This window comes from Sphingopyxis sp. GW247-27LB (assembly GCF_002277025.1).
GTDB lineage: Bacteria > Pseudomonadota > Alphaproteobacteria > Sphingomonadales > Sphingomonadaceae > Sphingopyxis.
Map to the genome: position 1 here is coordinate 169,634 of NZ_NIWD01000008.1, position 57,671 is coordinate 227,304.

At 67.6% G+C, this 57,671-nt stretch carries 49 protein-coding genes (2 of these 49 running past the window's edge); 30 read left to right on the forward strand and 19 right to left on the reverse strand.

Annotation, left to right across the window (positions count from 1 at the left end):
- The 7 genes from CD928_RS08445 to CD928_RS08475 all read right to left on the reverse strand — a co-directional run.
- On the reverse strand, positions 1-376 hold the 5' end (the start) of the coding sequence (locus CD928_RS08445) for an SDR family NAD(P)-dependent oxidoreductase (RefSeq protein WP_095386661.1). It extends 398 nt beyond the left edge of the window; the window shows 376 of its 774 coding nt (coding positions 1-376); its start codon is at positions 374-376; its stop codon lies off the left edge, out of view.
- A complete protein-coding gene (locus tag CD928_RS08450; protein ID WP_095386662.1) occupies positions 373-1,440 on the reverse strand; it encodes a phosphotransferase family protein in 1,068 nt (355 codons plus the stop codon). Before CD928_RS08450 ends, CD928_RS08445 begins: the two co-directional genes overlap by 4 nt.
- The gene (locus CD928_RS08455; protein ID WP_095386663.1) at positions 1,437-2,528 is read right to left on the reverse strand and encodes a Zn-dependent alcohol dehydrogenase; all 1,092 of its coding nucleotides are present in this window, start codon (positions 2,526-2,528) and stop codon (positions 1,437-1,439) included. Before CD928_RS08455 ends, CD928_RS08450 begins: the two co-directional genes overlap by 4 nt.
- Positions 2,529-2,640: 112 nt before the next feature.
- On the reverse strand, positions 2,641-3,930 hold the full coding sequence (locus CD928_RS08460; protein ID WP_095386664.1) for an acyl-CoA dehydrogenase family protein: 1,290 nt from the start codon (positions 3,928-3,930) through the stop codon (positions 2,641-2,643).
- Positions 3,931-4,044: 114 nt separating this feature from the next.
- Positions 4,045-5,499, reverse strand: a complete 1,455-nt coding sequence (locus CD928_RS08465; RefSeq protein ID WP_095386665.1) for an MFS transporter — start codon at positions 5,497-5,499, stop codon at positions 4,045-4,047.
- Positions 5,496-6,914, reverse strand: coding sequence for an MFS transporter (locus CD928_RS08470; RefSeq protein ID WP_255247086.1), 1,419 nt, complete (start codon positions 6,912-6,914; stop codon positions 5,496-5,498). Before CD928_RS08470 ends, CD928_RS08465 begins: the two co-directional genes overlap by 4 nt.
- Positions 6,911-7,768, reverse strand: a complete 858-nt coding sequence (locus tag CD928_RS08475) for an SDR family NAD(P)-dependent oxidoreductase (RefSeq protein ID WP_095386666.1) — start codon at positions 7,766-7,768, stop codon at positions 6,911-6,913. The genes CD928_RS08470 and CD928_RS08475 overlap by 4 nt, the downstream gene beginning before the upstream one ends.
- Before the next feature lie 171 nt (positions 7,769-7,939).
- Here CD928_RS08475 and CD928_RS08480 point away from each other — a divergent pair, with 171 nt between their 5' ends.
- The 4 genes from CD928_RS08480 (at position 7,940) to CD928_RS08495 (ending at position 12,056) form a co-directional block, all read left to right on the forward strand.
- Positions 7,940-9,121 carry an acyl-CoA dehydrogenase family protein gene (locus tag CD928_RS08480; RefSeq protein WP_095386667.1) on the forward strand — a complete coding sequence of 394 codons (1,182 nt, stop codon included), beginning with the start codon at positions 7,940-7,942 and terminating at the stop codon, positions 9,119-9,121.
- A gap of 141 nt (positions 9,122-9,262) precedes the next feature.
- Positions 9,263-10,381, forward strand: a complete 1,119-nt coding sequence (locus CD928_RS08485) for an acyl-CoA dehydrogenase family protein (RefSeq protein WP_095386668.1) — start codon at positions 9,263-9,265, stop codon at positions 10,379-10,381.
- Positions 10,382-10,542: 161 nt separating this feature from the next.
- Complete coding sequence (locus tag CD928_RS08490) at positions 10,543-11,346, forward strand: SDR family oxidoreductase (protein ID WP_095386669.1); 804 nt, start codon at positions 10,543-10,545, stop codon at positions 11,344-11,346.
- 191 nt (positions 11,347-11,537) lie between these two features.
- Entirely contained in the window at positions 11,538-12,056 is a 519-nt protein-coding gene (locus CD928_RS08495) for a hypothetical protein (RefSeq protein ID WP_095386670.1), read from the forward strand.
- An 82-nt stretch (positions 12,057-12,138) separates the two neighbouring features.
- Here the strand turns inward: CD928_RS08495 and ppc are convergent, their stop codons facing one another.
- The 4 genes from ppc to CD928_RS08515 all read right to left on the reverse strand — a co-directional run bounded on the left by ppc (position 12,139) and on the right by CD928_RS08515 (position 16,808).
- On the reverse strand, positions 12,139-14,817 hold the full coding sequence (gene ppc / locus CD928_RS08500; protein WP_095386671.1) for a phosphoenolpyruvate carboxylase: 2,679 nt from the start codon (positions 14,815-14,817) through the stop codon (positions 12,139-12,141).
- A gap of 70 nt (positions 14,818-14,887) precedes the next feature.
- Positions 14,888-15,334, reverse strand: a complete 447-nt coding sequence (locus tag CD928_RS08505; RefSeq protein ID WP_095386672.1) for a hypothetical protein — start codon at positions 15,332-15,334, stop codon at positions 14,888-14,890.
- A gap of 98 nt (positions 15,335-15,432) precedes the next feature.
- A complete protein-coding gene (locus CD928_RS08510) occupies positions 15,433-15,846 on the reverse strand; it encodes a YbaY family lipoprotein (RefSeq protein WP_095387338.1) in 414 nt (137 codons plus the stop codon).
- Between the two features lie 395 nt (positions 15,847-16,241).
- On the reverse strand, positions 16,242-16,808 hold the full coding sequence (locus tag CD928_RS08515) for an HNH endonuclease (RefSeq protein WP_095386673.1): 567 nt from the start codon (positions 16,806-16,808) through the stop codon (positions 16,242-16,244).
- 170 nt (positions 16,809-16,978) lie between these two features.
- Between CD928_RS08515 and gluQRS the strand changes: the two genes are divergently transcribed.
- The 8 genes from gluQRS to CD928_RS08555 all read left to right on the forward strand — a co-directional run bounded on the left by gluQRS (position 16,979) and on the right by CD928_RS08555 (position 24,173).
- Entirely contained in the window at positions 16,979-17,842 is an 864-nt protein-coding gene (gene gluQRS / locus CD928_RS08520; protein WP_095386674.1) for a tRNA glutamyl-Q(34) synthetase GluQRS, read from the forward strand.
- A gap of 9 nt (positions 17,843-17,851) precedes the next feature.
- Positions 17,852-18,076, forward strand: a complete 225-nt coding sequence (locus tag CD928_RS08525; protein ID WP_095386675.1) for an HIG1 domain-containing protein — start codon at positions 17,852-17,854, stop codon at positions 18,074-18,076.
- A 21-nt stretch (positions 18,077-18,097) separates the two neighbouring features.
- Positions 18,098-18,679 (forward strand): cob(I)yrinic acid a,c-diamide adenosyltransferase, encoded by a 582-nt coding sequence (locus CD928_RS08530; RefSeq protein WP_095386676.1) that lies wholly within the window; start codon positions 18,098-18,100, stop codon positions 18,677-18,679.
- A 363-nt stretch (positions 18,680-19,042) separates the two neighbouring features.
- Positions 19,043-20,350: an ergothioneine biosynthesis protein EgtB gene (egtB, locus tag CD928_RS08535; protein WP_095386677.1), complete on the forward strand. Its 1,308-nt coding sequence runs from the start codon at positions 19,043-19,045 to the stop codon at positions 20,348-20,350.
- A 1-nt stretch (position 20,351) separates the two neighbouring features.
- Positions 20,352-21,338, forward strand: coding sequence for an L-histidine N(alpha)-methyltransferase (gene egtD / locus CD928_RS08540; protein WP_095386678.1), 987 nt, complete (start codon positions 20,352-20,354; stop codon positions 21,336-21,338).
- Positions 21,339-21,514: 176 nt separating this feature from the next.
- Entirely contained in the window at positions 21,515-22,381 is an 867-nt protein-coding gene (locus CD928_RS08545; RefSeq protein ID WP_095386679.1) for a 3-hydroxyacyl-CoA dehydrogenase NAD-binding domain-containing protein, read from the forward strand.
- Positions 22,378-22,974, forward strand: coding sequence for a bifunctional 2-polyprenyl-6-hydroxyphenol methylase/3-demethylubiquinol 3-O-methyltransferase UbiG (locus CD928_RS08550; RefSeq protein WP_095386680.1), 597 nt, complete (start codon positions 22,378-22,380; stop codon positions 22,972-22,974). The genes CD928_RS08545 and CD928_RS08550 overlap by 4 nt, the downstream gene beginning before the upstream one ends.
- Before the next feature lie 56 nt (positions 22,975-23,030).
- The gene (locus tag CD928_RS08555) at positions 23,031-24,173 is read left to right on the forward strand and encodes an epoxide hydrolase family protein (protein ID WP_095386681.1); all 1,143 of its coding nucleotides are present in this window, start codon (positions 23,031-23,033) and stop codon (positions 24,171-24,173) included.
- 28 nt (positions 24,174-24,201) lie between these two features.
- Here CD928_RS08555 and CD928_RS08560 read toward each other — a convergent pair whose 3' ends face one another.
- The 3 genes from CD928_RS08560 to CD928_RS08570 all read right to left on the reverse strand — a co-directional run bounded on the left by CD928_RS08560 (position 24,202) and on the right by CD928_RS08570 (position 26,535).
- The gene (locus CD928_RS08560; protein WP_176473521.1) at positions 24,202-24,513 is read right to left on the reverse strand and encodes an MliC family protein; all 312 of its coding nucleotides are present in this window, start codon (positions 24,511-24,513) and stop codon (positions 24,202-24,204) included.
- Positions 24,514-24,527: 14 nt separating this feature from the next.
- The gene (locus tag CD928_RS08565) at positions 24,528-25,133 is read right to left on the reverse strand and encodes a beta/gamma crystallin-related protein (RefSeq protein ID WP_095386683.1); all 606 of its coding nucleotides are present in this window, start codon (positions 25,131-25,133) and stop codon (positions 24,528-24,530) included.
- A 160-nt stretch (positions 25,134-25,293) separates the two neighbouring features.
- On the reverse strand, positions 25,294-26,535 hold the full coding sequence (locus CD928_RS08570; protein WP_095386684.1) for a NupC/NupG family nucleoside CNT transporter: 1,242 nt from the start codon (positions 26,533-26,535) through the stop codon (positions 25,294-25,296).
- Between the two features lie 270 nt (positions 26,536-26,805).
- On the opposite strand from CD928_RS08570, the gene CD928_RS08575 reads away from it, so the two are divergent.
- The 7 genes from CD928_RS08575 to CD928_RS08605 are packed head-to-tail and all read left to right on the forward strand — an operon-like array spanning position 26,806 to position 32,807.
- Positions 26,806-28,692: a S9 family peptidase gene (locus tag CD928_RS08575; protein ID WP_176473522.1), complete on the forward strand. Its 1,887-nt coding sequence runs from the start codon at positions 26,806-26,808 to the stop codon at positions 28,690-28,692.
- Between the two features lie 9 nt (positions 28,693-28,701).
- The gene (locus CD928_RS08580; protein WP_095386686.1) at positions 28,702-29,367 is read left to right on the forward strand and encodes a queuosine precursor transporter; all 666 of its coding nucleotides are present in this window, start codon (positions 28,702-28,704) and stop codon (positions 29,365-29,367) included.
- On the forward strand, positions 29,364-30,272 hold the full coding sequence (gene argB / locus CD928_RS08585; RefSeq protein ID WP_095386687.1) for an acetylglutamate kinase: 909 nt from the start codon (positions 29,364-29,366) through the stop codon (positions 30,270-30,272). The genes CD928_RS08580 and argB overlap by 4 nt, the downstream gene beginning before the upstream one ends.
- Positions 30,273-30,308: 36 nt before the next feature.
- The gene (locus tag CD928_RS08590; protein ID WP_095386688.1) at positions 30,309-30,617 is read left to right on the forward strand and encodes a YggT family protein; all 309 of its coding nucleotides are present in this window, start codon (positions 30,309-30,311) and stop codon (positions 30,615-30,617) included.
- Positions 30,617-31,510, forward strand: a complete 894-nt coding sequence (gene folD / locus CD928_RS08595) for a bifunctional methylenetetrahydrofolate dehydrogenase/methenyltetrahydrofolate cyclohydrolase FolD (protein WP_095386689.1) — start codon at positions 30,617-30,619, stop codon at positions 31,508-31,510. The genes CD928_RS08590 and folD overlap by 1 nt, the downstream gene beginning before the upstream one ends.
- The gene (locus CD928_RS08600) at positions 31,510-32,181 is read left to right on the forward strand and encodes a hypothetical protein (protein WP_095386690.1); all 672 of its coding nucleotides are present in this window, start codon (positions 31,510-31,512) and stop codon (positions 32,179-32,181) included. The genes folD and CD928_RS08600 overlap by 1 nt, the downstream gene beginning before the upstream one ends.
- On the forward strand, positions 32,178-32,807 hold the full coding sequence (locus tag CD928_RS08605; RefSeq protein WP_095386691.1) for a MarC family protein: 630 nt from the start codon (positions 32,178-32,180) through the stop codon (positions 32,805-32,807). The genes CD928_RS08600 and CD928_RS08605 overlap by 4 nt, the downstream gene beginning before the upstream one ends.
- A gap of 129 nt (positions 32,808-32,936) precedes the next feature.
- On the opposite strand, the gene CD928_RS08610 is transcribed toward CD928_RS08605, so the two are convergent.
- On the reverse strand, positions 32,937-33,626 hold the full coding sequence (locus tag CD928_RS08610; protein ID WP_095387339.1) for an OmpA family protein: 690 nt from the start codon (positions 33,624-33,626) through the stop codon (positions 32,937-32,939).
- A 214-nt stretch (positions 33,627-33,840) separates the two neighbouring features.
- Here CD928_RS08610 and CD928_RS08615 point away from each other — a divergent pair, with 214 nt between their 5' ends.
- Positions 33,841-35,166 (forward strand): hemolysin family protein, encoded by a 1,326-nt coding sequence (locus CD928_RS08615; protein WP_095386692.1) that lies wholly within the window; start codon positions 33,841-33,843, stop codon positions 35,164-35,166.
- A 416-nt stretch (positions 35,167-35,582) separates the two neighbouring features.
- Here the strand turns inward: CD928_RS08615 and CD928_RS23370 are convergent, their stop codons facing one another.
- Together CD928_RS23370 and purD are read right to left on the reverse strand one after the other, a co-directional pair.
- A complete protein-coding gene (locus CD928_RS23370; RefSeq protein ID WP_095386693.1) occupies positions 35,583-36,161 on the reverse strand; it encodes a hypothetical protein in 579 nt (192 codons plus the stop codon).
- A 177-nt stretch (positions 36,162-36,338) separates the two neighbouring features.
- Positions 36,339-37,616, reverse strand: coding sequence for a phosphoribosylamine--glycine ligase (gene purD, locus CD928_RS08625; RefSeq protein ID WP_095386694.1), 1,278 nt, complete (start codon positions 37,614-37,616; stop codon positions 36,339-36,341).
- Between purD and xseA the strand changes: the two genes are divergently transcribed.
- The 5 genes from xseA to CD928_RS08650 all read left to right on the forward strand — a co-directional run bounded on the left by xseA (position 37,615) and on the right by CD928_RS08650 (position 44,118).
- Positions 37,615-39,069, forward strand: coding sequence for an exodeoxyribonuclease VII large subunit (xseA, locus tag CD928_RS08630; RefSeq protein ID WP_095386695.1), 1,455 nt, complete (start codon positions 37,615-37,617; stop codon positions 39,067-39,069). The genes purD and xseA overlap by 2 nt on opposite strands.
- 287 nt (positions 39,070-39,356) lie before the next feature.
- Positions 39,357-39,563, forward strand: a complete 207-nt coding sequence (locus CD928_RS08635) for a DUF2093 domain-containing protein (protein WP_095386696.1) — start codon at positions 39,357-39,359, stop codon at positions 39,561-39,563.
- A gap of 149 nt (positions 39,564-39,712) precedes the next feature.
- Positions 39,713-40,483 (forward strand): M23 family metallopeptidase, encoded by a 771-nt coding sequence (locus tag CD928_RS08640; RefSeq protein ID WP_255247141.1) that lies wholly within the window; start codon positions 39,713-39,715, stop codon positions 40,481-40,483.
- Positions 40,484-40,785: 302 nt separating this feature from the next.
- Entirely contained in the window at positions 40,786-43,749 is a 2,964-nt protein-coding gene (locus CD928_RS08645) for a TonB-dependent siderophore receptor (protein ID WP_095386698.1), read from the forward strand.
- A gap of 105 nt (positions 43,750-43,854) precedes the next feature.
- Positions 43,855-44,118 carry a hypothetical protein gene (locus tag CD928_RS08650; protein ID WP_141237125.1) on the forward strand — a complete coding sequence of 88 codons (264 nt, stop codon included), beginning with the start codon at positions 43,855-43,857 and terminating at the stop codon, positions 44,116-44,118.
- Between the two features lie 52 nt (positions 44,119-44,170).
- On the opposite strand, the gene clpB is transcribed toward CD928_RS08650, so the two are convergent.
- Positions 44,171-46,750, reverse strand: coding sequence for an ATP-dependent chaperone ClpB (clpB, locus tag CD928_RS08655; protein WP_095386700.1), 2,580 nt, complete (start codon positions 46,748-46,750; stop codon positions 44,171-44,173).
- 129 nt (positions 46,751-46,879) lie between these two features.
- On the opposite strand from clpB, the gene CD928_RS08660 reads away from it, so the two are divergent.
- The 5 genes from CD928_RS08660 to CD928_RS08680 all read left to right on the forward strand — a co-directional run bounded on the left by CD928_RS08660 (position 46,880) and on the right by CD928_RS08680 (position 56,913).
- Positions 46,880-49,033 carry an acylase gene (locus CD928_RS08660; RefSeq protein ID WP_095386701.1) on the forward strand — a complete coding sequence of 718 codons (2,154 nt, stop codon included), beginning with the start codon at positions 46,880-46,882 and terminating at the stop codon, positions 49,031-49,033.
- A gap of 85 nt (positions 49,034-49,118) precedes the next feature.
- A complete protein-coding gene (locus CD928_RS08665) occupies positions 49,119-52,004 on the forward strand; it encodes a pitrilysin family protein (RefSeq protein ID WP_095386702.1) in 2,886 nt (961 codons plus the stop codon).
- Between the two features lie 25 nt (positions 52,005-52,029).
- Positions 52,030-52,332 (forward strand): hypothetical protein, encoded by a 303-nt coding sequence (locus tag CD928_RS08670; RefSeq protein ID WP_095386703.1) that lies wholly within the window; start codon positions 52,030-52,032, stop codon positions 52,330-52,332.
- Between the two features lie 352 nt (positions 52,333-52,684).
- Positions 52,685-55,570: a pitrilysin family protein gene (locus CD928_RS08675; RefSeq protein ID WP_095386704.1), complete on the forward strand. Its 2,886-nt coding sequence runs from the start codon at positions 52,685-52,687 to the stop codon at positions 55,568-55,570.
- A gap of 89 nt (positions 55,571-55,659) precedes the next feature.
- Complete coding sequence (locus CD928_RS08680) at positions 55,660-56,913, forward strand: multidrug effflux MFS transporter (protein ID WP_095386705.1); 1,254 nt, start codon at positions 55,660-55,662, stop codon at positions 56,911-56,913.
- A gap of 34 nt (positions 56,914-56,947) precedes the next feature.
- Here the strand turns inward: CD928_RS08680 and CD928_RS08685 are convergent, their stop codons facing one another.
- A protein-coding gene (locus CD928_RS08685; protein WP_095386706.1) for an amino acid permease crosses the window boundary here: on the reverse strand, positions 56,948-57,671 show its 3' portion. It continues 860 nt past the right edge of the window; the window shows 724 of its 1,584 coding nt (coding positions 861-1,584); its start codon lies off the right edge, out of view — the gene reads right to left on this strand; it ends in the stop codon at positions 56,948-56,950.

Sequence of the window (57,671 nt, forward strand, 5' to 3'; positions counted from 1 at the left end):
ACCAGTGGTTGGCGACGATATTATTGTCGAGGATCTTGCGGAACTGCTCGTCGCTGATCCCCGCCGAGGGCCCGTAATAGGGGTTCGACGCCGCATTGCAGACGAGCGCGGTGACCGGGCCGAAAGCGGCGACGGTCTCGTCGACCAGATGCTGTAGATTCTCCTTCGACGAGATATTCGCCGCGACCGCGATCGCGGTTCCCGGCCCGTGTTTCGCGTTCAGTTCGGCCGCGACCGCGTCGCAGGCGTCCTGCTTGCGGCTCGATATCACGACCTTCGCGCCCTGCTCGGCCATCGCTTCCGCTATGGCTTTCCCGATGCCGCGCGACGATCCTGTGATCAGCGCGACCTGACCCGTCATGTCGAACAGGCTCATGCGCCGGCCTTCTTTGCAAAGTCCCAAGCCTTTTGGGCGAGCGGCAGGACGCGCTCGGACATCGCTTTCGCATGGGCGGAGGAGGCCGTGCCGTCGATGACGCGCTTCTTGATCCCCTGCATGATCCCGGCGAGGCGGAAGAAATTATAGGCGAAATACCAGTTCATGTCGGGCACGCCGTCGCGGCCGGTGGCGGCGCAATAACGCTCGACCACCTCGTCGAGCTCGGGAATGCCCAGCTCGGCGCGATCGAGGTCCATCACCCCCGATCGCCCGCCATTCTCGGTCACCCAGGCCATCGCGACATAGGTGAAATCGGCGAGCGGATCGCCCAGCGTCGACAGCTCCCAGTCGAGCACCGCAAGCACTTGCGCGCGGTCCCTGGCCCAGATCATATTGTCGATGCGATAGTCGCCGTGGACGACGCTGGTGCGCGTCTGTTCGGGCAGCGTCGCGGGCAGCCAGGCGATCAGCCGCTCCATTTCGTCCATCGTCTCGGTTTCGGACAGCTTGTACTGCTTGGTCCAGCGGTCGACCTGGCGGCCGAAATAATTGCCGGGCTTGCCATAGTCGGACAGCCCCGCCGCCTCGACGTCGACGCCATGCAGCGCGGCGAGCGTGTCGATCATCGCGAAATAGGTCGCGCGGCGGTTCGCGGGCGTCGACCCCGGCATCGCACCGTCCCAGATCGTCTGCCCGTCGACCATGCCCATGACGTAGAACCAGCTGCCGACCACGCTGTCGTCGGTGCAGAGGCCGTACTGGCGCGCGACGGGAAAGCCCGTCTTATGGAGCCCCGCCTGCACCTTATATTCGCGGTCGACCGCGTGCGCCGAGGGCAGCAGCGGGCCGAAGGGCTTGCGGCGGAGGACGTAATTCCCCGACGGCGCCGATATCTTGTAGGTCGGGTTCGACTGGCCGCCGGCGAACTTGCTCTGGGTCAGCGGGCCCTCGAAGCCCTCGACATTCGCCTCCATCCATGCGGTGAGCTTCGCCTCGTCGAGGATATCGGCGCCTTCGGGCGCGACGGTGCCGCTGAAGGCCTTTTGCGCGTCGAGCGTCATTGATCGAACACGATCACCGACCGCGCGGCGTCGCCCTTCTTCATCTTGTCGAACCCTTCGTTGATCTGTTCGAGCGTGATCGTCTCGGCGACGATGCTGTCGAGGTCGAGCAGCCCGCGCAGGTAGAAATCGACGAGCCGCGGGATATCGACCGGGAAGCGGTTGCCGCCCATGATCGCGCCCTGCAATTTCTTGCCCGAGAGCAGGTCCATGGCCGAAAGCCCGACCTTTTCGGCGAGCGGCATCATGCCGAGGATCGTCGCGGTGCCGCCGCGGCGGAGCGAGGCGACCGCGAGGCTGGCCGAGGCGGGGCGTCCGACCGCCTCGATCGCATGGTCGACGCCGCCCTTGGTCAGTTCGACGATCTGCTTCGCGGCATCGGCGTCCATCGCATCGACCACGTCGGTGGCGCCCAGCTTCTGCGCCAGCGCGCGCTTTTCGGGGACCGGGTCGGCGGCGATGATGCGCCCCGCGCCGGCGATCTTCGCGGCGTTGATCGTCGCGAGCCCGACGCCGCCGCAGCCGACGACCGCGACGGTCTCGCCCGGCGTCACCTTGCACGCGTTGAAGATCGTCCCCGCGCCCGTCGTCACCGCGCAGCCGATCACCGCGGCGCGGTCGAGCGGCATGTCGGGGTCGATCGCGACGCAGGCATGTTCGTGGACCAGCATCACCTCCGAAAAGGCGCTGAGGTTGAGCATCTGATTGACGATGCTGCCGTCAGGGCGCGTGATGCGCGGCGGCTGACCGGGCGCGCGGCGGGTGTCGCCACCCATGCACAGCGACATGCGTCCGGAAACGCAGAACTCGCAGTGGCCGCAAAAGGCGCTGAGGCAGGTGACGACCGCGTCGCCGACCTTCACCGTGCGCACCTCGCTGCCGACCGCCTCGACGATGCCCGCGGCTTCGTGGCCGGGGATCGCGGGCAGGGGGTGCGGATAGGCGCCTTCGATGAAATGCAGGTCCGAATGGCAGAGCCCGCAGGCGGCGGTGCGGATGCGCACCTCGTGCGGCCCGGGCTTGTCGACGACGACCGCCTCGACGACGAGCGGCTTGCCGGGTTCGATCAGGACGGCGGCTTTGGTCATCTAAAATCTCCGTTCGTCCCCCTCCCGCTTGCGGGAGGGGTTAGGGGAGGGGGTGCCGAACGCGAACCGGGACAGGCCCTCCCCCGGCCCCTCCCGCAAGCGGGAGGGGAGGCTAGCGCGAAACCCCGATGTCGCCCGACGAAAAGCCCGGATCGCTCGCCGGCGAATGCTTGGCGAGTTCGATCCGCGCGACCGCGCGCGCGTGCACTTCGTCGGGACCGTCGGCGAGCCGCAGGGTCCGCTGGTGGGCATAGGCGTTGGCGAGGCCGAAATCGTCGGAGACGCCGCCGCCGCCATGCGCCTGGATCGCGTCGTCGATGATCTGCAGCGCCATGTTCGGCGCCTGTACCTTGATCATCGCGATCTCGGCGGCCGCCGCCTTGTTGCCGATCTTGTCCATCATGTCGGCCGCCTTCAGGCACAGGAGGCGCGTCATCTCGATATCGATGCGCGCGCGCGCGATGCGCTGCTCCCAGATGCTGTGCTCGGCGATCGTCTTGCCGAAGGCGACGCGCGACTGGAGCCGCTTGCACATCTTCTCCAGCGCTTCTTCGGCGACCCCGATCGTGCGCATGCAGTGGTGGATGCGGCCCGGCCCGAGGCGGCCCTGCGCGATCTCGAAGCCGCGGCCTTCGCCCAGCAGCATCGCCTCCTCGGCATTGACGCGCACGTCCTTCAGCTCGACCTCCATATGGCCGTGCGGCGCGTCGTCATAGCCGAAGACCGGCAGGTGGCGCAGCACGACGATCCCCGGCGCGTCCATCGGCACCGCCAGCATCGACTGCTGCTGGTGGCGCTTGGCGCCGAAATCGGTCTTGCCCATCACGATCGCGACCTTGCAGCGCGGGTCGCCGACCCCCGACGACCACCATTTGCGGCCGTTGATCACATAATCGTCGCCGTCGCGCTCGATCCGCGTCTCGATATTGGTCGCGTCGGACGAGGCGACCGCGGGCTCGGTCATCAGAAAGGCCGAACGGATCTCGCCGTTCATGATCGGCTTCAGCCAGCGTTCCTTCTGCGCCGCGGTGCCGTAGCGGTGGAAGACCTCCATGTTTCCGGTGTCGGGCGCCGAGCAGTTGAACACCTCGCTCGCGAAACCGATGCGGCCCATCTCCTCGGCGCACAGCGCATATTCGAGGTTGGTGAGGCCCGGCCCCTCGAACTCGAAACTCTCGTCGACATGGTGGTGCGCGGCGCTGCGCGGCGGCATGAACAGGTTCCAGATGCCCGCGGCCTTCGCCTCGGCCTTCAGATCCTCGACGATCTGGATCACCTTCCAGCGATCGCCGGTGCGGTCCTGCTCCTTGTAGGTTGCCACGGCGGGGCGGATCTTGCGCTCGACGAATTCGCGTACGCGGCCCTGCCAATGCTTCTGCCGGTCGGTGAGGTCGAAATCCATCGCGTGCTTCCTTTCCCTTTACGTTCACGTAAGCCTTTGGACCGATTCGCCCCCCTTTGCCAAGTCCCGCCGCGCAGAAAATTGCCAGCCGAAGCGCGGCGGCGCAATCTTCCGTTACGGCCGCGGCTCCTCGCTATCGGCCGGACGCCGCGGGGTCGAGGCGAGGGCGGCCAGCCGTGCCTCGTGACTGGCCCGGTCGATCGCATAGCGGCGCAGCCCGGCGGTCGCCATGATCCCGATCAAAATCATCAGCCCGGCGAAAATCCACGCCATCGTCGCGGCGGTGCTCGCGGGCCAGTCCTCGGGGCGCACCCGGTCGCTGAGGCCGACATAGGCGACGAGCTGGCCGACGAGGAAGATGCCGAGCGCCTGCCCGAACTTCTGGACCATCAGATATCCGGCGAAGAAGACGCCCTCGATGCGCGTGCCGTGATCGACCTCGTGCGCCTCGACGATCTCGGCGACCATCGACGAGGTCGAGATGGTCGCGACGATCAGCCCGAACAGCGACGTCGTCTGGAACGAGAGGAGCAGCGCCATCGACGTCCAGCTGCCGAGTTCGGGCCACCAGCCGAGGTTGCGCGCCGCATAGGGCAGAAAGGCGATCGCGCCACTCGCCAGCGCCGCGCCGATCGCGGTGTCGCGCTTGCCGAAGCGGCGATGGGCATGGCCGACCGCGGCGAAGGCGCCGAACACGGCGATCGCGAGCCCGGCGGGATACCAGGCGAGCTGCGCGTCGCTCATCTGCCAGACGTAGAGCATCATGTAGTTGGTCGAGGCGATCGTCGTCGCATAGCCGGTGGTGACGAACAGCGCGCCGCTGGCCAGCGCGACGAAGGCGGGATTGCGAAAGGCGAGGACGATGTCGGCGAGCATCGCCTTGCTGTGGTGCGCGGCGGCGGGCGGCGGCGGCAGCGCGAGGATGCGGCGCTGCTGCCCGAACGCCGAACCGAGCGTCGACACGACGATCAGCGCCGCGCCGAACAGGCCGAAGGCGGCATAGCCCGACGGATCGAGCAGGCCGTTGGTCGCCGGATCGTCCGATTTCAGGAAATAGCCATAGGCGAGCGCGACCGCGAGCAGGCCGCCGAGCCAGCCGAACAGGAAGCGGAAGCGCATCAGCGCGGTGCGCTCGTCATAATCGCGCGTCAGCTCCGCGACGAGCGAGATCGACGGAATCTCGCACGCCGACACCAGCACGCGCACCGCGATGACGTTCAGGAACAGCCCCAGCGTCGAATGCGCGGCCACGTCGGGCGACATCCAGAGCAGCGCCCAGGCGACCGCCATCGGCAGCGCCGCGCCATAGAGCCACGGCAGCCGCCGGCCGAGCCGGGTGCGCGTCGCGTCGGACAACCGGCCGATCAGCGGGTCGACCATCGCATCGACGAACATCGCGCCGATCAGGATCAGCGACACCACGCGCGGATCGAACCCCAGCACCTGATTGTAATAGATCATGAAGAAGGTGGTGAGCCCCGACTCCTTGATCCCCAGCGTCACGCTGCCAAGGCCGTGCGCGGCCTTGATCCGCGTCGGCAGTTTGCTGGTAGGGGCGCCGCGGTTCATCGCGCGCCCTCTGCCTCCGCTGCGGCGAGCGCGGCGACCCGCGCCTCATGGTCTTCGCGGTTGATCGGATAATAGCGGAAGATCAGCGACGAGACGATCGCGAACAGGATCACCAGCACGCAGTAATAGAAGGAGAAATTGTCGACCACGCTTTCGGGCACCTTGGCCGGGTCGGCCTTTTCGGGAATCCCGGCGAGGTCGACGAGCAGCCCGGTGACGAAGATGCCGAGCCCGGTCGCGCATTTCTGCATGAAGAAATTGCCCGCGAAGAAAGTGCCCTCGCTGCGCCGCCCGGTCTGCACTTCCGATGCTTCGACGATATCGGCGATCATCGACCCGCCCGAGATCATCACCGAAACGCTGAACAGATTGGCGAGGAAGAAGAAGGCGAACAGGCCGGCGGTCGACGCGGCGCTCCCCTCGACCGGCCACAGGTGCAGGTGGCGCAGCACGAAGGGCGTGACCCAGAAGACCATGCCGATCAGCCCGCCGGCGATCGCGGTGGTCCGCTTGCCGAAGCGCCGGTGCGCGGGGCCGACGAGCAGGAAGGTGCCGACGACGCTCGCGAACAGCACCCAGGGATAGAGCATGAAGGCTTCGGGGGAGAAGCGCCAGATGAAGAGATAGAGATAGTTGGAGATGGAGAAGGTGATCCCCTGGCTGGTGTAGGCGATCGCGCCCGCGGCGAGCAGCACCAGGAAGGCGGGGTGGGTCAGCGATTCGCGAATCTCGCGAAAGGCGGTGCCGAGGCTGAAGGCCGAGGGCCTCCGGTCGGGCCAGCGCGCCGCCCAGCGATGCTGCCCCGCCGCCGAGATCAGCACCGTCGCCGCCATCAGCAGCCCGCCGAACAGCCCATATTGATAATAGCCCTCGACCGCGAGCAGCGACTTCGCAAGGAAGACGTCATAGGCGAGGAAGAGCATCAGCAGCCCGCCCGCCCAGCCGAACAGATAGCGATAGCGCATCAGGGTCGTGCGCTCGTCATAGTCGCGCGTCAGTTCGGGGAGCAGCGCGACCGACGGGACCTCGCAGCAGGAGACGAGGCTGCGCACGATGACCGCGACGATGACGAGGTGCCAGAAACCGGGGGTCGCGTCGCCGCCCGGCGTCCACAGCGCGAACCAGGCGAAGGCGAGCGGGATCGGCGCGAGATAGAGCCACGGCAGCCGGCGGCCCCAGCGCGTGTGCGTCTGGTCGGAGAGATAGCCGATCACCGGATCGACGAAGGCGTCGAGGACGAGCGCGAGCATCAGCGCGAAGCTGACCAGCTTCGCGTCCATCCCCAGCACCTGATTGTAGAAGAGCAGCAGAAAGGTCGAAAAGCCGTTGTCCTTGACCCCATAGGCGATGCTGCCGAGGCCGTGGAACATCTTGAGGCGCAGCGGCAGCCGCGCCGGCGCGGCGGCCTCGCTCACGCGCCCGCCCCGGCCTTGGCCGCATCCTCCATCGCGACCAGCGCGTCGAACAGCCCCGGCGCCTCGGGGTCCCACGCGTGGCGCTGGCCGATGGTCAGCCCACCGTCGACCAGCAGGTGGGTGCCGGTCATGAACGACGAGTCCTCGCTCGCCAGATAGGCGACCGCGTTGGCGATGTCCTCGGGCTGGCCGCCGCGCGCGACGGGCTGGGCGTGTGTGCTCATCCCCGCGATGATCGCCTTCGCCGCGTCCTTGCTTTCGTCGGGCACTTCGAGCGACGAGGTGAAGATATTGGTGTTGATGAAGCCCGGGCAGATCGCGTTCACCCGGATGCCGTACTGCGCGAGGTCGGTCGCCGCGACCTTGGTCAGGTGGAGCACCCCCGCCTTCGCCACCGCATAGGCGGTCGGCGAATAGCCCGCGCCGAGCGCCGCGACGCTCGCGGTGTTGACGATCGATGCGCCTTTCCGCCCCTTCATGTGCGGGCTCGCATAGCGGATGCCCATCGCCACCGATTTCAGCAGCAGGTCCATCGTCCGGTCCCAGCCCTCGGGGGTGATCTCGTCGATCGGGGCGCGGTCGCCGCCGGCGCCGGCGTTGTTGAAGACGATGTCGATCCCGCCCGCCTTCGCCGCGGCCGCGTTCATCAGCGCCTCGATGTCGGCGGGCCGGGTGACGTCGCAGCGGACGAAATCGATCTTGCCGTTCGACGCTTCGGCGAGCGCGCGTCCGCCCGCCTCGTCGATGTCGGCGGCGAAGACGTGCGCGCCCTCACCCGCGAGTTTCAGGACGGCCGCCTTGCCGATGCCCGATGCCGCGCCGGTGACGACGGCGACCTTGCCTGCGAATCGCATGACCCATTCTCCCGTTTTCTTTTGCCACTTAGCTTAGGGGCGAAGCGGGGCGCGTCAACGTCGCTGCGATGACGCTACGGCGCCGTAACGGCAGGTGGGAGGGGCCAAGTTGACGCTTGCGTAAACTGGCGAAGCGGACGTAGGTTTGGGCCGAGAAGAGGAGCCAAGAGGATGAGCGAACTGGACGCTTTCCGCACCGAGGTGCGCGAATGGCTGGAGGCGAATTGCCCCGCCGAAATGCGCGAGCCGATCCGTGACGAGGACGACATCTGCTGGGGCGGGCGCAATTTCAAATTCAAGAATGACGCCCAGAAACTATGGCTCGATGCGTGCGTCGCGAAGGGCTACACGGTCCCCGACTGGCCCAAACCCTATGGCGGCGCCGGGCTGACCCCCGAGCAGACCAAGATCTTCAAGCAGGAAATGAAGCGCATCCATGCGCGCTCGCCGCTCGACAGCTTCGGCATCTGGATGCTCGGCCCCGCGCTCCTCAAATTCGGGACCGAGGAGCAGAAGGTCCATTATCTGAACCCGATCGCGCGCGGCGAGATCCGCTGGTGCCAGGGCTATTCGGAGCCGGGTTCGGGCAGCGACCTCGTCAGCTTGCAGACCTTTGGCGAAGACAAGGGCGACCACTGGGTCGTCAACGGGTCGAAGATCTGGACCAGCTACGCCGACAAGGCCGACTGGATCTTCTGCCTCGTCCGCACCGACAAGGCGAACAAATATCAGGGCATCACCTTCATGCTCTTCGACATGGAGAGCAAGGGCGTCACGACCAAGCCGATCCTGCTGATTTCGGGCAACAGCCCTTTCTGCGAAACCTTCTTCGACGATGTCGAGGTGCCGAAGACGCAGTTCATCGGCGAGATCAACCGCGGCTGGGACGTCGCCAAATATCTGCTCGGCCACGAACGCGAGATGATTTCGGGCGGCGGCGCGGGCGGCGACATGGTCAGCATCGGCGGCGCGTTCGCGAAAGCCTTTGGCAAGAACGCCGCGGGCGAACTCGACGACCCGATCCTGCGCGCCGAAATGGCCGCGTTCGATGTCGACGTCTTCGCCTATCGCGCGATGGGCGAGCGCTTCATGGACATGTGGAAGACCGGTCGCGCGCACCCGGCCAGTTCGAACATGATGAAATATGTCGGCACCGAGCTCAACAAGCGGCGTCATGAGCTCGTCATGTCGGGCGGCGGCAGCGAAGCGCTCGAATGGGACAGCGAAGAGACGAAGGGCGGCGCCCGCGCGCGCGGCTGGCTGCGCACCAAGGCCAATTCGATCGAAGGCGGGACGAGCGAAGTCATGCTCAACGTCATCGCCAAGCGCATCCTCGATTTGCCGGGGGCTTAGAAACAACCAGCCCCTCCTCTTCAGAGGAGGGGCGGCGAGACTTGCGAGCTTGCTCGCTAGTCGCAGCGGGGTGGTGCTCCTGCACCGGCGTCCACCACCCCCAACCCCTCCTCTGAAGAGGAGGGGCTTAGGAGATCAGACATGCCGCTCTATCACAATGACGACCAGGCGATGCTCAAGGACAGCGTCGCCCCCTTCGTGGCCGAACAGGCTCCCGTCTCGCACCTCCGCCAACTTCGCGACAGCGCCGACGCGACGGGCTTCTCGCGCGACCTCTGGGCGCAGTTCACCGAAATGGGCCTGCCGGGCATGCTCGTTCCCGAGGCGCATGGCGGGCTCGGCATGGGGCATATGGAGGCGGGGATCGTGCTCGAGGAGATCGGCCGCAACCTGACCCCGTCGCCTTTCCTGTCGACCGGCGTCGGCGCGGTCGCCGCGCTCGCCCATGCCGGCGGCACGCAGGCCGGCCGCTGGCTCCCCGCCATCGCGTCGGGCGAGGCGATCGTCGCGCTCGCGATCGACGAAGGGCCGAAGCACCGCCCCGACCGCATCGCCACGACCGCGACGCGCGCCGGCAACGGCTTCCGCCTCGACGGCAAGAAGAGCTTCGTCCTCCACGGCCATGTCGCCGACATGAGCATCGTCGCCGCGAAGACCGACGGCGGCATCACGCTGTTCGCGGTGCCGAAGGATGCGAAGGGCGTCACCGCCGACCCGCGGCGCCTCGTCGATTCGAGCCTCGCGAGCCACGTCACGCTCGACGGCGTCGAGGTCGACGCCGACGCGGTGATCGGCGAGGTCGATGCGGGCGGCGAGATCCTCGACGCGCTTCTCGCCGCCACCCGCACCGGCGCCGCGGCCGAGATGGTCGGCGTCGGGCAGGGTGCGATGGACATGACGGTCAATTATCTCAAGGAACGCAAGCAGTTCGGCAAGCTGATCGGCGAGTTCCAGGGCCTCCAGCACCGCGCCGCGCATCTCTATGGCGAGATGGAGGTCGCGCGCGCGACGGTGATGAAGGCGCAGCAGCTTCTGGACGAGGGCAGCGAAGGCGCGAAGCTGATGGTCTCGGTCGCCAAGGCCAAGGCCGGCCGCGCCGCGAACCTCGCGGTGCGCGAAGGCGTCCAGATGCACGGCGGCATCGGCATGACCGACGAATATGACATCGGCCTCTACATGAAACGCGACCGCGCGCTGGCGGAATATATGGGCGACGTGCACTACCACATCGACCAGGTCGCGCGGATGAACGGCTATTGAGCGACTCAACCCCTCCCCTTCAGGGGAGGGGCAGCGAGACTTGGGCCGGCGGAGCCGGACCTTTAGTCGAGCGGGGTGGGGTGCATCGGCCTCGCACCGCCCCGACAAACCCCACCCCCACCCCTCCCTACGAAGGGGAGGGGCTTCAAGGAGCCCAGCTTATGAATCTCCAGCAAATGTTCGGCCTCGACGGCCGCGTCGCGCTCGTCACCGGCGGCTCGCGCGGCATCGGCAAGATGATCGTCGAGGGCTATCTCGCCGCAGGCTGCGCGCGCGTCTATATCTCGGCGCGCAAGGCGGCGCAGATCGAGGCGGCCGTCGCCGATTTCGAAACCCGCTATCCGGGCAAGGTGATCGGCCTTCCCGTCGACCTCTCGACCGTCGAGGGCTGCCGCGCGCTCGCCGCGGAGATCGGCGCGCGCGAGGATCGGCTCGACATCCTCGTCAACAATGCCGGCGCCGCGTGGGGCGAGCCGTTCGAGGGCTTCCCCGAAAGCGGCTGGGACAAGGTGATGGACATCAACGTCAAATCGCCCTTCTTCCTGACGCAGGCGCTCCACGCGCTGCTCAAGGCCGCGGGCACCGCCGATCGGCCCGCGAAGGTGATCAACATCGGCTCGATCGACGGGCTGCGCCTCAACCCATGGGAAACCTACAGCTACCACGCGTCGAAGGCGGCGATCCTCTACCTCACCAAGCGCCTCGCGGCGCGGCTGGTGCAGGACCATATCATCGTCACCGCGATCGCGCCCGGCGCCTTCCAGTCGGACATGAACAAGGCCGCGCGCGACCATGGCGACGCGGTCGCGAAGAGCATCCCGGTGAAGCGCATCGGCGTGCCCGAGGATATGGCCGGCACCGCGATCTTCCTCGCGTCGAAGGCGGGCGACTATGTCGTCGGCGACACGATCGCGGTCGACGGCGGCCTCGTCCACGGCCATGCCGGAACGAGCCTCGACGCCTAAGACTGTCTTTGGTTTTCCCGTCACCCTGAACTTGTTTCAGGGTCCATGGCCCGCCCTCGAATTTGGCGCGGCGCCGAAGGAGAGACCGGGCCATGGATGCTGAAACAAGTTCAGCATGACGAAGGGTGAAAAGTTTGACTTGGGTCGCCTCTCTGGTGTATTATCAGCATAACGCACCAAGGAGACCCGCCATGCGCCTCGCTTTCCTGATCCCCCCGATCCTCCTGCTCGCCGCCTGCGGGCAAAAGGACGAGAAGAAGACCGAAACCGAAATCTCGATCAATGCCGACGGCGAGGGCGGCGGGGTCCAGATCAAGGCCGGTCAGGACGGCGGCAAGCTCAAGATCGGGGGCGAGGACGGCACCGCGATCAACATCGACATCCCCGATTTCGTCGACCTCGACGTCGAGGGCGATTTCGACATCGACGGGGTCAAGCTCTATCCGGGCAGCAAGGTGACCAAGGTCGACGTCAACGCGAGCGATCGGGGCGGCGCCGACAAGGCGACGGTGAACCTCGGCTTCACCTCGCCCGCCGCGCCCGCCAAGGCCGCCGACTGGATGGCGGCCGAGTTCGGGAAGAAAGGCATCAAGGTCACGCGCGACGGCGACACGCTCGCGGGCACCGACGAGGACGGCGACGATTTCACCATCCGCTTCGGGCCCGACGGCGCCACGAGCAAGGGCGAGGTGCGAATCGTTTCGAAATAAGGCGTCGCCCCAGCGAAAGCTGGGGCCGTTGTCGGCGTGGCGCGAGGTCGCCAGCGGTCCCAGCCTTCGCTGGGACGACGATTCAGCCGCTGTTCCTGAGCGCGGTGGCGATCGCGTTGATCGTGAGCTGGATGCCCTCGGCGATGCGCGGGTCGGTCTCGCCGGCGCGGTGGCGCTTCATCAGCTCGATCTGGAGCAGGTTCAACGGCTCGATATAGGGCAGCCGCAACCGGATCGACGCCTCGAGCGCCGGATTCTTCTCGAGCAGCCGCGTCTGGCCGGTGATCGTCAGCAGCCCGTCGTGGGCGCGGTTCCAGCCGTCGCGGACGCGCGCGAAGATCGCTTCGTGCCCCTCGACATGGCTCGCGAGCTCGGCATAGCGCGCCGCGATCCCCATGTCGGACTTGGCGAGCACCATCTCCATATTGTCGAGCAATGCCGCGAAGAAGGGTGAGCTTTGCGCCATGTCGGCGAGCAGCGCCTGGTCGCCGAACGCCGCGAACGCCTCGCCCGTCCCGTACCAGCCGGGCAGCATCGCGCGCGACTGCGCCCAGCTGAACACCCAGGGAATCGCGCGCAGATCCTCGATCGCGCTCGACTTGGTGCGGCTCGACGGGCGCGAGCCGATCTTCAGCGTCGCGATCTCGGCGATCGGGGTCATCGCGCGAAAGAAATCCCTGAAACCGCTCGTGTCATAGACGAGCGCGCGATAGGCGGCGAGGGCGGTGTCCGACAGCGCGTCCATCGCGCCCGCGAAGCGCGCCGCGTCGGCGTCGCTCATCGGCTCGGGCTCGAGGCTCGCGAGCAGGCTTGCCGACACCATCGCCTCGAGGTTGGTTTCCGCGCTGTCGGCCGTGCCGAACTTCGCGGCGATGACCTCGCCCTGTTCGGTGATGCGGATGCGGCCCTGCACCGTGCCCGCGGGCTGCGCGCGGATCGCCGCGAAAGCGCTGCCGCCGCCGCGCCCGACCGCGCCGCCGCGGCCGTGGAACAGCTGCATCGCGCTGCCGGCCTTCTCGAACACCGGGGTCAGCGCCTGCGACGCCTTGTAGAGTCCCCAGGTCGAGGTCAGATAGCCGCCGTCCTTGTTCGAATCCGAATAGCCGATCATCACTTCCTGATGCCCGCGCACCCCGATCTGCGGGCCGATCTCGGGCATCGCGAAATAGCGCGTCATGATGTCGGGCGCGCGGCCGAGGTCGTCGATCGTCTCGAACAGCGGCACGACCATCAGGTTCGCCGCGCCGGCTTCGGCGCCGCTCCGCCACAGCCCGCCCTCGCGCGCGAGCACATGCACTTCGAGCAGGTCGGACAGGTCCTGCGCCATCGAGATGATCCACTGGCAGATCGTGTCGTTCCCCAGCCGCCGGCGCACGTCGGCCGCGGCATGGACGATCGCCAGCTCGCCCGCGGTCTCCTCGCTCCATTCGTGCCACGGCGCCGCGAGCGGGCGGTCGCTGGCGAGCTCGGCGGTGAGCAGCGCGACGCGCTCCGCCTCGCTCAGCGCCCGATAGTCGGCGCACACGCCCGAAACGCTGAGCAGCTCGGCGAGCACGCGCTCGTGCACCGCGCTGTTCTGCCGCATGTCGAGCGTCGCGAGGTGGAAGCCGAAGACCTCGACCGCGCGGATCAGCCGCCCGAGCGCGCCGATGCCGCCGAGCTGTCCCTCGCCGCTCGCCGACAGGCCGCCGGCGATGGTGACGAGGTCGCGGCGGAAATCGGCCGGCGTGGCGTAGGGTTCGCCCGCCAGCGCCGAGGGACGCGGCGGCGGCTTGCCGACGATTCCGGCATAGGTCGCGCACAGCCGCGCATAGAGGCCCGACAGCGCGCGGCGATAGGGTTCGTCGCGGCGGCTCGGCGCTTCGTCGCCGCTCGCTTCGGCGAGCGCGGCGACGGCCGGCGGGACGGGGGCGAGCGCCGCCGACACCGACAGCTCGGCGCCGAGCGCGTGCACCGCGTCGATATAATGGCCGAGCACCGCCGCGGCGTTGCGCCCAGTCGCCATGCGCAGCGTCTCGGCGGTGACGAAGGGATTGCCGTCGCGGTCGCCGCCGATCCAGCTCCCGACGCGCAGGAAGCTCGCGGGGCGCTGCCCCAGCTCCTTCTCCCAGCGCGCGTAGAGCTTGGGCACCACCGGCAGGAAGACGCCCTGCAAATAGGTCAGCGCATTGTCGATCTCGTCGGCGACGAACAGCTTTTCGGTGCGCAGCGGGCGCGTCTGCCACAGCAGCACGACCTGCCGCCGGATCGCCTCTTCGACGACGTCGCCCTCCGCCGTCTCCTCGGCTCCCGCGTCGCGCAGCCGCATCAGCTCGGCGATGCGGTTCTTGTGGTCGAGCATCGACTTGCGGCGTACCTCGGTCGGGTGCGCGGTCAGCACCGGGGCGATCAGCGCGGCGTCGAGCAGCTTCGCGACCGCCTCGCCGTCGATCCCGTCGGCGTCCAGCTTGGCGAGCGCCGCGGCGACCGTCGCCCCGGGCTCGGCGGCGACCCCCTGCCGGTCCTCGGCGAGGTTGGCGAGCATCGAAAACAGCATGAAGCCGCGGACGAAGGCGATGGTGTCGTCGAGGCTCAGCGCCTCGAGCCCCGGATCGATCGCCTCGGCGCCGGCGATGCCGCGGTGCCGGTCGACGCTCGCCGATCGGATATATTCGGTCTGGCGGAACAGCTTCTCGCCGCCATAGGCGCGGATGACGTCGCCCAGGATCCGCCCGAGATAGCGGATGTCGGGGTTTTGCGAAATCTGGATCGGCGGGCCCATGGCCCGAGTTGCTGCACCGCAGCAGACGTTACGTCAAGCGGCGCATAGCTATGCGCCGCCCGCGGAATCATCAGGCGAAGGTTTCGTAGGTGTCGTCCGAAAATCCCGTGCCGCGCCGCAGGGCGAGCGCGCCGCGCACGCCCCCGATCATCGCCGCGAGCAGGAGCGCGCCGATCACCCAGGCGAACAGATTGCCCCCCAGAAGAAGGTCGAAAAAATAGAGGATCGTCGCAATGATCGCCGGAATCGCCCCCCGCCCGCGCCGCAGCAAATAGGCGGCAAGCAGCATATTCGCGATCACCGCCACGGTGATGATCACCGCCGCATTCCCCTCGAGGATCGATCGCAGGATCAGCGTCGGCCCCCAAGCCAGAAGCAGCAGCACCAGCCGCAGGCCGCCGATGAAGAAAAGCACTGTGGAAGCGGTCTGGGTTCCGCTGAGCGCGCCCGCGCGCGTCGTCAGATCGGGCGACCAGAGATTCTTGAACGTGCCGCCGATTCCGCCTCGATAGGCCATGATATGCTCCCCCAGCCGGCCGCGGACGCCCCCCGCGTCGCGATTCCCCGGCGGAGTTGGCTATCAAACTCCGAAATGGCGATCCAGCCCTATGGCGATCAGCGCGTCCGCACCATCACCAGCGTTCCCATGTCGATCCGCGGCCGCCCGTCGAAGGTCACGCCATTGTGCGTGTCGGTGATGAACATCAGCTTCCCCGACGCGTCGGTGATCCGCGCCGAGACCGAATAGCGGCCGCGCGGGTCGAGCTTGCGCTGATCGACCGTCAGCGAAAAGGCGAAGGGCACCTGGCGACCGTCGGCGGTGAAGGATTGCCGCGCGATCGTGCGCGACGGCGCGTCCATCAGGCTGACGTCGGCGAGCTGGATCTCGACCTGTGCCGTCGGCGGCAGCGCCATGCGCTCGCGATAGGTGACGCTGCCGGTCACGCTCACCGGCTGTTCGGACGGCATCAGCGTCGCGCAGGCGGCGAGCGGCAGGGTGACTAGGCTGAGCGCGAGTGCGCGGATCATGATCTTCTCCTTCGACATCCATCTTCGTGACACTCGCGCCGCGGATGTGACGAGGAATCCAGCGATGGCGGATCTTTAAGACCGCCGAAGTGAACTTACGCTGTCCGTCCCGCTCGGTTCCCGTCGGCCTTCCGGCTCGATACGCCGGTCAGCCGGTCGAGGCGAAAGCGGCATCATTCGATACAGGCGCCGCGAACAGGATGCGCCCTTTCCTACACGGCCATATTGTGGTTCAAGCTGAACGATGCGGCACCGTCCCGAACGCCCTTTTCCTCCGTTCCTTCAAAGCCATCCATCGGTCACGGGTATCATTATACCCGAGGGGAGTGACAACTTTGACAACTTTGGAACGATTTTACGAAAAACAGGAATAAAGTTACGCGAATCGGCGCCCCTCAGCCCTCCAGCTCGACGTCCCAATAAAGCCAGTCGATCCAGCTTTCGTGCAGATAGTTCGGCGGAAAGGCGCGGCCATTGTCCTGGAGCTGCCAGCTCGTCGGGCGCCACGGCTGGCGGTGGATCGGCATATGCGCCTGGCTCGGCGTGCGGCCGCCCTTCTTCAGGTTGCACGGGGCGCAGGCGGTGGTGACATTTTCCCAGCTCGTCCGCCCGCCGAGCCGCCGCGGCACGACATGATCGAAGGTCAGATCCTTGCCCGACCCGCAATATTGGCAGGCGAAGCGGTCGCGCAGGAACAGGTTGAAGCGCGTGAAGGCCGGATGCTGCGACGGCTTCACATATTGGCGGAGCGCGATCACGCTCGGGATCGGCATCGTCCTCGTCGGCGAATGAATCTCGCGCTCGTAATTCTCGACGATCGTCACGCGGTCGAGGAAGACCGCCTTGACCGCCGTCTGCCACGGCCACAGGCTGAGCGGGTAATAGCTCAGCGGCGTATAATCGGCGTTGAGGACGAGCGCGGGACAATTATCGGGATGGCGGGCGAGATCGGGATGGAACATGGCTTTACGACGCTGCCCCCTTTGCTGCGCGGGATGGCGCGCCACTGCCGTTCCCAAGTGACAGCGTCATTACATCACGCATATGATTCTGACGTCAAGGGGGCATCTGCCGCAACATATGGAAGGATTCGCCGGCGGCGGCCACAGCATCTGGATTCGGCCGCGCGCCCATGCTGACCCGTTTCGCGCCGAGCCCGACCGGCGAACTCCATCTCGGCCACGGCTGGAGCGCGCTGCTCGCGCACGATGCGGCGCGCGGCGCGGGCGGCGAATTCCATCTCCGCATCGACGACATCGACGGCAGCCGCTCGCGCGAGGCCTATGTCGATGCGGCGCTCGCCGACCTCGAATGGCTCGGTCTCGCCTGGGACGGCGCGCCCGTGCGCCAGTCGCAGCGTCTCGGCGATTATGACGCGGCGCTCGCCGATCTCCGCGCGCGCGGCCTCGTCTATCCCTGCTTCTGCACCCGCGCCGACATCGCCGCGAGCCTCGCCGCGCCGCACGGCCCCCCCAATCCGTCGGGTGCCGCCATCTATCCCGGCACCTGCCGTCCTCTCGGCGCCGCGACGCGCGAGCGGCGGCTCGCGGAGGAGCCGCATTGCTGGCGGCTCGACATGCGCCATGCGGCCGCGCTCGCGGGCGATCTCGCCTGGGAGGAGGAGGGGCGGGGGATGCGCGCCGCCGACCCCGCGGCGCACGGCGACATCGTTCTCGCGCGCAAGGACGCGCCCGCGAGCTATCATCTCGCGAGCACGCTCGACGACGCCGCGATGCGCGTCACGCACGTCGTGCGCGGTGCCGACCTGATCGCCTCGACCGACGTCCACCGCCTGCTCCAGGCGCTGCTCGGCCTCGCCACCCCCGTCTACCGCCATCACGCGCTCGTCTGCGGCGCCGACGGACAGCGGCTCGCGAAGCGCGACGCCGCGGCGTCGCTCGCCTCGCTGCGCGAAAGCGGCGTCGATGGCAAAATACTCGCGGACGATTTGCGCGCCGGGCGCCTTCCGGCTGGATATTCGCTGCGGATGCCCTAAATAGGGCGCATGACCATCCTGCTCGTCCTCGCCGTCATCGTGGCCGCCGGCCTCGTCCTGTTCGCGCTGGCGCGCGGCCTCTTCTATTTCGCGCAGGGCCACCGCGCCGCGATGGACGGCACGGCGCACGAGAATCAGGTGATGCAGAACAAGATGATGATGGCGCGCGTGAAGTGGCAGGCGATCACGATCATCCTGCTCGTGCTGATCGGCTTCCTCGCCGCCGGCAGCTAAAAGCCGCGCGCGGCCCGACCGATGGTCAAGCTCAACAAGATCTACACGCGCACCGGTGACGACGGCACCACGGGGCTCGTCGACGGCTCGCGTATCGCGAAGGCGGCGCCGCTGATGGCGGCGATCGGCGATGTCGACGAAGCGAACAGCGGGGTCGGCCTCGCCGGCGCCGCACTCGCCGCGGACAGCGCCGAAGCCGCGATGCTCGCGCGCATCCAGAACGAGCTGTTCGACCTCGGCGCCGACCTTGCGMCCCCCGCCGATGCCGAACACGGCTTTGGCCCGCACGACATGGCGCTGCGCATCGTGCCCGGCCAGATCGCGCGGCTGGAGGCCGAGATCGACGCGATGAACGCCGCGCTCGCACCGCTCACCAGCTTCATCCTGCCGGGCGGCACCGAGGCCGCGGCGCGCCTCCACATCGCGCGCGCGGTCACGCGCCGCGCCGAGCGCGCGGCCGTCGCCGCGACGGCGACGCGCGACCTCAATCCGCTCGCGCTCGCCTATCTCAATCGCCTGTCGGACCATCTCTTCGTGATGACGCGGCACATCAACGCCGCGGCGGGCGGCGATATCCTTTGGAAACCCGGCGCCACGCGCTGACGGAATAAACCTCCCGCTTCGGAGGCGATTTCGTCTTTTGCAAGCACGTGTCGGCTTTGGGATGGGGAGCGGATGATCCTCCCTGTCGCGTAGCGATGGGGAGGTGGCAGCGGCGTAGCCGCTGACGGAGGGGCCGAGCGCGAAGCGCTCGCTGCGCTAGCCGCCCCTCCACCATCCTTCGGATGGTCCCCCTCCCCACGGCTTCGCCGCAGGGAGGATCTTATGACCGCTACCGGCCGAAAGCTGCCAGCCCATTTCCTCTCTTACTCAATTGTTCCCTATATGTTCTGGACAATCGGTCCGGCCGTAACCATAATCGGACGGCACGCGAAACCGAATCGCACTCCGGGGAATTGTCTTCCTATGGCCAGCCGCACCGACGCTTCGCCCACGACCGACACCCTTCCGCACGCGGATCTGGCCCGGCGCTTCGCCGCGACGCGGCGCCTGTCGCTCGACCTCGCGGCGCCGCTCTCCGACGCCGACGCGAGCGCGCAGTCGATGGCGGACGCCTCGCCCGCCAAATGGCATCTCGCGCACACGACCTGGTTTTTCGAGACCTTCGTGCTGCGCGACCATGCGCCCGGCTATCACGTGTTCGACACCCGCTACCCCTATCTCTTCAACAGCTATTACGAGGCCGAGGGGCCGCGCCATACGCGGGCGCGGCGCGGGCTGCTGACGCGCCCCTCGCTCGACGAAGTCCGCGTCTGGCGCGCGCATGTCGACGCCGCGCTGCAGAGCGCGCTGCCCGACCTGCCGCGCGCGGCGCATATGCTTGTCGAACTCGGCATCCAGCACGAGCAGCAGCACCAGGAACTGCTCCTCACCGACATCAAGCATCTCTTCGCGCAAAACCCGCTCGGCCCCGCGGTCTGGGACGAAACCGCATTCGCGAGTGAAGTTGCGCAGTTTTCCGCGGTTTCAGGATCGGCATCCGAAGCGGCGGGCGCGATGCGATGGGTCAAGGGCGCGGAGGGCATCGTGCCAATCGGCCATGCTGCCGACGGTTTCGCATTCGACTGTGAACTTCCGCAGTTTTCGGCGCTTCTGACCCCGCACGCGCTCGCCAGCCGGCCGGTGACGAACGGTGAGTGGCAGGCGTTCATCGCCGACGGCGGCTATCATACGCCCTCGCTCTGGCTCAGCGATGGCTGGGCGTGGGTAGAGGCCGAGGGTATCGACGCCCCGCTCTATTGGCGCGAGGGGCGCCAGTTCACGCTGGCGGGCTGGCAGCCGATCGACCCCGCCGCGCCGGTCGCCCACATCAGCTTCTACGAAGCCGACGCCTTCGCGAGCTGGGCCGGCGCGCGCCTGCCGACCGAATTCGAATGGGAAGCGGCCGCCGCAGCGCTCGACCCGCTGGGCGGGCAGCAGCTCGACGTGGCCGGGCCGGCGCAGCCGGAGGCGGCGGGCGGCGACACCGGATTGCAACAGATGTTCGGCAGCGTGTGGGAATGGACCGGCAGCGCCTATCGTCCCTATCCGGGTTTCCGCCCCGCTCCCGGCGCGGTCGGCGAATATAATGGCAAGTTCATGAGCGGCCAGTTCGTCCTGCGCGGCGGCAGCTGCGCGACCCCGCGCGGCCATGTGCGCGCCAGCTACCGCAACTTCTTCTACCCGCACCAGCGCTGGCAGTTCACCGGCGTGCGGCTTGCCAAGGATCTTTGATATGGGCGTGGTCCGTCACTTGCGGCAGGTCGACGCCGACGACGCCGGCATCGACCTCGCCTTCCGCGCCGATGTTCACGCCGGGCTTTCGCAGCCGCAAAAGGCGGTTCCGGCGCGCTGGTTCTACGACGCGACCGGCTCGGCGCTGTTCGAGGATATCACCGCGCTTCCCGAATATTATCCGACGCGCAGCGAGACCGACCTGCTGAAGCGGCACGCCGCGGCGATGGCGGCGGCGATCGGCCCCGGCCGCGCGGTCGTCGAGCTGGGATCGGGCAGTTCGACCAAGACGCCGCTGCTCCTGGAGGCGATCGCGCCCGCCGCCTATGTCCCGGTCGATATTTCGGGGGATTTCCTGCGCGACAGCGCCAGGGCGCTCGCGGCGCGCTTTCCGGGCCTTGCCGTCTATCCGGTCGAGGCCGATTTCACGCACCAGGTCGAACTGCCGCGCGAAATCGGCCCGCTGCCGAAGCTCGGCTTCTTTCCGGGCTCGACGATCGGCAATATGGTCGCGCGCACCGCGATCGACCTCCTCCGAAGCTGGCGCGGATCGCTCGGCGACGGGTCGTTGCTCCTGATCGGGATCGACCGGATCAAGGATATCGGCGTGTTGACAAGCGCCTATGACGATCCCGCGGGGGTCACCGCGGCGTTCAACCTCAATTTGCTCGAACGCATCAACCGCGAGCTGGACGGGACCATCCCGGTCGAGAATTTCGCCCATCGCGCGGTCTGGAACGACGTTCACGCGCGGATCGAGATGCACCTCGTCGCCGCGTGCGACATGGAATTCCGCGTCGACGGCCGTGCCTATCATATGGCGAAGGGGGAGACGATCCACAGCGAGAACAGCCACAAATACGGGCTGCGCGACGCCAATCTGCTGCTCCGCGCCGGCGGCTGGACCCCGGTCGCGACCTGGGACGACGCCGACCCCGCCTTCGCGCTGATCCTCGCGCAGGCGACGGAATTCCGTTCGGCCCCTTGACGACGCGGCTTTTGCCCATAGAGGAACGCCGCATTCATACCCGTTCGTCCTGAGCTTGTCGAAGGACCGCTCTTCTCTTCGAGCGCCGTTCAAGGAAAGGACGGCCCTTCGACAAGCTCAGGGCAAACGGGGGAGTATCGCGGCGGAAGCCCGGAAACGCGATTAGGGAGCAGTATATGATCGTAGGCGTCATCGGGGCAGGGCAAATGGGCGCGGGCATCGCGCAGGTCTCGGCGGGCGCCGGCCACGATGTGCTGCTCTCCGACATCGACCTCGCGCGCGCCGAGGCGGGCAAGGCGGCGATCGCCAAGGCGCTCGGCCGGCTCGTCGCCAAGGAGAAGATGGGGCAGGAAGATGCCGATGCGCTCCTCGCGCGCATCACCCCGGTCGCCGACCACGCGGCCTTCGCCCCCGCCGAACTGGTGATCGAGGCGGCGACCGAGCGCGAGGAGATCAAGCGCGCGATCTTCGCCAGCGTCGGCGCGCATCTATCGGACAGTGCGATCCTCGCGTCGAACACCAGCTCGATCCCGATCACCCGCCTCGCGCAGGCGGCGCCCGACCCGGCGCGCTTCATAGGCGTCCATTTCTTCAATCCGGTGCCCGTGATGGGGCTGATCGAGTTGATCCGCGGCCTCGCCACCTCCGACGATACGCTCGCGGCGGTCGAGGCGTTCGGGCGCGGGCTCGGCAAGGAGATCGTCCATGCGAACGATGCGCCCGGCTTCATCGTCAACCGCGTGCTGATGCCGCTGATCAACGAGGCGGTGTTCGCGCTGGGCGAGGGCGTCGCGACGATGCAGGACATCGACACCGGATGCCGCCTCGGCCTCAACCATCCGATGGGGCCGATCACGCTCGCCGACTTCATCGGCCTCGACACCTGCCTCGAGATTATCCGCGTGCTCCACAGCGGCACCGGCGACCCCAAATTCCGCCCCGCGCCGCTGCTCGTCCAATATGTCGAGGCGGGCTGGGTCGGCAGGAAGGCCGGGCGCGGCTTCTACGACTGGACGGGGCCGGAGCCCGTGCCGACGCGGTGAGCGGCTACGATCCCTCGACCCTGCAATTCTACGCCGACGAAGCGCCGGTTTACACCGCGTCGGGTGCGGGCGGCGTCAGTCGGCATCTCCCCGCCTTCGCTGACCTCCTGCCGCCCGGCGCGCGCATCCTCGAACTCGGATGCGGCGGGGGGACCGACGCCGCCTATCTGGCCGCTCGCGGCTTTGCCGTCGATCCGACCGACGGTGTCGCGGCGATCGCGGCCAAGGCCTCCGAGCGGCTCGGCCGCGCTGTCCGCGTGATGCGGTTCGACGAACTCGACGCCGCCGCCGCCTATGACGCGATCGTCGCCTCGGCGTCGCTCCTGCACGTGCCCCGCCCGGCGCTGACCGCCATCCTGGCGCGTGTCCACCGCGCGCTGCGGCCCGGCGGCTGGCATCTCGCGACCTACAAGGGCGGCGGGTGCGAGGGGCGCGATCGGTTCGGGCGCTATTTCAACTATCTCGCAGCCGATGAAGCCGCCGACCATTACCGTGCCGCTGCGCTCTGGGCGCAGGTCGAGATCGAAGAGGGCATGGGCGGCGGTTATGACGGCGTCCAGGGGCCGTGGATCAAGGTAACCGCCCGGCGCTGACAAGGGGGCAAGGGCGGTGGCCGCCAACGCGGTCAGGGAAAGCAGGGGAAAAAGCGATGCACGTGACCAATATCCGCCCGTTCACCGTCGCTGTGCCGCAGGCGGCGCTCGACGATCTCAAGGACCGGCTCGCGCGGACGCGCTGGCCCGAGAAGGAGACGGTCGACGATTGGGACCAGGGCATGCCGCTCGCCTATGCGCAGGAGCTGGCGGCCTATTGGCGCGATCATCACGACTGGCGCCGTGTCGAGGCGCGGCTCGATGCGCTTCCCAATTTCCTCGCCACGGTCGACGGGCTCGACATTCATTTCCTTCATATCCGCTCGGCGAATCCGGATGCGCGGCCGCTGATCCTGACCCACGGCTGGCCGGGGTCGATGCTCGAATTTCTCGACGTGATCGAACCCCTGTCGACCGACTTCCACCTCGTGATCCCGTCGCTTCCCGGCTACGGCTTTTCGGGCAAGCCCGCGGTCGCCAAGTGGAGCGTCGAACATATCGCGGTGGCGTGGAACGCGCTGATGCTCGCGCTCGGCTACGACCGCTATTTCGCGCAGGGCGGCGACTGGGGCAGCGCGGTCACCTGCGCGATCGGGGTGGCGCACGGCGATCATTGCGCGGGCATCCACGTCAACATGGTCGTCGGCGCGCCGCCGTCCGAGCTGATGGGCGAGCTCAGCGACACCGAAAAAGCCTATCTCGCCCGCTTCGGCTGGTATCAGGCGAAGGACAGCGGCTATTCGACGCAGCAGGCGACGCGCCCGCAGACCATCGGATACGCGCTGACCGATTCGCCCGCCGGGCAGATGACGTGGATCGTGGAGAAATATCACGGCTGGACCGACTGCGGCCACCAGCCGGGCGGCCAGTCGATCGGCGGCCACCCCGAAAACTCGCTGTCCAAAGATGCGATGCTCGACACGGTCAGCCTCTATTGGCTGACCGCCAGCGCCGCCTCGTCGGCACGGCTCTATTGGCACAGCTTCCGCAGCTTCGTCGCCGGCGAGATTCACGTCCCGACCGCGTGCAGCCTGTTCCCGAACGAGATCATGCGCCTGTCGCGGCGCTGGGCCGACGGGCGTTACCGCAACATCGTCTATTGGAACGAACTCGACCGCGGCGGCCATTTCGCCGCCTGGGAACAGCCCGAGCTGTTCGCAGCCGAACTGCGAAGTGCCTTTGCGCTTATGACGCTCTAAATTGGAGGCGGCACCGGCCCGCTACTCCCTAAAGCGGCGTCATCACCACGCGGCAGGTTTCGGCTGCGGAGCGCGCCGCGGTGTTCCACGTCACCTGATTGCCGTTGCGGTGGAGACGAGCGCCGCTCTTGTTCTCATAGATCTGCCCGCGGTTGGCCGGAGTCGCGCGCAGGCTCAGCGTTCGCCCTCCGTTGACGCGAACCACCGCGCTGTTCGGCAGATAGTGAACATTGAGCCGCGTTCCGCGGTCGCATTCATAGCTGGTGCCCGCATTGCGCGGCACCGACGTGCAGCCCGCGATCGCAAGCATCGCGGCGGTCATGGCCATTACCCTGTTCATCGACCCTCTCCTCATCAATAGCCCGACCGGACGCACAGCACGTCGGCGAGGTAGATGCGTCCGTTCACCGTTTCCATATGTTCGCGCGCCGAGCCGTTCCAGCCGATCGAACGGCACCAGCTGTCGGCGGTGCGCGCGGCGCAGTTCGCGGTTCCCGATCCGCTGGCGCAGGCGAGCACCCGCGTGCGGCCCGACATCGGCTGGGTGTGGAATTCGGCGAAATTGCCGCGCACGCTCTGGTCGTTGGCGGGTGGATAGGGATCGCTGCCCCCGCCCGCGGGCCGCATCGACTGGACGGTGATGCCGCGCAGGATATTGCCGAGCATCGGCGTGTCGCGGTCGACGGTGCGGCACGTGCCGCGATAGCGCGTCTTCTCGCACAGCTCCCAGCGCCCCTGCGTCACCCGGATTGAATTGACCGGCCAGGCGAGGCCGAGGTTCGGCTTGGCCTCGCCGATGAAGACGGCTGGCCCCCGATAGGCTGCGTCGCGATAGATGGTCGCCTCGGCCGGGCGATACATCCGGTCATCGGGCGTTTGTGCCGACGATGTCGCAAGGCCGGCGCTTCCGGCAAAAACGAGAGCGGCCAGAAGCGGCCAGCGAAATGAGGTTCCAGTCACGGCAACATTCTCCCCTGTGCAAAGAATATCGCCCCACCCATCCTGAAATTATTCTATATTTCTCTCATTAGCAATCAAAGTAAGCGGGGTATACTTTTTGCGGCGCAAGGCGCATCGGCCGGTGCTGCCGGCCTGCGCGTCCCGCTTTCGACGGCAAGGCTCAAACGAGCCCCAGCATCAGCCCGGCGAGCGCCGCCGACATCAGGTTCGACAGGCTGCCCGCGAGCAGCGCCTTGAGGCCGAGCCGCGCGATCATCGGGCGCTGGTTGGGGGCAAGACCGCCGGTCACCGCCATCTGGATCGCGATCGAGCTGAAATTGGCGAAGCCGCAGAGCGCAAAGGTCGCGATCGCGACCGAGATCGCCGAGAAATCGCCCTGGATCTTGCCCAGATCGATGAAGGCGACGAATTCGTTGAGCACGACCTTGGTGCCGAACAGCCCGCCGACCGCGGCGCTTTCGTCCCACGGCACCCCCATCAGCCACATCACCGGGCGAAAGATCGTGCCGATGATCGCCTGGAACGACAGGTCGGGATAGCCGAACCAGCCGCCGATCCCGCCGAGCAGCCCATTGGCGAGCGCGACGAGCGCGACGAAGGCGAGAACCATCGCGCCGACCGCGACCGCCAGCCTGACGCCGGTCTGCGCGCCCTGCGCCGCCGCCATGATGATATTGGCGGGCTTTTCCTCGTCGTGGCTCGCCTCGGGCATGATCACGGGCTCGATGCCCAGATCCTTGGGGTCGTCGGGCATCATGATCTTCGCCATCAGGATGCCGCCCGGCGCCGACATGAAGCTCGCGGCAAGCAGATAGGGGAGCAGCTGTTCGCCGATCATGCTCGCATAGGCGCCGAGGATGGTGCCCGCGACCCCGGCCATGCCGACCGTCATCACGGTGAAGAGCTGCGACGGGGTCAGGCTGGCGAGATAGGGGCGGATGACGAGCGGCGATTCGGACTGGCCGACGAAGATGTTGGCAGCGGCGCCGAGGCTTTCGACCTTGGTGATGCCGGTCACCTTCTGGATCGCGCCGCCGACCCATTTGATCACGAGCTGCATGATGCCGAGATAATAGAGGATCGAGATCAGCGAGGCGAAGAAGATGATCACCGGCAGCGCCGCGATCGCGAAGCTGTTCGCACCCATTTCGGGCGAGGCGAGCGGGCCGAAGATGAAGTCGGTGCCCGCCTTCGCATAGCCGAGCAGGTTCGATACGCCGTTCGACATCGCCTGGATGACCGCGCGGCCCCACGGCGTTCCGATCACGAGCAGCGCGAAGCCGGCCTGGAGCAGGAAGGCGGGAACGACGACGCGCAGCCGGATCCAGCGGCGGTTCGACGAAAAAGCGAGGGCGATCGCCAGCAGTGCGACGATGCCGAGCAACCCGATAAATCGTTCCATAATTTGTCTGCGTCCCCCGCAAGTTTATTGCGTCTGTCTAGCGGGCTTTGGCGGCGGGGCAAGGGCGTCGCGCTCGGTTCGCCGCAGCCGTTCGCACGGGCTTGGCGAGCGGAATATTCCTTTCTACACATCCCTGGAGGTGGGGAGGGTCACATGGGGCGTTTGATTTTCTTGATGATTTTGCTTGCGCTGGCCCGGGTGGCGTGGGCGCAGAATCCGACGGACGGCGCGCCACCGGGGGCAGTGAAACCCGCGCCTGCGGCGGCATTCGTGCCCCTGGCCACCGCGGCTTTCGCACAATTGCCCTTCGTCGAAATGCCGAAACTGTCCCCCGACGGCAGCCACATCGCCGGCCTGTTCGCGATCCGCGGCGAGCAGCGCATCCTGATCATGCCGGTGCTCGCCGACCGCAGCAAGAGCGTGGTGGTGGCGGTGCCCGACCAGACCGAGGTCGCGTGGCTGCGCTGGGTGAACGACGACAATATCGTGGTCGGTTTGCACGCGCTGCGGCCGGTGGCGGGCGAGAACTGGTATATTTCGCGCATGCTGGCGATCAGCCGGACGACGGGCAAGATCACCAAATTATTGTGGGACCTCAATGGTCAGAACGGCGCCGACCTGCTTTGGACTCCCACCGATGGCGGCAACGAGATACTCGTCGCGGCGCAGAACAGCATCTATACCGGCGATGATTACTGGCCCGCGGTCTATCGGGTCGACGTGACCAGCGGGCGCAAGCGTCTGGTGCTCAGGGGGCGGTCGGGTGTGATGGACTGGGGTGCCGACCATCTCGGCCGTGTTCGCACCGGGATCGGCTATCGCGATTTCACCACCCAGGCGACCCTGCTCTACCGGACCGACGGCGACGGCACATTCCGCTCGATCGACCGCGCTTCGCTGCGCGACGAGGAGGAGTTGACGGTCCCGTTTCTCTTCGTTCCCGGCACCGACCACGGCTATGTAATCAAGACCGCCCCTGACGGCCGCTCGGTCGTTGCCGAGGTCGACCTGGCGAGCGGCCGCGACGTGCGCACCATCTATGCGGTCGAGGGCGCCGACGTCGACAGCGTGGCGCTCTCCTTCGACCGGTCGAGGCTGCTCGGCGTCACGACCACCGATCGCGCGGGGTCGGTGCGCTGGATCGATCCCGTGATGGCGGCGCTCCAGAAGACGCTCGACGCGATGTCGCCGGCGTCGCGGGTACGGATCGTGAGTTACAGTCGCAATCTGGACAAGCTGCTAGTGCGGATCAGCACCCCCGACAATCCGGGCCTTCTTTATTTCTATGACGCGACCGAGGGGACGATGGACCGCTTCGCCGCGATCAACGAGACGATCGGGGGCAAGCGGCTCTCGCGGTCGCGGTTCGTCCAGTACAAGGCGCGCGACGGGCTGGCCATCGAGGGGGTGCTCACCATGCCGCGCGGGCGGGCGGAGAAAAAGCTGCCCTTCATCGTCATGCCGCACGGCGGTCCCTGGGCGCACGATGAGCTGACCTACGATTATTGGGCGCAGTTCCTGGCCGAGCGCGGTTATGCCGTCCTCCAGCCCAATTTCCGCGGATCGACGGGCTATGGCGCCGCGTTCGAGAAAGCCGGGCAGGGGCAGCTCGGGTTCGCGATGCAGGACGATCTCAGCGACGGCCTCGCCTGGGCGGTGGCGCAAGGGATTGCCGATCCCAAGCGGGTCTGCATCGTCGGCGCCTCCTATGGCGGCTATGCCGCGATGTGGGGGATCGCGAAGGATCCCGATCAGTATCGCTGCGCGATCTCGATTGCCGGCGTGTCGAACCTGCGGCGCGAGGTCAATGATTTCGGCGGAACCTTCCGCGCCCGCCTCTATCGCGACCAGTGGCAGAAAATGACCCCCGATTTCGCCGCCGTGTCGCCGATCAAGGCGGTGGCGCGGATCAAGGCGCCGCTGCTCCTGATCCACGGACGGAAGGATGTGACGGTCGATCATGGCCAGTCGGCGCGCATGTACGATGCGATGCGGGATGCGGGCAAGCCGGTCGAGTTCGTTTCGATTCCGCTCGCCGATCATTATTTCACGCGCGAGGCCGACCGGCTGACGCTGCTGACCGCGATCGAAGCCTTCCTTCGCAAACATAATCCGCCCGATGGACCGCATCTTCCCACGCCGCTTAAAAGCGATTAAGCGGCGCCGATGGAAAGCTCGTCTCCGCGCACGCTCGCGCCCTCGCTGTTGCTCTTCGCGATCCTCTATGGCGGCATGGTTCCGCTCGGCGGCTTTCTCGGCGCCAAGCAGGTCGCGCTCGGCCCGCTCGCGGTCGAGGCGGGCATCTTTCCCTTTCTGACGCTGATCGCGATTTCGAGCGGCATCGCCGAACTGCACGGGCGCGCGGTCGCCGACCGGCTGGTGCGGCTCGGCTTCATCCCGCTGATCCTCGCGATCCTGCTCGCGCTGTTCGTGCTGCAACTGCCGACCGACGCGGGCATGTACGAACCCGCCAAGGAGGCGTTTCCGATCATCGTCGGGCAGGGCTGGCGGATGATGGCCGCGGGCATCCTCGCCTATGGCGTGTCGGTCAGCCTCAACGTCTGGCTCTTCTCGCGCATGACCGCGAACAACGGCCGCCTGCTGCCGCTGCGCGGCTTCGTCGCCGCGGCGCTCAGCCAGATCGTCGACACTTTGATCTTCATCACGGTCAGCTTCTATGGCGTGCGCCCGATCGGCGACCTGATGCTGGGGCAGATGATCGCCAAGGTCGTGCTGTCGGCGGTGATGGTGCCGCTGCTCGTCATGGCGGTGGTCGCGATCGGGCGGCGGCTCGACGGGACGACGGCGCCTGCGGTGGAGGCCGCGGCATGACCCCGACGGCGGACCCCGCGAAGATGCCCGACCTGCTCGCCAAGGCCGAAACGCTTGTCGAGGCGCTGCCCTATCTGCAGCGCTATGCCGGCGAGACCTTCGTGATCAAATATGGCGGCCATGCGATGGGCGACCCCGAGGCGCAGCGCGACTTCGCCGAGGATGTCGTGCTGCTCAAGGCCGTCGGCATCAACCCGGTGGTCGTCCACGGCGGCGGCCCCCAGATCGGCGCGATGCTGAAGCAGCTCGGCATCGAATCGACCTTCGTCGGCGGGCTGCGCGTCACCGACGCCGCGACCGCCGAGGTCGCCGAGATGGTCCTCGCGGGCAAGATCAACAAGGAGATCGTCGGCTGGATCGCCGGGCTCGGCGGGCGCGCGGTCGGCATTTCGGGCAAGGACGCCAATCTGGTGCTCGCCGAAAAGGTCCAGCGGAGCGAGCCCGACCCCAATTCGGGGATCGAGCGCCACGTCGACCTGGGCTTCGTCGGCGAACCGGTCGGCGTCGACCCGACGATCCTCGCCAATCTGACGAACGACCATTTCATCCCGGTCGTGGCGCCCGTCGCGCTCGGCGCCGACGGCGCGACCTATAATATCAACGCCGACACGATGGCGGGAGCGATCGCCGGCGCGCTCGGCGCCAAGCGCTTCTTCCTGCTTACTGATGTCGCGGGGGTGCTCGACAAGGCGGGGACGCTGCTCACCGACCTCGACCGCGCGGGGATCGATGCGCTCAAGGGCGACGGAACGATCACTGGCGGCATGATCCCCAAGGTCGACACTTGCTTGTCGGCGGTCGACGCCGGGGTCGAGGCGGCGGTCATCCTCGACGGGCGCATTCCGCACGCGATGCTGCTCGAAATTTTCACTGCACGGGGTGCGGGGACGCTCATTCATCGCTAGGGTGGGGCGACCCGACGACCCCGGCCGGAGACCTTAATGTACCTCATGCTTCTTCAGATCCTGTCGATCCTGCTCAACATCCTGTGGTGGATCATCATCGTCCAAGCGGTGATGTCGTGGCTGCTCGCCTTCAACGTCATCAACACTCACAATGAATTCGTGCGCCAGCTCTGGTATGTACTCGAACGGATCACCGAGCCGCTCTATCGCCCGTTCCGGCGCATTATGCCCGATTTCGGCGGCATCGACCTGACGCCGATGGTCGTCCTGATCCTGCTCATCATCCTGCGCGGGCCGGTGATGTCCTATCTTTACACGCTCGGCCTCAACGCCGGGTTGATCTGATGGCGGCCGAGGTCATCGACGGCAAGGCGTTCGCCGCGGCGCTGCGCCTGCGGATCGCCGACGCGGTTCCGGCGTTCGAGGCGGCGACGGGCCGCGTACCCGGCCTAGCGGTGGTGCTCGTCGGCGACGATCCGGCGAGCGCCGTCTATGTCGCCTCGAAGGGCAAGGCGACGCTCGCCGCCGGCATGGCGAGCTTCGAGCACCGGCTGCCCGCCGACGCGACGCAGGCCGAGATCGAGGAGCTCCTCCGTTCGCTCAACGCCGACGAAGCGGTCGACGGCATCCTGCTGCAATTGCCGCTACCCGGTCATCTCGACGAGCAGGCCGCGGTCGCGACGATCGACCCCGACAAGGATGTCGACGGGCTGACCCCGGTCAGCGCGGGGCGGCTCGCGCTCGGCATCGCCGGCATGGTGCCCTGCACCCCCTATGGCTGCCTGCTGCTGCTTCAGGACCGGTTCGGCGACCTGTCGGGCAAGGACGCGGTGGTGATTGGCCGCTCGATCCTCGTCGGCAAGCCGATGGCGGCTTTGCTGCTCGGCGCCAATTGCACCGTGACGATCGCGCACAGCCGGACGAAGGACCTCGCCGAACGCGTTCGCCGCGCCGATATCATCGTCGCCGCGGTCGGGCGGCCCGAAATGGTGAAGGGCGACTGGATCAAGCCCGGCGCGGTCGTCATCGACGTCGGCATCAACCGCCTGCCGCCCGCCGAGGGCGCGGCGAAAGGCCGGCTTGTCGGCGACGTCGCCTATGACGAGGCGGCGGCGGTCGCGGCCGCGATCACCCCGGTGCCCGGCGGGGTCGGGCCGATGACGATCGCCTGCCTGCTACGCAACACGCTCGTGGCCGCGCACCGCCGCGCGGGGCTCGCCGATCCGGAGGGTTTCTGATGCGTGGTCTTCCGCTGGCCGTTCTCGGCGTCGTCCTGCTCGCTGGCTGCGCGCCGCGCGGCGACATGTACAACCGCCCGCTCGGCGCCAATCCCAGCGCCTTCGTCGCCGCCGAAATCGCCTTCGCGCGGCTCGCGCAGGACAAGGGACAGTGGACCGCCTTCCGCGAGACGGCGGCGGCGGATGCGGTGATGTTCGTGCCGCAGCGGGTGAAGGCGCGCGACTGGCTCCGATCGCAGAAGGACCCCGCGACAGCGGTGAAGTGGCAGCCGCACGCGGTCTATATCAGCTGCGACGGCAATGCCGGCGCGACGACCGGCGCGTGGCAGAAGGGGCCGGCGCAGGGCTATTTCACCACGGTCTGGCGCCGCGACCCGATGAAGGGCGAAATCCGCTGGGTGCTCGACCATGGCGACGCGCTGGCGACGCCGCGCGAGGCGCCCGACTTCATCGCGTCGAAAAAGGCGGTGTGCGGATCGCGGCCCGCCGCGGCGCTGACCGCAGCCGAGGAAGGCGACGACATGGCGGTGGGCCTGTCGCCCGACCAGACGCTGAGCTGGACCTCGATCGTCCGCGCCGACGGATCGCGCCGCGTCACGGTGCGGATGTGGGACGGCAGCGCGATGACGCCGGTGATCGACGACCGGGTCGCGGCGCCGGCGAAGCCGTGATCGACCTCTTCATCTCGGCCTTCGTCACGCTGTTCGTGGTGATCGACCCGCCGGGCTGCGCACCGATCTACGCCAGCCTGACCACGGGCGCGAGCGCGGCGCAACGGCGGTCGATGGCGCTTCGCGCGACCCTGATCGCTGGCGCCATCCTCGTCTTCTTCGCGATGTTCGGCGAAGCGCTGCTGAGTTTCCTCCACATCGACCTCGACAGCTTCCGCATCGCGGGCGGGATCATGCTGTTCATCATCGCGATCGACATGGTGTTCGAAAAGCGCACCGAGCGGCGCGAGCAGCGGGCGGAGAAGCTGCGCTCGACCCCCGAGGTCGAGGACGTCTCGGTCTTTCCGATGGCGATGCCGATGCTGGCGGGGCCGGGCTCGATCGCTTCGGTCATGCTGCTCGTCGCGCAGAACAACGGGCTCGACCGCGCGCTGGTCATCTTCGCCGCGCTGCTGCTCGTGCTCGTGATCACGCTCGCGGCGTTGCTGACGGCGGGGCCGCTGATGCGGCTGATCGGCAACAAGGGCGAGGCGGTGATCACCCGGCTGCTCGGCGTGCTGCTCGCCGCGCTTGCGGCGCAGTTCGTGATCGACGGGCTGAAGGCGAGCTTTCCGAGCCTGGGGTGATAGGCTTTCCGCTGCGCGGAAAGCGCGGCACCGGCCCGCTCCCCCGCCCGGCCTCCCAACAGCGTATCCTGAAATGGGAGGCCGGGCGGGGGAGCGGGCCGGTGCCGCACCCGGCGACAGCCGGATATGTTACCGCGCCGCGTTGACGTCGCTCTGCGTCACCGGCGCGATGCGGATTTCGACGCGGCGGTTGCACTGGCGGTCGGCCTCGCTCGTCTCGGGCGTGCATTTGAGCTGCGATTCGCCATAGCCCATCGTCGCCATGCGCGCGCGCTGGACGCCACGGGTGCCGAGATAATCGGCGACCGATGCAGCGCGACGTTCGGACAGGCCCTGGTTGTAGCTGTCGCTGCCCGACGAATCGGTGTGGCCGTAGATGTCGATATAGGTGCTCGGATATTCGCTGAGCGTCGAGGCGACGCTGTCGAGCGCGCTGCGGAACTGGCTCTTCACCACCGCGCTGTTGAGGTCGAAGGTGACGTCGCCCGGCATGTTGAGCACGAGCTGGTCGCCCTGGCGTTCGACGTCGATGCCGGTGCCCGCGGTGCGTTCGCGCAGCTTCTTTTCCTGCTGGTCCATATAATAGCCCGCGCCCGCGCCGGCGACCGCACCGATGCCGGCGCCGACGATTTCCTCGGTACGGCTGTTCTTGCCGCCGATCAGGTCGCCGAGCAGATAGCCGCCGAGCGCGCCGCCGACACCGCCGATCGCGGCCTTCGAAATCTTCTTCTCGCCGGTGACGGGATCGGTGACGCAGCCGCTGAGGACGAGCGCGCCGATGCCGGCGAGGGTGGTGAGCTTGATCATCTTGGTCTTCATCGTGTCGCTCCCTTTTTTCCGGCGGCGCGCCATCCCGCTCGCCGCCATTCCATCCCGATAACAGATGGCCCGGCAAGTGGTTCCAAAATCTTGCTGAACCGCGCCTGACCTCCCGGGCCGCGGCGCCATTGTGCAACGCGGCGGCTTTGTCCTATAGGGACGCGATGACCGAAGATTGCCGGGGCCAGGCGCGATCGCGCCCGCTGCACATCCCATGACCCCCTTTCCCTGGAGCGACGTGGCGATCATCGCCGTGCTGATCCTCCTCAACGGCGTCTTCGCCCTGTCCGAACTCGCGATCGTCTCGGCGCGCGGCCCGCGGCTGCAGGCGGCCGAAAAGCGGGGCAGCCGCGGCGCCAAGATCGCGCGCCAGCTCGCCGCCGATCCGGGGCGCTTCCTGTCGACCGTCCAGGTCGGCATCACGCTGATCGGCATCCTCGCCGGCGCCTATTCGGGCGCGAGCCTCGGCCAGCCGGTCGCCGACCGGTTGCAGGCGGCGCTCGACCTCGACGCCGAAAGCGCGCGCAACGCGGGGTTCGCGGTCGTCATCGCCGTCACCACCTATTTCTCGCTGATCGCGGGCGAGCTGGTGCCCAAGCAGTTCGCGCTGCGCGCACCCGAAAACATCGCGATCGTCATGGCGGTGCCGATGCTGTGGCTGTCGCGCATCGCGGCGCCGCTCGTCTGGCTGCTCGACACCAGCTCGGGCCTCGTTTTCCGCATCCTCGGGCTCAAGCGCGAATCGGAGGACCGGGTGACCGCGGAGGAACTGCACCTGATCGTCGCCGAAGCGTCGAAATCGGGGGTGATCGAGGAAAGCGAGCGCGCGATCATCTCGGGCGTCGTGCGCCTCGCCGACCGCCCGGTGCGCGAGGTGATGACGCCGCGCATCGACGTCGACTGGATCGACATCGCGTCGGACGCCGACGCGGTGCGGGCGAAACTGCTCGAGACCCCGCACACCCGCCTGCCGGTCGCGCGCGGCTCGGTCGACGATATCGTCGGCATCGTCCAGGCGCGCGACATCGCGGGGGCGCTGTTTCGCGGAGAGGCGCTCGACCTCGAGACGCTGATCCGCCGCGCCGCGGTGATCCACGACCAGATCGATGCGATGGACGCGCTCGAAAGCCTGCGCGTCGCCGAGGTGCCGATGCTGCTCGTCCACGACGAATATGGCCATTTCGAAGGGCTGGTGACCCCCGCCGACCTGCTCTCCGCGATCGCGGGCGAGTTCGCGTCGGACCAGGACATCGGGAGCGAGCCCTTCGTCACCGAGCGCGACGACGGCAGCCTGCTGATCGCGGGATCGATGCCCGCCGACCAGATGGCCGAGCGGCTGGGGATCGAGCTGGGCGACGACCGCGACTATGCCACCGCGGCGGGCCATGCGCTCGCGATCCTCAAGCATCTGCCGACCGAAGGCGAGAGCTTCACCGACCATGGCTGGCGCTTCGAGATCGTCGACATGGACGGGCGCAAGATCGACAAGCTGCTGGTCAGCGCGATTCGCAGGCCGAAGGAAGGCGTGGCCGAAGGCTAGGCCCGGAGCGCGATTTTGATCCTAAGTTGTCAAACTTGCCACTCCCCTCGGGTATAATGATACCCGTCCGAGAATTTGCGGCACCGATGCGCCCCTGTGCGGCCCCGCGGATGTTCACGAAGCGAAAGAGCCGATGCGAGAGGCTGGCACGGCGCGATCATGTAGGAAAGCGGTTTTTCGGGGTAATGCCGGCTTTGGGGTGGGGAGCGGCCATCCATTCACCATCATCATCCCGGACTTGATCCGGGATCCCGCTTTTTAAGGCATCGACTGGTTTCGGCATCCAGCGGGACCCCGGATCAAGTCCGGGGTGACGATGGAAGAAGAATCGCGTTTCTATCGGCAATCCTCTCGTGGCCTCCGGCTTTCGCCGGGGATCACATCGGATAGGACCGAAATCGCCCGCTAGCAGCCCGCTATAGCTCCCCGCCGAGCGCGCCGTACTTCGCCTCGAAGCCGGCCTTGTCGCCGCGCGCGAGATAGCTGGCCTGGTCGACCCAATTGTCGCGGGTGATGCGGCCCGAGAAATTGCCGAGCTGGGGATCGATCGCGGCGATATCGGCGTCGGTCCAGGCGGCGATCTGGTCGAAGCGGGTGACGCCGAGGTCGTTCAGCAGCGCGACCAGCTTGGGGCCGACGCCCTTGAGCAATTGCAGATTGTCGGTTTTGCCCGCGGCGGGTGCGGGTGCGGGTGCGGGTGCGGGGGGTGGCGGTGCGGCGGGTTCGGGGGCGGGGGGCGGCGGAGCGGCCTCGACCGGTGCGGGCGGCGGGGTTGGCGCCGGGGCAGGGGCGGGCGTTGCGGCCTTCCTGAACGCGGGCTCGGCGGCGACGATGTCGGGCTTCGCCGGTTCGAGCGGCTTGGCGGGCTGCGCGGGTTCGATCGCCGGCGGCGCGATATCCTGCGGTCTCCGCCGCGCCGCGAGCCACCAGACAAGCGCGATGACGACGATCAGCACGACGAGCGCGACGATCCAGTTTTCCTGAAGCCAAGTCATGGGATTCTGCTCCTCATTTTCGTGCTCCCGCGAAGGCGGGAGTCCAGAGCGTCATGGCAGCTTGCGCTACTCTGGGTCCCCGCCTTCGCGGGGACACGTTGAAAGATCTAGATATCGAACAGGCTTGGCTCCGTCCAGCCTTGCTACTCGGCCTCGCGCGCGACCTCGCGCCAGCCCCTAGCGCGCCTCGCGGGCGACCTCGCGCCAGCCGATATCGCGGCGGCAGAAGCCGGTTCCGAAGTCGAGCCGGTCGACCGCGGCATAGGCGCGCGCCTGCGCCTCGGTGACGCTCTTGCCCGTCGCGGTGACGTTCAGCACGCGCCCGCCCGCGGCGACGATCGCCCCGTCCGCTCGCGCGGTGCCGGCGTGGAAGACGCGAACGCCGCCCGCCTCGGCATCGGCGATGCCGCGGATCGCGCCGCCCTTTTCGGGGGTGCCCGGATAGCCGTTCGCCGCCATCACCACGGTCAGCGCATAGTCGTGCGCGAAGGCGGGCGGGGTCGCATGTCCGAGATCGCCCGTCGCCGCGGCGTGGAGCAGCGCGGCGAAATCGCCGGCGAAGCGCATCATCAGCACCTGGCATTCGGGGTCGCCGAAGCGGCAATTATATTCGATCAGCTTCGGCCCCGCGTCGGTGAGCATCAGCCCGGCGAAGAGGACGCCCACATAGGGCGTACCCTCGGCGGCGAGCGCGCCGACCGTCGGGCGGATGATGCGGTCCATCACCGCGGCTTCGAGATCGGGAGTCAGGACGGGCGCGGGGCTGTAGGCGCCCATGCCGCCGGTGTTCGGCCCGGTGTCGCCGTCGCCGACGCGCTTGTGGTCCTGCGCGCTGCCGAACGCCATCACATCGGTGCCGTCGGAGAGCGCGAAGAAGCTCGCCTCCTCGCCGGTCATATATTCCTCGATCACCACCTCGGCGCCCGCGCCGCCGAAGGCGCCATCGAACATGTCGTCGATCGCCGCCGCGGCCTCTTCGCGCGTTTCGGCGATGATCACGCCCTTGCCCGCGGCGAGGCCGTCGGCCTTGATCACGACGGGGATCGCAAAGCCTTCGAGAACGGCGTGCGCTTCCTCGGCGGAGGTGCAGCGGACATAGGCGGCGGTCGGGATGCCGGCGCGCGCGCACAGATCCTTGGTGAAGCCCTTCGACCCCTCGAGCCGCGCCGCGGCGGCGGAGGGGCCGAAGGCCGGGATGCCGATGTCGCGCAGCCGGTCGGCGAGCCCGGCGACGAGCGGCGCTTCGGGACCGACGACGACGAAGTCGATGGCGTGCGCGCGGACGAAGGCGATCAGCCCGTCCAGATCGTCGGCGGCGACGCCCACGCATTCGGCAAAGGTTTCGATCCCCGGATTGCCCGGCGCGGCATAGAGCTTGCGGCAAGACGGCGATTGCGCCAACTGCCAGCTCAGCGCATGTTCGCGGCCCCCCGAGCCCACCAGCAGGATATTCATGTCCATTCCTTTTCCCGATCCGGCGTCCGACGAAGACCCCGCGGCGCGGCTGTTAGCCGAGGCGGCGTCGGGCGACAATGTTAGTCGGTCGCCGTCCGGCGACAATGCTCCCGCGCTTTCGGTCAGCCAGTTGTCGGCGGCGATCAAGCGCACGGTCGAGGACGGCTTCGCGCGCGTGCGGGTGCGCGGCGAGCTGTCGGGGACGAAGCGCGCGGCGTCGGGGCATTTCTATGCCGGGCTGAAAGACGATAATGCGCTGATCGACATGGTGATGTGGAAGGGGCAGGCGGCGCGACTCGCCTTTCGCCCCGAGGACGGGATCGAAGTGATCGCGACCGGCAAGCTCACCACCTATCCCGGCCGCTCCAAATATCAGCTCGTCGTCGAAAGCCTCAAGGTCGCGGGCGAGGGCGCGCTGATGCTGCTCTTCGAGAAATTGAAGGCGCGGCTCGGCGCCGAGGGGCTGTTCGACCGGGAGCGCAAGCAGCGGCTTCCCTATCTGCCGCGGACGATCGGCGTCGTCACCTCGCCCACGGGCGCGGTGATCCGCGACATCCTCCACCGCCTCGCCGACCGCTGCCCGACGCGGGTGATCGTCTGGCCGGTGCTGGTGCAGGGCGAGGGCGCGGCGGCGCAGGTCGCCCATGCGATCCGCGGCTTCGATGGCCTTGCGCCCGGCGGGCCGGTGCCGCGCCCCGACCTCGTCATCGTCGCGCGCGGCGGCGGCTCGATCGAGGACCTGTGGGCGTTCAACGAGGAGATCGTCGTGCGCGCGATCGCCGACTGCCGCATCCCGACGATCAGCGCGGTGGGGCACGAGACCGACGTGACGCTCGCTGACCATGCCGCCGACGTGCGCGCGCCGACGCCGACCGCCGCGGCCGAGATGGCGGTGCCGGTGCGCGCCGAGCTGATGGCGCAGCTCGCGACGTGGCGCGGGCGGATGATCGGTGCGGCGACCCGGGCGCAAGCGCTGGGCGGCGAGCGCCTTGCCGCGCTGGCCCGCCACCTGCCGCGGCGCGAGGCGCTCTATGCGCCGCAGCGCCAGCGGCTCGACGATGCCGAGGGCCGGCTCGACCGCAGCCAGCGGCACCGGCTGGCGGTGACCGCCGAGCGGCTCGCGAGCCGGTCCGCGGCGCTGCGCCCGGCGCTGCTCGCGCGGGCGTGGGACCGCGACCGCGCCCGGCTCGAGGGGCTGGCGCGGCTGCTCGCCTCGCTCGACCCGCGCGCGCTCCTGTCGCGCGGCTATGCGATGGTGCGCGATGCTGGCGGGGCAATCGTCACCCACGCCGCGGCGGCGCGCGCCGCGGGACATCTGCGGCTCCAGTTCGCCGACGGCGAGGTGCCGGTGGCGGTCGCGGACGGAGATGCGCCGCCGCCCTCTTCTCCGCCGAAGCCCGTGCGCAGGGCTCCGCCAGCGTTGCCAGGCAAGGGGCAGGGGGAATTGTTTTGAGGTAAGGTCGCTTTGGGGTGGATTTGAGCCATTCCCCTCCCTTTTAGGGAGGGGTTAGGGGTGGGTGCGCGAGCGGAGCGAGCCCACGAAAGAACGCCGCCTTCGGCGGCTACCCACCCCCAGCCCCTCCCTAAAAGGGAGGGGAGAGGTATGTCCGCAACCGGTCGCAAGCGGACACACCGCAAGCGGCATGATCCTCTAATTCGGCGGCGAGCGGGGGTGGCCGCGCGGCGCGATGCTGCTATAGTCGTCCGCCCGATACGTCTCTTCCCGATGGATATGCCCCCATGCTGATCGCCAGCCGCAACCGCCTCGCCCGCCTCCAGTACGGACCCAACGGGTTCCGCATCCTGTCGCCGGGCGACCATGTGCTGTGCGCGGTGACCGGCGCGCCGATCGGGCTCGACGAGCTGCGCTACTGGTCGGTGGCGCGGCAGGAGCCCTATGCCACCGCTGCCATCTCGGTGCAGGCCGCGCTCGACCATCAGGCATGAGGGTGCGGTTCGGGCCGCGCGCCGCCGCGGCATTGCCGCTCCTGCTGATCGCCGCAAGCTGCGTGCCGCCCGCCGCGCCTGTTTCCGCCGAGCCGGCAGCGGCTGCGGACGTTCCGGCGTCGGCTCCGCAGCCAGCGACCGAAGTGCCGATGACCTATGGGACCTTCCTGCTATTCGGGAAGCCCCAACAGGGCGGCATCCTCACCGGGCAGGCGCCTCGCGGTGCGCAGCAGGTGACGTTCAACGGTCTCGCGGTTCCGCTGGCAGCCGACGGCCAATTCCTCATCGCCTTCGACCGCGACGCGCCCGCGACCGCGCAACTCGTCGCGATCTTCGCCGATGGTCGTCGCATCGAGCATCCAATCGCCGTCGCCGCGGGCAGCTGGCGGATCGAGCATATCAACGCGCCCTGGCGCGGCGGCGCGGCGAGCGATGCCGAGTTCGCGCGCCGCCGCCCCGGCGAGCTCGCGCAGATCGTCGAGGCGCGCCGCGTCGATCACGACGTCGACGGCTGGCGCCAGTCCTTCCGCTGGCCCGCGACCGGGCGCCTGTCGGGCTTCTTCGGGTCGCAGCGCGTCTATCAGGGCAAGCCCGGCGCCTATCACAGCGGCACCGACATCGCGGTGCCGGCGGGCACGCCTTTCTACGCCCCCGCCGACGGGGTTGTCGTGCTCGCGGCGGCGACGCCCTTCACGCTCGAGGGCAATCTCCTGATGATCGATCACGGCATGGGGCTGAACAGCGCCTTTCTCCATTGCCAGCACCTCGAGGTGAAGGTCGGCGACCGGGTGGTGCAGGGGCAGCGGCTGGGGACCACCGGATCGACCGGACGTGCCACCGGCCCGCACCTCCACTGGGGACTCAAATGGCGCGACGCGCGGCTCGATCCGGGCACGCTCGCGGGGCCGATGCCGCGCTGAGGATTTTGCTGCACTGCAGCAAAACCGGTAACGACTGAAACAAAATGTCGCGAAACGGGCGGCGCCAGCACATTGTATTTCGCCGCTTCTCGCGGATGTTGCAAATACGTCACAATGGCCCGCGAAACCGCAAAAATGGCGGGGAATTTCCTTTACTCAAAATGAATGAGGGGTCATCCCGCAGCCTATCGGGGTGTCTCGCGCGCTGGGCAGGGAGTCTGCGCGCGCAATTCATTCAGGTATCATAGCCACCAGTAGCAAGGGACTGCACTGTGAAGAAAACTCACTTTTCGAAGCTGAAAATGAGCGCCGCGCCCATCGTCATGGGTATCGCGCTGGTTTCGGCTCCTGCGTTCGCGCAGGATGCGCCGGCCGACGAGGGCGCGGCCACCTCCGACGACACGATCGTCGTCACCGGCTCGATCCTCCGTCGCACGGACACGGAAACGCCGTCGCCGGTCACCGTGCTTAGCTCGGAAACGCTCCAGGAGCGCGGCATCAACACCGTCGCCGACGCCGTTCAGCGTCTGTCGGCCAACGGCGCGGGCACGATCACCCAGGGCTGGAACACCGGCTTCAACTTCGCGTCGGGCGCGAATGCTCCGGCGCTGCGCGGCCTGACCGTGCAGGCGACGCTGTCGATTTCCGACGGCCTGCGCATGGCTCCCTATCCGCTCGCGGATGACGGCCAGCGCAACTTCGTCGACCTCAACACCATTCCCAACGCCGTCGTCGACCGCATCGAAGTGCTGCGTGACGGTGCGTCGTCGACCTATGGCGCCGACGCGATCGCGGGCGTGGTCAACATCATCACCAAGAAGGAAATCCAGGGCCTCCATCTCGGCGGTTCGGTCGGCATTTCGCAGCGCGGCGATGCCGGCGAGCAGCGCGTCGACGTGACCTGGGGCTACGGCGACCTCGCCGACCAGGGCTTCAACTTCTACGTCAGCGGCGAATATCAGAAGCAGGACGCGCTCTATGCGCGCGACCGCGGCTATCCGTTCAACACCCAGGACTGGACCGGCGTTTGCGGCGCGAGCGGCAGCTGCCTGCCCAACCTGAACTGGAACGGCTACACCCCGGAAGACGGATCGTTCAACGGCCTGATCAGCATTCCCGGCGTGACGCTGGTCCGCCCCGGCTCGGCGACCAACCCGCTGACCGGCGCCGGCCGGTTCGAATTCCTGAACCCGGCTGCCGGCTGCCGCGGCTACAACATGCACCAGAACATCGGCACGTCGACGACCGCACCGCTTGCGGGCGTCTGCGAAGTCGATTTCCAGAACGACTATATCATGTTGCAGCCCGACATCGAGCGTAAGGGCCTGACCGCGCGCTTCACCGCCAATGTCGGCGACAATGCGCAGCTCTATGCGATCGCCAACTATTATCAGACGAAGAGCCACGCGTCGTTCACGCCGCTCGGCTTCAACGGCACGCCGACGCCGCCGAACAACGGCGCGCTGGCGTACAACGTCATGCTGCCGGTCTATGTCTGTAACACGGGCGTCGGCACCGCCGACGGGCTGAACACGGGCTGCGACGCGACCAACGGCGTGCTCAACCCGTACAACCCCTATGCCGCTGGCGGCCAGACGGCGCAGGCGTTCCTCCGTTCGACCCGCGGCCGCACGGTCGACACCAACTCGCGCGCGCTGCGCGGCGTGCTGGGCATCGACGGCAGCTTCGGCGACGACTGGCGCTATTCGGCCAACTTCACGGCGTCGGAAGTGCGCCTGAAGCGTTCGCAGGAAAACTACTACATCCCGCAGCGGATCATGGATGCCGTCGCGCGCGGCCAGATCAACTTCAACGATCTGGAAGCCACGCCCGACGACGTCTGGGACTTCATCGGCCCGCGCCAGCAGACGACTTCGGTGTCGCAGCTGTGGCAGGTCCAGGCGACCATCGCCAAGGATCTGTTCGAGCTTCCGGGCGGTCCGCTGCAGGCGGCGGTCGGCGTGTCGTATCGCGACGAATCGATCGACGCTCCCAGCGCCAACCCCGGCACGCTCGGCAACCAGTATGATCGCTACTACAGCATCAACTCGGTCGGCACCGCGGGCAGCCGCAACGTGAAGTCGGCGTTCTTCGAACTGAGCGCGCCGATCATCGACCAGCTCGAACTCGGCGCTTCGGGCCGCTACGACGATTATTCGACGGGTCAGTCGAACTTCTCGCCGAAGCTCAGCCTGAAGTTCACGCCGATCCCGCAGGTCGCCATCCGCGGCACCTTCTCGAAGGGCTTCCGCATCCCGAGCTTCAACGAGAGCTTCGGTCTGCCGACCACGGGTTATGTGACGCGCACGGTCAACTGCACCACCTTCGCGGCCTTCTGCGCGGCGCACGGCAACAACGCCTATGCGACGGGCAACTACTCGCTGGGTCTGACGCAGGTCGGCAACCCCGATCTGGATCCCGAAAAGTCGACGGCCTTCACCGCCGGCGTCATTTTCGAGCCGATCCGCAACGTCAGCCTGACGGTCGACTTCTGGCACATCAAGGTCAAGAACCTGATCACCGGCGTCACCGACACGAGCGCGGCCGAAGCGGCTTACTATGCCAACAACGGCGTGGTGAACATTCCGGGCATCACCGTTCTTCCGGGTCAGCCGGATCCGGCGTTCCCGAATGCGCTTCCGGTCATCGGCTTCATCCAGTCGTCGTTCACCAACCAGGACCAGCAGACGGTCAGCGGCATCGACTTCGGTGCCCGCGCCAGCCTGCCGATCGGCAGCTCGCTGACCTGGCGCACCGACTTCGACGCTTCGTACATGCTGAAGTACGAGCTGAAGACCGACGCCGGCGACGTGCTGCGCTACGACGGTACGCTCAGCCCCTGCAACATCACGTCCTGCTCGGGTTCGCCCAAGTGGCGCGCGACGTGGCAGAACACGCTGGAGTTCGGCGATACCGCGGTCAGCCTGACGGCCTATTACACCAAGGGCTATGACACGGCGTCGATCGACTTCGGCGGCATCAAGGGCGATTGCGCGTTCAACGCGGCCAATGGCACCTCGACGCACGCTTACCTCGACGGCACGCCGGTCAATTGTAAGACCAAGGACATCTGGAACCTCGACCTGACGGTTTCGCAGAAGATTGGCGACAAGTTCACGGTTTACGCGAACGTCCTCAACCTTCTCGACACCAAGCCGCCGTTCGATCCGGACTCGGCCTATGGTCTGTTCGGCTTCAACCCGGCTTGGGCTGGTCCGAACATCCTGGGTCGTTACTTCCGCATCGGCGCGAAGGTCGACTTCTAAGTCAAGGACTTGTAGGAAGGTGGGCGGTTCCCTCGGGAGCCGCCCATTTTCTTTGGCCCGGCGGCGCGGCTTTGCGGCGCTGGCCCGATGAAAGGAACGATCGGAGTGATTCGCATTCTCTCTCTCGCCGCCCTGTTGGCGGCCGCCCCGGCGGTGTCCTATGCCGCGGCGCCTGAAAAGGCCTCGGCCGACAAGCCCGACGCCGAAAAGAAAATCTGCAAGCGCGAAGTCGCCACCGGCTCGATCATGTCGCGCCGCGTCTGCCACACCAAGGCCGAATGGGACCAGCTCGCCGCGCAGGGCAAGGCCGACCTCGATCGCACGCGCGACATGGAACGCTCGCGCTCGCTCGTCGAAGGCAACCGCTAAGCGGTATCGAACGTCCCGGCCCAAGGGCCGGGACATTCTCTTTTTCGGATGATCAGCCCGGCGTCAGCACGAGCGCTCCGTCGCCCTCGTCGACCCCGACGGTCGACCCGTCCTTCACCTCGCCCTTCAGGATCAGGTCGGCGAGCGGGTCCTGCAAATATTTCTGCACCGCGCGCTTCAGCGGCCGTGCGCCGTAGACCGGATCATAGCCGACCCGGCCGAGCCACGCACGCGCGGCGTCGGTGAGGTCGAGCGTCACCTTGCGGTCGGCGAGCAGCTTCTGCACCCGCGCGACCTGGATATCGACGATCCCGCCCATATGCTGCTGCCCCAGGCGGTGGAACAGCACGATCTCGTCGAGCCGGTTCAGGAACTCGGGCCGGAAATGCGCGCGCACCACCTCCATCACCGCGGGCTCTGCCTGCTCTACCGGCGCGTCGTCGGGAAGCGCGGCGATCGCCTGGCTGCCGAGGTTCGAGGTCAGGATGATCAGCGTATTGGTGAAGTCGACCGTGCGCCCCTGCCCATCGGTCAGCCGTCCGTCGTCGAGCACCTGCAGGAGGATGTTGAACACGTCGCCATGCGCCTTTTCGACCTCGTCGAAGAGGACGACCTGATAAGGGCGCCGCCGCACCGCTTCGGTGAGCGTGCCGCCCTCCTCATAGCCGACATAGCCCGGGGGCGCGCCGACGAGCCGAGCGACGCTGTGCTTTTCCATGAACTCGCTCATGTCGATGCGGACCATCGCATTGTCGTCGTCGAACAGGAAACGCGCGAGCGCCTTGGTGAGTTCGGTCTTGCCGACGCCCGTCGGGCCGAGGAAGAGGAACGAGCCAAGCGGCCGGTTCGGGTCCTGTAGTCCGGCGCGCGCACGGCGCACCGCGGTCGAGACCGCGCGGACGGCCTCGTCCTGGCCGATCACCCGCTGGCCGAGCGTATCCTCCATGCCGAGCAGCTTTTCGCGCTCGCCCTCCATCATCCGGTCGACCGGGATGCCGGTCCATTTGCTGACCACCGCGGCGATATCGTCGGCGGTGACCTCTTCGCGCAGCATCGCGTTGCCCGCCGCGGCTTCGGCGTCGGCGAGCTGTTTTTCGAGACCCGGGATCGTGCCGTAGCTGAGCTCGCCTGCCTTCGCGAGGTCGCCGATGCGTTGGGCCTGATCGAGCGCGCTACGCGCGGCGTCGAGCTGCTCCTTGATCTTCGCCTCGGCGTGGATCTTGTCCTTCTCGGCCTGCCATTTCTGGGTGAGTTCGGCCGACTGCTGTTCGAGGTTGGCGAGGTCGGCCTGGAGCGAGGCCAGCCGGTCCTTCGACGCCGCGTCGCTTTCCTTGCCGAGCGCCGATTCCTCGATCTTCATCTGAATGATGCGGCGGTCGAGGCTCTCGATCTCCTCGGGCTTCGATTCGACCTCCATGCGGATGCGGCTCGCCGCCTCGTCCATCAGGTCGATCGCCTTGTCGGGCAGGAAACGGTCGGAGATATAGCGGTTCGACAGCGTCGCCGCGGCGACGATCGCGCCGTCGGTGATCCGCACGCCGTGGTGCAGCTCGTACTTCTCCTTGAGCCCGCGCAGGATCGAGATCGAATCCTCGACCGTCGGCTCGCCGACGAACACCGGCTGGAAGCGCCGCTGGAGCGCGGGGTCCTTCTCGACATATTTGCGATATTCGTCGAGCGTCGTCGCGCCGATGCAGTGAAGCTCGCCGCGCGCGAGCGCGGGCTTCAAAAGGTTCGAGGCGTCCATCGCGCCCTCGCCCTTGCCCGCGCCGACGAGCGTGTGCATCTCGTCGATGAACAGGATGATCTCGCCCTCGGCGGCCTTGACGTCGTCGAGCACGCCCTTCAGCCGCTCCTCGAACTCGCCGCGATATTTGGCGCCCGCGATCAGCGCGCCCATGTCGAGCGCGAGCAGGCGGCGGTCCTTCAGGCTGTCGGGGACGTCGCCGTTGGCGATGCGCAGCGCGAGGCCCTCGGCGATCGCGGTCTTGCCGACGCCGGGCTCGCCGATCAGCACCGGGTTGTTCTTGGTCCGGCGCGCGAGAATCTGCACGGTGCGGCGGATTTCCTCGTCGCGGCCGATGACCGGATCGAGCTTGCCCGCGCGCGCGACTTCGGTGAGGTCGCGGGCGAATTTCTTGAGCGCTTCGTAGCGATCCTCGGCCGACGCAGTGTCGGCGGTGCGGCCGCCGCGCAGATCGTTGATCGCGCCGTTGAGCGCGTCGGCCTTGACCCCGGCGTCGGCGAAGACCTTGCCGACCGGTGTGGCGGTCGAAAGCACCATCGCGAGCAGCAGCCGCTCGACGGTGACATAGCCGTCGCCGGCTTTCGTGGCGACCTGCTCGGCCTGGTCGAGCAGGCGCACCGCGTCATTATCGAGTCCCGGGGTCGCCTGCGCGCCCGAGCCCGACACCGCGGGCACTTTCGCGAGCAGCGCGTCGATGCCCTGCACGGCGCGCGCGGCATCGCCGCCGCTCTTCGCGATCAGCCCCGCGGCCATGCCTTCATTATCTTCGAGCAGCGCCTTGGCGATATGCTCGGGGCTGATCCGCTGGTGATTCATGCGGATCGCGATCGTCTGCGCCGCCTGCAGGAAGCCCTTGGCGCGATCGGTGAATTTTTCGAGGTTCATGAAGTAAGCCCCTTTCTCGCAACCAGAGATAGTGTTGCCATTTTGCAACACAAGAGCATGGCTTTCCGTGCCGCAAATTTTCCGCCATGAGGCCTGTCGCAAGGCATAATGCAGGAAGTGGGAAAGCGGATGCGCAAATTTTTCGTCGGACTGCTCTTGCTGGTCGCCGCCGCGCTGGTCGGGCTCGCGGTCTGGGAGCCGCTGACCGCGAAGGCGCCCGCCGCGCCAGCCTTTCAGCCGACCGACGTGCGGATCGCGCGCGACGGGTTCGGGGTGCCGCATATCTTCGGCAAGACCGATGCCGATGTCGCCTATGGCGTCGCCTATGCCCATGCCGAGGATGATTTCGCGACGCTGCAGGAGGTGCTCGCGATGACGCGCGGGCGCACCGGCGCGCTGCTCGGCACCGATGGCGCGAAGGTCGATTATGTCGCGGCGCTGCTCGGCGTGCGCGAGACGACCGCGCGCGACTGGCCGCGATTGCCGGGCGACGTGAAGGCGCTGTTCACCGCCTATGCCGCGGGGCTCAACCATTATGCCGACAAGCATCCGGACGAGGTGCGGCTGTCGGGGCTGTTCCCGGTGACCGGCGAGGATGTCGTCGCGGGCTTCGTGCTGCGCTCGCCCTTCTTCTTCGGGCTCGATTCGGTGCTCGGCGAATTGACCGAGGGGCAGCCGCTGGGGCGCGAGGGCGGCCCGGCGATCGACGTCACCGGCAAGGTCGTTCCGCGCTCCGACACGCCGCTGGGGCGCGATCCGGGGTCGAACGGCTCGAATGGGTTTGCTGTCGCGCCGTCGCGCTCGACCGACGGCGCGACCCGGCTCGTCTCCAACTCGCACCAGCCGTGGACCGGCGGGGTCGCCTGGTACGAACTGGTCGTGCATAGCCAGGAGGGATGGGATTTCGCCGGCGCGAACTTCCCCGGCTCGCCTTACCCCTTCCTCGGGCACAATAAATATCTCGGCTGGACCAACACGGTGAACCGGCCCGACCTGATCGACGTCTACCGGCTGACCCTCGACGAGAGCGGTGAGAAATACCGGTTCGACGGCGCGTGGCGGCCGCTCGAAAAGAAGCGGATCTGGCTCAAGGTGAAGTTCGGGCCGTTCGTGCTGCCGGTGCCGCGCACCATCTGGCGATCGGTGCAGGGGCCGGTGATCAAGAACGACAAGGGCGCCTTCGCGATCCGCTATGCGGGGCAGGACCAGGCGAACATGGTCACCCAATATTACCGGCTCAACAAGGCGAAGACTTTCGCCGAGTGGCGCGCCGCGATGGCCGGGCAGGGGGTGCCCGCGACGAACTTCGTCTACGCCGACGCCAAGGGGAATATCGGCCTTTTCTACAATGCGATGTTCCCCGACCGCCAGCCGGGGTTCGACTGGCGCGGGATCGTTCCGGGCGACACCTCGGCCGATCTGTGGACCAAGACGCTGCCCTTCGACCGCGTCCCCGCGCTGGTCAATCCGGCATCGGGCTACGTCATCAACGCGAACAACACGCCGTGGGTCGCGGCGGGGCCGGGCGACGAGCTCGACGCCGCCGCCTTCTCGCCGCTGCTCGGCATCGAGGACGACATGACCAATCGCGCGACGCGGCTGATCGCGCTGTTCGAGGCATCGGGGCAGATCGACGAGGCGCGGCTGAAGGCGATCAAATACGACACCACCTATGCGAGGACGGGCTATGCGAAGGCGTGGATCGACAAGCTGCTCGCGCTCGACACGAAGGGCGATCCGGCGCTTGCCGAGGCGCAGGCGCTGCTGCGCAAATGGGACTGGAACCTCGACGGCAAGGGGCATGGCGACGCGCTCGCGCTGATGGTGCTGCGTCCCGCGGGCGGCGCCCACTATCAGCGCCGCGCCGCGCCCGACCCGCGCACCGTGCTGAAAGAGGTCGTCGCGCATCTGCAGGAGCATTTCGCGGGGCTCGACCCCAAGCTCGGCACGGTGCTGCGGCTGCGCCACGGCGAGGGACCGCATCGCGTCGACCTGCCGCTCGACGGCGGCAACGACACGGTGCGCGCCTCGACCCTGTGGGACGTCGAGCCCGACGGGCGGCTGAAGGTGCGCCACGGCGACAGCTTCATCCTGTTCGTGACCTGGGACAAGGCAGGGCGCGTGCATTCGGAATCGATCCAGCCCTTCGGCGCCGCGACGACGCGCCCGGCGAGCCCGCATTACAACGACCAGGCACCGCTGTTCGTGGCGCATCGGCTGAAGCCGGTGCTGTTCGATCCGGCGGCGCTGAAGGCGAGCGGCGCGCGCTTCTATCGGCCTTGAAAGCCGCAAATCGCTGTCCTAAACCTCTCATACAGTGCCGTCCGGCATCCGCGCCATCCTGCGCGCCTTTTCAAGAGGATCGTCCATGTTCCGTTCCCACCGCTTCGCCCTTGCCCTCGCCGCCTCGACCGCGCTCGTCGCGGCGGGACCCGCGCTCGCCAAGGCGAAGGCCGCCGACCCCGCGCCGATCGCCGAGCTGGTGAAGGCGGTCGACATTCCGTACGAGAGCTTCACCCTCGACAACGGCCTGCGCGTCATCGTGCACGAGGATCACAAGGCCCCCGTCGTCGCGGTGTCGGTCTGGTACCGCGTCGGGTCGAAGAACGAGCCCGCGGGCAAGACGGGCTTCGCGCACCTGTTCGAGCATCTGATGTTCAACGGGTCGGAAAATGCGCCGGGCGATTTCTTCGAGCCGCTGCAGCAGGTCGGCGCGACCGACAGCAACGGCACGACCAACATGGACCGCACCAATTATTTCGAGACGGTGCCGACCGGGGCGCTCGACCGCGCGCTGTTCCTCGAAAGCGACCGCATGGGGCATCTGCTCGGCGCGGTGACGCAAGAAAAGCTCGATAACCAGCGCGGCGTCGTCCAGAACGAAAAGCGCCAGGGCGACAACAATCCCTATGGGCTGCTGCGCTACGAGATTTTCGAGAATCTCTTTCCCTCGGGCCATCCCTATCACCACAGCACCATCGGCTCGATGGCCGACCTCAACACGGCGAGCCTCGCCGACGTGAAGAAATGGTTCACCGACAATTACGGGCCGAACAATGCGGTGCTGGTGCTCGCGGGCGACATCGACGCCGCGACGGCCAAGGCGAAGGTCGGCGAGTGGTTCGGCGACATTCCGCGCGGCCCCGCGGTCGAGATGCCCAAGGTCACGGTGCCGACGCTGCCCGCGCCGCTGGCGAAGGAGGTCAAGGACCTGATCCCGACGACGCGCATCTACCGCATGTGGGCGATCCCGGGGCTCAACGATCCCGAAGCGGTGCCGCTGCAGATGGCGATGGGCGTCCTCGGCGGCCTGTCGAGCTCGCGCCTCGACAATGCGATGGTGCGCAAGGACCCGGTCGCGGTCAGCGTCGCCGCCTATGCGCAGCCGTTCGAGGATGCCGGCATCCTGATCGTCCAGGCCGACGTCAAGGACGGGGTCGATCCCGCGCTGGTCGGCAAGCGGCTCGACGAGGAGATCGCGAAATTCCTGGCGACCGGCCCGACCGCCGACGAACTGCAACGCACCGCCGCGAGCACCCTCGGCGGCACGATTTCGGGGCTCGAATCGGTCGGGGGCTTCGGCGGCAAGGCGGTGACGCTCGCCGAGGGCGCGCTCTATTCGAACGATCCCGCCTATTACAAGACCGAGCTCGACCGGATGGCGCAGGCAACCCCCGAACAGGTGAAGGCGGTCGCGAACAAATGGCTGTCGCGCCCGGCCTTTTCGCTGACCTACACGCCCGGTGAGCGCACCGAGGGCGGCGAGGCGCGCGGCGGCGCGGTCACCGCGGGCAAGATCGCGGAAGCGGTCCAGCCCGACCGCTATTGGAACCCGGCGCTCGGCGACGTCGGCCCCGACACGGGTGTCGGCGCGGCGAGCTCGATCGCCGACCGGTCGCAGATGCCCGCGGTCGCCGACTTGAAGGCGCTCGATTTCCCGGCGATCGAGCGCACGACGCTCAAGAACGGGATCGAGGTCGTGTTCGCGCGGCGCGACACGGTGCCGACGGTCCAGGTCGCGGTCAGCTTCGACGCCGGCTATGCCGCCGATCCGCACAAGGCGCTCGGCACCCAGTCGCTGATGCTCAGCCTGATGGACGAAGGCACGACGAGCCTCGATTCGATCGCCTTCGCCGAGGCCAAGGAGCGGCTCGGCGCGCAGATCGACGGGTCGGCGAACGCCGACGAGACGATCTTCAGCCTGTTCGCGCTGAAACCCAACCTCCGCGCGTCGCTCGGGCTGCTCGCCGACTATATCCGCAACCCCGCCTTCGACGCGAAGGAGCTCGAGCGCGTGCGTGCGCAGCAGCTCAACCGGCTGAAGGCCGAGCTCAACAACCCGAGCGCGATCGCGGCGCGGGTGCTGCGCCCGGTGCTCTATGGCGCCGACCACCCCTACGGCATTCCGCCTTCGGGCCTCGGCAACGCCGACGCGGTCAAGGCGGCGACGCGCGATCAGCTTGCGGCGTTCCACGCGACGTGGATTCGCCCCGACAATGCGCGCGTCTTCGTCGTCGGCGACACGACCCTGGCCGAGGTGAAGAAGGAGCTCGACGCGACGCTGGGCGCGTGGAAGGCCCCGTCGACGCCGAAGCCCGCGAAGCATTTCGAGGTCGCGATTCCCGCGCCCAAGCCGCGCATCCTGCTCGTCGACCGGCCGAAATCGCCGCAATCGGTCATCATGGCGGGCAAGGTGCTCGACGCCAAGGGCAGCGATCATCTCGAGATCCTGCGTTCGGCGAACGACATCTTCGGCGGCAATTTCCTGTCGCGCTTCAACATGAACCTGCGCGAGACCAAGGGCTGGTCCTATGGCGTGCGCTCGCAGGTGTCGGCCGACAAGCAGCGGCTGACCTGGGTTGCGATCGCGCCGGTGCAGGCCGACCGCACCGGCGATTCGATCAAGGAATTCCGCAGCGACCTGACCGCCTATCTCGGCGACAAGGGCACCACCGCGGAGGAACTGCAGCGCACCATCAACGGCAGCGTGCGCGAACTTCCCGGCAGCTTCGAGACGTCGGGCGATGTGCTCGGCGGCTTGCGCTCGATCGTCAAGTTCGACCGTCCCGACGATTATTACGAGAAGCTGCCCGCGACCTACGAGGCGATGACCGCGCCCGAGATCGACGCCGCGGCGCGGAAGGCGCTGAGCGTCGACGATCTCGTCTATGTCGTCGTCGGCGACGCGGCGACGGTGAAACCGCAGCTTGACGGATTGGGTTTGCCGGTGGAAATAGCGACACCAGCTAATTAACATCAGTTTCAGTAGGAGGGATTCGATGGCCCAAGTCGACGGCAGCTACGAGTGCATCACCAAATCGCCAATGGGCGACCAGAAGTCGGTCTTCACCGTGAAGAGCGACGGCGACAGCTTCACCGGCCAGAACGCGGGGGCGATGGGGTCGCTCGACGTCGAGAATGGCAAGGTCGACGGCAACTCGCTCACCTGGACGATGAACATGAAGGTGCCGATGCCGATGACGCTCGAATGCGAAGCGACGATCGACGGCGACGCGCTGACCGGCACGATCAAGGCCGGACCCTTCGGTTCGATGGCGATGACGGGAACGCGCCAGGGCTGATCGCCCGGCAGGTTCAGGGATCGGGGCCGTCCGTTGCGAAAGCGACGGGCGGCCTCTTTTCATTGGGTGGTCGCGTTGCCCATCGAATGTTCGCTTTGGAGTGATTTGAGCCATTCCCCTCCCTTTTAGGGAGGGGTTAGGGGTGGGTGCGCGAGCGGAGCGAGCCCACGAAAGAACGCCGCCTTCGGCGGCTACCCACCCCCAGCCCCTCCCTAGAAGGGAGGGGAGAAGGTATGGCCGCTACCGGCCGCCTTTCGCCATTCCCGTCGCTCGTCGAAAAGCATTTGGCGTCCGTCGCCGGACGTTCGATAGTCGGCGCCGAACTATAGCGTTCGGAAAAACGGGGAAAATCATGCAGAAATCCAAGCTGTCGGCCTCGCTGGCCGTGCTCGCGCTGGTCCTGGCGGGCGTGCCGCTGTCGGCCGCTGCCGCGGACGAGCCCGCCGCCGCTTCGTCCAAGGCCGCGGCGATCGCCGACACGGTCGCGGCGATCGACATTCCCTATGAGCAGTTCACGCTCGATAACGGGCTGACCGTGCTCGTCCACACCGACCGCAAGGCGCCGATCGTCGGGGTCACCACCTATTATCGCGTCGGATCGAAGAACGAGCCCAAGGGCAAGACGGGCTTCGCGCATCTGTTCGAGCATTTGATGTTCGGCGGCAGCGAGAATGTGCCCAATTTCGACGAGCCGCTCGAGGCCGCGGGGTCGACCCCGACCAACGGATCGACCTGGCTCGACCGCACCAACTATGTCGAGACGGTGCCGACCGGCGCGCTCGACCTCGCGCTGTTCATGGAAAGCGACCGCATGGGGCATCTGCTCGGCGCGGTGACGCAGGAGAAGCTCGACCAGCAGCGCGGCGTCGTCCAGAACGAGAAGCGGCAGGGCGACAACCAGCCATATGCGATCGTCGAATATGAAGCGCAGGACGCGCTCTTCCCGGTCGGGCACCCTTATCGCCACTCGACGATCGGCTCGATGGCCGATCTCAACTCCGCCAGCCTGGCCGACGTCAAGAAATGGTTCACCGACAATTACGGGCCGAACAACGCGGTGCTGGTGCTCGCGGGCGACATCGACGCCGCGACCGCGAAGCCCAAGGTCGAGCGCTGGTTCGGCGACATTCCGGCGGGGCCGCCGATCGCGGCGGTCGAGGCGCCGGTGCCGACGCTGAGCGCGCCGTTCGCGAAGACGATCACCGATCAGGTCGCGACGACGCGGCTCTATCGCAACTGGGCGGTGCCGGGGCTCAACGACCCGAGCTACCCGGCGCTCGCGACCGGCATGTATATCCTCGGCGGGCTCGCGAGTTCGCGGCTCGACAATCTGCTGGTGCGCAAGGAGCAGCTCGCGGTCGCCGTTACCGCCTATCTGATGCCCTTCCAGCACGCGTCGATGGTGCAAAGCTATATCGACGTGAAGCCGGGGGTAGACGTCGCCAAGGCCGAAGCGCGCTATGACGCGATCCTCGCCGATTTCATCGCCAAGGGACCGACGCAGGCCGAACTCGACCGCGCGGTCGCGAGCCTCGTGTCGGCGCAGGTCGGGCAGCTCGAGCAGGTCGGCGGCTTCGGCGGCAAGGGCGCGACGCTCGCCGAAGGCCTCGTCTTTTCGGGCAATCCCGAGAAATACAAGCAGGACCTCGCGGCGTTGACCGCGCTGACTCCCGCCGCGGTGCAGGGCGCGATGCAGAAATGGCTGACCCGGCCCGTCGCCGCGATCCGCGTCGACCCGGGCGAGCGCACCGAGGGCGGCGAGAACCGCGGCGGCTGGGAAAAGGCGGGCAGCCCGCGCATCGGCTATTATCGCGGCGCCGATGCGGATGAAGCGACGCCGGCGGCCGCGCCCGCGACGCCGGCGGCGGCCGCGAAGCGCAGCTTTCCCCCGGTCGAACCCGTCGGCAGCTTCGATTTTCCCGCGATCGAGCGCGCGACGCTCGCCAACGGCATCCCGGTCTATTTCGCGAAGCGCAGCGCGGTGCCCAAGGTGACGGTGTCGCTCAGCTTCGACGCGGGCTTCGCCGCCGACGCGCCCGATGCGCGCGGCACGCAGAGCTTCATGGCGGCGATGCTCGAGGAGGGTACGAAGAGCCGCGACGCGATCGCCATCGCCGAGGAGCAGGAACGGCTCGGCGCGAGCATCAACGTCAGCGCGGGGCTCGATTCGACGACCGTGTCGCTCGACACGCTGACGAGCAATCTGGCGCCGTCGCTGGCGCTGATGGCCGATATCGTGCGCGCGCCCGCCTTCGCCCCGGCCGAGGTCGAGCGCGTGCGCGGCCAGCGGCTGGCGGGAATCGCGCAGGAAGAGAATAGCCCGATGGTGCTCGCGATGCGCACGCTGCCGCCCCTGCTCTATGGCCCCGGCCATCCCTATGGCGCGCCGCTGACCGGCACCGGCAGCCGCGACGTCGTCGCGCGGCTGACCCCCGCCGACCTCGCGGCGGCGCACGCCGCCTCCTTCCGTCCGGACAAGGCGCGGATCATCGTCGTCGGCGACGTCGACGAGGCGGCGGCCGTCGCGGCACTCGACGGCGCGTTCGGCCAATGGGTTCCGCCGGCGACGCCCGCGGCGCAAAAGGACCTGAGCGTCGCGATCCCCGCGGCGCGCCAGCGCATCGTGCTGATCGACCGGCCCGGCGCGCCGCAGTCGGTGATCGCGGCGGGACAGGTGCTGCCCGAGACGGGCAAGGACAGGAACGAGGTGCTCCAGGCGTCGAACGAGATCCTCGGCAACGGCTTTCTGTCGCGGCTCAACATGAACCTGCGCGAGACCAAGGGCTGGTCCTATGGCGTGCGCAGCACGATCCAGGAAACCGAAGGGCCGATGCCGCATATCGTCCGCGCGCCCGTCCAGAGCGACCGCACCGGCGACGCGATCGCCGAGATGCTGCGCGAGATGCGCGACTATCCGGCGACGCGCGGCGCGACGCCGGTCGAGGTCAACCGGATCAAGGAAGGCAATATCCGCGGCCTGCCCAACCGGTTCGAGACGCGCGGGCAGATCGCGGGCGGGATCGACGAGATCGTCCGCTTTGGCCGGCCCGACGATTATTACGAGACGCTGCCGGCGATCTATGGCGCGCTGACCGCGGCGACGCTGAACGCCGCGGCGGCGAAGGAGCTGCAGCCCGGCCATCTCGTCATCGTCGTCGTCGGCGATGCCAAGACGGTGAAGCCGCAACTCGCCAAGCTGGGGCTGCCGGTCGAGGAGATGGCGGCGCCGAAGGAGTAGGTCGCGCCCAGGCGCGCATAGCTATGCCCGGCTGACCGACGGAGCCGGCACTGGTCAAAGCGGCCGGCTCCGTCCATAGGGATGCTGCAATGCACAATCCCGCGATTCCTTCCGACGACCAGCGCGCCCGCCTGCCCGGCGCTCGCGAGATGGTGTTCATGATGGCGATGGTGATGGCGCTCAACGCGCTCGCCATCGATTCGATGCTGCCCGCGCTGCCGGCGATCGGCGACGCGCTGGGGGTCACGGTCGCGAACGACCGGCAATATGTGATCTCGACCTATCTGCTCGGCATCGGCGTGGGTTCGCTCTTCTATGGGCCGCTGTCCGACCGTTTCGGGCGCAAGGGGGTGCTGGTGCCGGCGCTCTTCGCCTATGTCGCCTTCTCGATCGGCTGCGGGCTCGCGAACAGCTTTCCGCTGCTCCTCGCGCTGCGCTTCGGGCACGGGATGATCAGCGCGGCGCTCGGCGTGATCGTCGTCGCGGTGATCCGCGACCTCTTCTCGGGCGATGCGATGGCGAAGCGGCTGTCGATGATCTTCCTCGTCTTCATGATCGTGCCGGCGATCGCGCCGACGATGGGGGCGGGGGTCACCGCCCTTGCCAACTGGCGCGCGATCTTCATCGTGCTCGCGGTGATGGGAGTGGTCATGCTGCTGTGGCTGCGGCGGCTGCCCGAGACGCTCGACCCCGCCGACGTGCGACCGCTCGATGCGCGGACGATGATCGCGGGCTGGGCGACGGTGACGCGGCATCGCCGCGCCGCGGGCTATATGTTCGCGTCGGCGATGATGCAGGCCGCGCTCTACGGCTATCTCAACAGCAGCGAACAGATCATCGCCGAGGTGTTCGGGGCGCAAAGCTGGTTCCCGCTCGTCTTCGCCTGCGTCGCGGCGGGGATCGCGATCGCCAATTTCTCGAACGCCGCGATCGTCGAGCGCTTCGGCGCGCGGCGCGTGTCGCAGAGCGCGACCTTCGCCTTCATGGCGACCTCGATCGTGCAGATCGCCGTCGCGCTGAGCGGCGCCGAGACCTTGTGGATGTTCACCGCGCTGATGATGGTCAACGTCGGGCTGATTGGCTTCATCGGCAGCAACTTCGGGTCGATCGCGATGGAGGATTTCGGCCATATGGCCGGCGTCGCCTCCTCCTATCAAAGCTTTGCCAAGACGCTGCTCGCCGCGGCGATCGGCGCGCTGATCGGCCAGCAATATGACGGCTCGACGCTGCCGCTCGCCTATGCCTTCCTGATTTCGGGGGGCGTCGGGCTGGCGCTCGTCTTCTGGGCCGAGCGCGGCAAGCTCTTCACCCGGCCGGGCACGGCACCGAAAAGCCCCTATTGACGGACAAAGAAAAGGGGGCCGGAGCCCCCTTTTCCTATTCGGCGATCGGCGGCACCGGCTGCGGCGGCGCATCGGGATCGTCCTCGTGCACCTCGATGATGCCGCGCCCGACATGGCTGCGGCGGTAGCCGTAGAGGAAGTAGATGACCAGGCCGACGACGCCCCAGATCGGGAGCACCAGCTTGGCGTCGATCGGCAGGTTCCAGAACAGAAACACGCAGCCGAAGGCCGCCACGGGCGCGACCACCCAGACGAGCGGCGTGCGGAACGGGCGATGCCGTTTCGGATCCTTGATGCGCAGCGCCAATACCGCGATCGACACCATCAGGAAGGCGAACAGCGTTCCCGAGTTCGAGATGTCGGCGAGCTGGCCGACGGGCAGCAGCGCGGCGGCGATCGCGACGAAGATACCGGTGATCAGCGTGACGATGTGCGGCGTCTTCCATTTCGGATGAACCGTGGCGAGCTTTTCGGGGAGCAAGCCATCGCGCGCCATGACGAAGAAGATGCGCGTCTGGCCGAACAACATCATCAGGATGACCGATGGAAGCGCCAGATTGGCGGCAAGGCCGATGAGGTCGCCGGCACGGGTATAGTTGATCGACCGCAACACATGCGCGAGCGCCTCGTTCGAGCAGACCAGTGGCTCGCTGCCCTTGGCGGCGAGCGCCGCGCATTCGCGCGCGAATTCGGCGGTTCCCGGCTGCACCCCGAGCGCGGTGGGCTGCGCGCCCATCGCGCCGATCGCCGCCGCTGCA

Bases quoted from the DNA above. Each gene is read 5' to 3' on its own strand.
- CD928_RS08450 (WP_095386662.1), bottom strand. From the start codon at position 1,440: ATGACGCTCGACGCGCAAAAGGCCTTCAGCGGCACCGTCGCGCCCGAA.
- CD928_RS08455 (WP_095386663.1), bottom strand. From the start codon at position 2,528: ATGACCAAAGCCGCCGTCCTGATCGAACCCGGCAAGCCGCTCGTCGTC.
- CD928_RS08460 (WP_095386664.1), bottom strand. From the start codon at position 3,930: ATGGATTTCGACCTCACCGACCGGCAGAAGCATTGGCAGGGCCGCGTA.
- CD928_RS08465 (WP_095386665.1), bottom strand. From the start codon at position 5,499: ATGAACCGCGGCGCCCCTACCAGCAAACTGCCGACGCGGATCAAGGCC.
- CD928_RS08475 (WP_095386666.1), bottom strand. From the start codon at position 7,768: ATGCGATTCGCAGGCAAGGTCGCCGTCGTCACCGGCGCGGCATCGGGC.
- CD928_RS08480 (WP_095386667.1), top strand. From the start codon at position 7,940: ATGAGCGAACTGGACGCTTTCCGCACCGAGGTGCGCGAATGGCTGGAG.
- CD928_RS08485 (WP_095386668.1), top strand. From the start codon at position 9,263: ATGCCGCTCTATCACAATGACGACCAGGCGATGCTCAAGGACAGCGTC.
- CD928_RS08490 (WP_095386669.1), top strand. From the start codon at position 10,543: ATGAATCTCCAGCAAATGTTCGGCCTCGACGGCCGCGTCGCGCTCGTC.
- CD928_RS08495 (WP_095386670.1), top strand. From the start codon at position 11,538: ATGCGCCTCGCTTTCCTGATCCCCCCGATCCTCCTGCTCGCCGCCTGC.
- ppc (WP_095386671.1), bottom strand. From the start codon at position 14,817: ATGGGCCCGCCGATCCAGATTTCGCAAAACCCCGACATCCGCTATCTC.
- CD928_RS08505 (WP_095386672.1), bottom strand. From the start codon at position 15,334: ATGGCCTATCGAGGCGGAATCGGCGGCACGTTCAAGAATCTCTGGTCG.
- CD928_RS08510 (WP_095387338.1), bottom strand. From the start codon at position 15,846: ATGATCCGCGCACTCGCGCTCAGCCTAGTCACCCTGCCGCTCGCCGCC.
- CD928_RS08515 (WP_095386673.1), bottom strand. From the start codon at position 16,808: ATGTTCCATCCCGATCTCGCCCGCCATCCCGATAATTGTCCCGCGCTC.
- gluQRS (WP_095386674.1), top strand. From the start codon at position 16,979: ATGCTGACCCGTTTCGCGCCGAGCCCGACCGGCGAACTCCATCTCGGC.
- CD928_RS08525 (WP_095386675.1), top strand. From the start codon at position 17,852: ATGACCATCCTGCTCGTCCTCGCCGTCATCGTGGCCGCCGGCCTCGTC.
- egtB (WP_095386677.1), top strand. From the start codon at position 19,043: ATGGCCAGCCGCACCGACGCTTCGCCCACGACCGACACCCTTCCGCAC.
- egtD (WP_095386678.1), top strand. From the start codon at position 20,352: ATGGGCGTGGTCCGTCACTTGCGGCAGGTCGACGCCGACGACGCCGGC.
- CD928_RS08545 (WP_095386679.1), top strand. From the start codon at position 21,515: ATGATCGTAGGCGTCATCGGGGCAGGGCAAATGGGCGCGGGCATCGCG.
- CD928_RS08555 (WP_095386681.1), top strand. From the start codon at position 23,031: ATGCACGTGACCAATATCCGCCCGTTCACCGTCGCTGTGCCGCAGGCG.
- CD928_RS08560 (WP_176473521.1), bottom strand. From the start codon at position 24,513: ATGAACAGGGTAATGGCCATGACCGCCGCGATGCTTGCGATCGCGGGC.
- CD928_RS08570 (WP_095386684.1), bottom strand. From the start codon at position 26,535: ATGGAACGATTTATCGGGTTGCTCGGCATCGTCGCACTGCTGGCGATC.
- CD928_RS08580 (WP_095386686.1), top strand. From the start codon at position 28,702: ATGGAAAGCTCGTCTCCGCGCACGCTCGCGCCCTCGCTGTTGCTCTTC.
- argB (WP_095386687.1), top strand. From the start codon at position 29,364: ATGACCCCGACGGCGGACCCCGCGAAGATGCCCGACCTGCTCGCCAAG.
- CD928_RS08590 (WP_095386688.1), top strand. From the start codon at position 30,309: ATGTACCTCATGCTTCTTCAGATCCTGTCGATCCTGCTCAACATCCTG.
- folD (WP_095386689.1), top strand. From the start codon at position 30,617: ATGGCGGCCGAGGTCATCGACGGCAAGGCGTTCGCCGCGGCGCTGCGC.
- CD928_RS08600 (WP_095386690.1), top strand. From the start codon at position 31,510: ATGCGTGGTCTTCCGCTGGCCGTTCTCGGCGTCGTCCTGCTCGCTGGC.
- CD928_RS08610 (WP_095387339.1), bottom strand. From the start codon at position 33,626: ATGAAGACCAAGATGATCAAGCTCACCACCCTCGCCGGCATCGGCGCG.
- CD928_RS08615 (WP_095386692.1), top strand. From the start codon at position 33,841: ATGACCCCCTTTCCCTGGAGCGACGTGGCGATCATCGCCGTGCTGATC.
- CD928_RS23370 (WP_095386693.1), bottom strand. From the start codon at position 36,161: ATGACTTGGCTTCAGGAAAACTGGATCGTCGCGCTCGTCGTGCTGATC.
- xseA (WP_095386695.1), top strand. From the start codon at position 37,615: ATGTCCATTCCTTTTCCCGATCCGGCGTCCGACGAAGACCCCGCGGCG.
- purD (WP_095386694.1), bottom strand. From the start codon at position 37,616: ATGAATATCCTGCTGGTGGGCTCGGGGGGCCGCGAACATGCGCTGAGC.
- CD928_RS08635 (WP_095386696.1), top strand. From the start codon at position 39,357: ATGCTGATCGCCAGCCGCAACCGCCTCGCCCGCCTCCAGTACGGACCC.
- CD928_RS08640 (WP_255247141.1), top strand. From the start codon at position 39,713: ATGACCTATGGGACCTTCCTGCTATTCGGGAAGCCCCAACAGGGCGGC.
- CD928_RS08645 (WP_095386698.1), top strand. From the start codon at position 40,786: ATGAGCGCCGCGCCCATCGTCATGGGTATCGCGCTGGTTTCGGCTCCT.
- clpB (WP_095386700.1), bottom strand. From the start codon at position 46,750: ATGAACCTCGAAAAATTCACCGATCGCGCCAAGGGCTTCCTGCAGGCG.
- CD928_RS08660 (WP_095386701.1), top strand. From the start codon at position 46,880: ATGCGCAAATTTTTCGTCGGACTGCTCTTGCTGGTCGCCGCCGCGCTG.
- CD928_RS08665 (WP_095386702.1), top strand. From the start codon at position 49,119: ATGTTCCGTTCCCACCGCTTCGCCCTTGCCCTCGCCGCCTCGACCGCG.
- CD928_RS08670 (WP_095386703.1), top strand. From the start codon at position 52,030: ATGGCCCAAGTCGACGGCAGCTACGAGTGCATCACCAAATCGCCAATG.
- CD928_RS08675 (WP_095386704.1), top strand. From the start codon at position 52,685: ATGCAGAAATCCAAGCTGTCGGCCTCGCTGGCCGTGCTCGCGCTGGTC.
- CD928_RS08680 (WP_095386705.1), top strand. From the start codon at position 55,660: ATGCACAATCCCGCGATTCCTTCCGACGACCAGCGCGCCCGCCTGCCC.